General features: G+C 66.1%; 50 protein-coding genes and 1 tRNA gene (1 of these 51 cut by a window edge). 28 read left to right on the forward strand and 23 right to left on the reverse strand.

What is annotated here, in order from left to right; all coding sequences use genetic code 11:
* The 11 genes from KB893_RS14355 to mads1 all read right to left on the reverse strand — a co-directional run.
* Window positions 1–161 carry the start of a uracil-DNA glycosylase gene (locus tag KB893_RS14355; protein WP_079380532.1) on the reverse strand. It extends 502 nt beyond the left edge of the window, so only the first 161 of its 663 coding nucleotides appear in the window; the start codon lies at window positions 159–161; the stop codon falls past the left edge of the window.
* A complete protein-coding gene (locus tag KB893_RS14360; protein ID WP_043496606.1) occupies window positions 158–1294 on the reverse strand; it encodes a nucleoside triphosphate pyrophosphohydrolase family protein in 1137 nt (378 codons plus the stop codon). Before KB893_RS14360 ends, KB893_RS14355 begins: the two co-directional genes overlap by 4 nt.
* A gap of 3 nt (window positions 1295–1297) precedes the next feature.
* Window positions 1298–1924, reverse strand: coding sequence for an Nmad2 family putative nucleotide modification protein (locus KB893_RS14365; protein ID WP_213173805.1), 627 nt, complete (start codon window positions 1922–1924; stop codon window positions 1298–1300).
* Window positions 1924–2373 carry a TIR domain-containing protein gene (locus KB893_RS14370; RefSeq protein ID WP_230433948.1) on the reverse strand — a complete coding sequence of 150 codons (450 nt, stop codon included), beginning with the start codon at window positions 2371–2373 and terminating at the stop codon, window positions 1924–1926. The genes KB893_RS14365 and KB893_RS14370 overlap by 1 nt, the downstream gene beginning before the upstream one ends.
* Window positions 2374–2387: 14 nt before the next feature.
* Window positions 2388–5441 (reverse strand): type III restriction-modification system endonuclease, encoded by a 3054-nt coding sequence (locus KB893_RS14375; RefSeq protein WP_213173806.1) that lies wholly within the window; start codon window positions 5439–5441, stop codon window positions 2388–2390.
* A gap of 156 nt (window positions 5442–5597) precedes the next feature.
* On the reverse strand, window positions 5598–7502 hold the full coding sequence (locus tag KB893_RS14380) for a site-specific DNA-methyltransferase (protein ID WP_211927953.1): 1905 nt from the start codon (window positions 7500–7502) through the stop codon (window positions 5598–5600).
* Between the two features lie 26 nt (window positions 7503–7528).
* Window positions 7529–8320, reverse strand: a complete 792-nt coding sequence (locus KB893_RS14385) for a DUF4391 domain-containing protein (protein WP_211927954.1) — start codon at window positions 8318–8320, stop codon at window positions 7529–7531.
* Window positions 8321–8328: 8 nt separating this feature from the next.
* A complete protein-coding gene (locus tag KB893_RS14390; protein ID WP_052156401.1) occupies window positions 8329–10551 on the reverse strand; it encodes a S8 family peptidase in 2223 nt (740 codons plus the stop codon).
* Window positions 10552–10678: 127 nt separating this feature from the next.
* Entirely contained in the window at window positions 10679–11650 is a 972-nt protein-coding gene (locus tag KB893_RS14395; RefSeq protein ID WP_246505677.1) for an AAA family ATPase, read from the reverse strand.
* A gap of 62 nt (window positions 11651–11712) precedes the next feature.
* On the reverse strand, window positions 11713–14910 hold the full coding sequence (locus tag KB893_RS14400) for a helicase-related protein (protein ID WP_096861889.1): 3198 nt from the start codon (window positions 14908–14910) through the stop codon (window positions 11713–11715).
* Window positions 14907–15137, reverse strand: a complete 231-nt coding sequence (mads1, locus tag KB893_RS14405) for a methylation-associated defense system helix-turn-helix domain-containing protein MAD1 (protein WP_043496594.1) — start codon at window positions 15135–15137, stop codon at window positions 14907–14909. Before mads1 ends, KB893_RS14400 begins: the two co-directional genes overlap by 4 nt.
* A 413-nt stretch (window positions 15138–15550) precedes the next feature.
* Here mads1 and KB893_RS14410 point away from each other — a divergent pair, with 413 nt between their 5' ends.
* The 16 genes from KB893_RS14410 to KB893_RS14485 all read left to right on the forward strand — a co-directional run bounded on the left by KB893_RS14410 (window position 15551) and on the right by KB893_RS14485 (window position 29592).
* Window positions 15551–15922: an integrative conjugative element protein, RAQPRD family gene (locus tag KB893_RS14410; protein ID WP_096861888.1), complete on the forward strand. Its 372-nt coding sequence runs from the start codon at window positions 15551–15553 to the stop codon at window positions 15920–15922.
* On the forward strand, window positions 15919–16158 hold the full coding sequence (locus KB893_RS14415; RefSeq protein WP_096861887.1) for a TIGR03758 family integrating conjugative element protein: 240 nt from the start codon (window positions 15919–15921) through the stop codon (window positions 16156–16158). The genes KB893_RS14410 and KB893_RS14415 overlap by 4 nt, the downstream gene beginning before the upstream one ends.
* A gap of 22 nt (window positions 16159–16180) precedes the next feature.
* Entirely contained in the window at window positions 16181–16549 is a 369-nt protein-coding gene (locus KB893_RS14420) for a TIGR03745 family integrating conjugative element membrane protein (RefSeq protein WP_031754986.1), read from the forward strand.
* 12 nt (window positions 16550–16561) lie between these two features.
* On the forward strand, window positions 16562–16972 hold the full coding sequence (locus KB893_RS14425; protein WP_096861886.1) for a TIGR03750 family conjugal transfer protein: 411 nt from the start codon (window positions 16562–16564) through the stop codon (window positions 16970–16972).
* The gene (locus KB893_RS14430; protein ID WP_096861885.1) at window positions 16969–17661 is read left to right on the forward strand and encodes a PFL_4703 family integrating conjugative element protein; all 693 of its coding nucleotides are present in this window, start codon (window positions 16969–16971) and stop codon (window positions 17659–17661) included. The genes KB893_RS14425 and KB893_RS14430 overlap by 4 nt, the downstream gene beginning before the upstream one ends.
* Window positions 17658–18572, forward strand: a complete 915-nt coding sequence (locus KB893_RS14435) for a TIGR03749 family integrating conjugative element protein (RefSeq protein ID WP_096861884.1) — start codon at window positions 17658–17660, stop codon at window positions 18570–18572. The genes KB893_RS14430 and KB893_RS14435 overlap by 4 nt, the downstream gene beginning before the upstream one ends.
* Window positions 18562–19995, forward strand: coding sequence for a TIGR03752 family integrating conjugative element protein (locus tag KB893_RS14440; RefSeq protein ID WP_211926696.1), 1434 nt, complete (start codon window positions 18562–18564; stop codon window positions 19993–19995). Before KB893_RS14435 ends, KB893_RS14440 begins: the two co-directional genes overlap by 11 nt.
* The gene (locus KB893_RS14445; protein WP_211926695.1) at window positions 19976–20410 is read left to right on the forward strand and encodes a TIGR03751 family conjugal transfer lipoprotein; all 435 of its coding nucleotides are present in this window, start codon (window positions 19976–19978) and stop codon (window positions 20408–20410) included. The genes KB893_RS14440 and KB893_RS14445 overlap by 20 nt, the downstream gene beginning before the upstream one ends.
* Window positions 20410–23298, forward strand: a complete 2889-nt coding sequence (locus KB893_RS14450; protein ID WP_211926694.1) for a conjugative transfer ATPase — start codon at window positions 20410–20412, stop codon at window positions 23296–23298. Before KB893_RS14445 ends, KB893_RS14450 begins: the two co-directional genes overlap by 1 nt.
* Before the next feature lie 13 nt (window positions 23299–23311).
* Window positions 23312–24052, forward strand: coding sequence for a DsbA family protein (locus tag KB893_RS14455; protein WP_211926693.1), 741 nt, complete (start codon window positions 23312–23314; stop codon window positions 24050–24052).
* Between the two features lie 195 nt (window positions 24053–24247).
* On the forward strand, window positions 24248–24742 hold the full coding sequence (gene radC / locus KB893_RS14460) for a RadC family protein (protein WP_211926692.1): 495 nt from the start codon (window positions 24248–24250) through the stop codon (window positions 24740–24742).
* Between the two features lie 153 nt (window positions 24743–24895).
* A complete protein-coding gene (locus KB893_RS14465; protein WP_060092712.1) occupies window positions 24896–25345 on the forward strand; it encodes a TIGR03757 family integrating conjugative element protein in 450 nt (149 codons plus the stop codon).
* Window positions 25342–26286, forward strand: a complete 945-nt coding sequence (locus KB893_RS14470) for a TIGR03756 family integrating conjugative element protein (protein WP_096427010.1) — start codon at window positions 25342–25344, stop codon at window positions 26284–26286. The genes KB893_RS14465 and KB893_RS14470 overlap by 4 nt, the downstream gene beginning before the upstream one ends.
* 10 nt (window positions 26287–26296) lie before the next feature.
* Entirely contained in the window at window positions 26297–27703 is a 1407-nt protein-coding gene (locus KB893_RS14475; protein ID WP_061341178.1) for an integrating conjugative element protein, read from the forward strand.
* Window positions 27700–28053, forward strand: coding sequence for a hypothetical protein (locus KB893_RS14480; RefSeq protein ID WP_043105001.1), 354 nt, complete (start codon window positions 27700–27702; stop codon window positions 28051–28053). The genes KB893_RS14475 and KB893_RS14480 overlap by 4 nt, the downstream gene beginning before the upstream one ends.
* Before the next feature lie 15 nt (window positions 28054–28068).
* Window positions 28069–29592 (forward strand): conjugal transfer protein TraG N-terminal domain-containing protein, encoded by a 1524-nt coding sequence (locus KB893_RS14485; protein WP_213173807.1) that lies wholly within the window; start codon window positions 28069–28071, stop codon window positions 29590–29592.
* Window positions 29593–29611: 19 nt separating this feature from the next.
* Here KB893_RS14485 and KB893_RS14490 read toward each other — a convergent pair whose 3' ends face one another.
* From KB893_RS14490 to KB893_RS14500, 3 genes are all read right to left on the reverse strand, one after another.
* Window positions 29612–30016 (reverse strand): DUF3742 family protein, encoded by a 405-nt coding sequence (locus KB893_RS14490; RefSeq protein ID WP_377730948.1) that lies wholly within the window; start codon window positions 30014–30016, stop codon window positions 29612–29614.
* 150 nt (window positions 30017–30166) lie between these two features.
* The gene (locus KB893_RS14495; RefSeq protein ID WP_211928110.1) at window positions 30167–31429 is read right to left on the reverse strand and encodes a type II toxin-antitoxin system HipA family toxin; all 1263 of its coding nucleotides are present in this window, start codon (window positions 31427–31429) and stop codon (window positions 30167–30169) included.
* Entirely contained in the window at window positions 31419–31751 is a 333-nt protein-coding gene (locus KB893_RS14500; protein ID WP_023436233.1) for a helix-turn-helix domain-containing protein, read from the reverse strand. The genes KB893_RS14495 and KB893_RS14500 overlap by 11 nt, the downstream gene beginning before the upstream one ends.
* A gap of 191 nt (window positions 31752–31942) precedes the next feature.
* On the opposite strand from KB893_RS14500, the gene KB893_RS14505 reads away from it, so the two are divergent.
* Complete coding sequence (locus KB893_RS14505; protein ID WP_213173808.1) at window positions 31943–34927, forward strand: TrlF family AAA-like ATPase; 2985 nt, start codon at window positions 31943–31945, stop codon at window positions 34925–34927.
* Between the two features lie 286 nt (window positions 34928–35213).
* Window positions 35214–37064 carry a MobH family relaxase gene (gene mobH, locus KB893_RS14510; RefSeq protein ID WP_211927246.1) on the forward strand — a complete coding sequence of 617 codons (1851 nt, stop codon included), beginning with the start codon at window positions 35214–35216 and terminating at the stop codon, window positions 37062–37064.
* Window positions 37065–37090: 26 nt separating this feature from the next.
* On the opposite strand, the gene KB893_RS14515 is transcribed toward mobH, so the two are convergent.
* Window positions 37091–37390, reverse strand: coding sequence for a helix-turn-helix domain-containing protein (locus tag KB893_RS14515; RefSeq protein ID WP_003282197.1), 300 nt, complete (start codon window positions 37388–37390; stop codon window positions 37091–37093).
* Window positions 37391–37495: 105 nt separating this feature from the next.
* Between KB893_RS14515 and KB893_RS14520 the strand changes: the two genes are divergently transcribed.
* Window positions 37496–38122, forward strand: a complete 627-nt coding sequence (locus tag KB893_RS14520) for a LysR substrate-binding domain-containing protein (RefSeq protein ID WP_211927245.1) — start codon at window positions 37496–37498, stop codon at window positions 38120–38122.
* A gap of 47 nt (window positions 38123–38169) precedes the next feature.
* Here the strand turns inward: KB893_RS14520 and KB893_RS14525 are convergent, their stop codons facing one another.
* On the reverse strand, window positions 38170–40023 hold the full coding sequence (locus KB893_RS14525; protein ID WP_211927244.1) for a tyrosine-type recombinase/integrase: 1854 nt from the start codon (window positions 40021–40023) through the stop codon (window positions 38170–38172).
* A 238-nt stretch (window positions 40024–40261) separates the two neighbouring features.
* Window positions 40262–40335, reverse strand: a tRNA-Gly gene (locus tag KB893_RS14530).
* Window positions 40336–40417: 82 nt separating this feature from the next.
* Between KB893_RS14530 and thiS the strand changes: the two genes are divergently transcribed.
* Genes thiS through KB893_RS14550 form a run of 4 tightly spaced genes read left to right on the forward strand, consistent with a single transcriptional unit; the run spans window position 40418 to window position 44119 of the window.
* The gene (gene thiS / locus KB893_RS14535) at window positions 40418–40618 is read left to right on the forward strand and encodes a sulfur carrier protein ThiS (RefSeq protein WP_211927243.1); all 201 of its coding nucleotides are present in this window, start codon (window positions 40418–40420) and stop codon (window positions 40616–40618) included.
* 54 nt (window positions 40619–40672) lie between these two features.
* On the forward strand, window positions 40673–41479 hold the full coding sequence (locus KB893_RS14540) for a thiazole synthase (protein ID WP_213173809.1): 807 nt from the start codon (window positions 40673–40675) through the stop codon (window positions 41477–41479).
* An 8-nt stretch (window positions 41480–41487) separates the two neighbouring features.
* Window positions 41488–42249 (forward strand): tRNA (guanosine(46)-N7)-methyltransferase TrmB, encoded by a 762-nt coding sequence (gene trmB, locus KB893_RS14545; protein WP_211927241.1) that lies wholly within the window; start codon window positions 41488–41490, stop codon window positions 42247–42249.
* A gap of 31 nt (window positions 42250–42280) precedes the next feature.
* A complete protein-coding gene (locus KB893_RS14550) occupies window positions 42281–44119 on the forward strand; it encodes an SLC13 family permease (protein WP_211927240.1) in 1839 nt (612 codons plus the stop codon).
* On the opposite strand, the gene KB893_RS14555 is transcribed toward KB893_RS14550, so the two are convergent.
* Window positions 44103–44471, reverse strand: a complete 369-nt coding sequence (locus KB893_RS14555) for a Rieske (2Fe-2S) protein (protein ID WP_211927248.1) — start codon at window positions 44469–44471, stop codon at window positions 44103–44105. The two genes, KB893_RS14550 and KB893_RS14555, sit on opposite strands and share 17 nt — an antisense overlap.
* 51 nt (window positions 44472–44522) lie before the next feature.
* On the opposite strand from KB893_RS14555, the gene KB893_RS14560 reads away from it, so the two are divergent.
* From KB893_RS14560 to KB893_RS14575, 4 genes are all read left to right on the forward strand, one after another.
* Complete coding sequence (locus tag KB893_RS14560) at window positions 44523–44795, forward strand: hypothetical protein (RefSeq protein WP_211927239.1); 273 nt, start codon at window positions 44523–44525, stop codon at window positions 44793–44795.
* A gap of 80 nt (window positions 44796–44875) precedes the next feature.
* Complete coding sequence (locus tag KB893_RS14565; RefSeq protein WP_211927238.1) at window positions 44876–45592, forward strand: fumarylacetoacetate hydrolase family protein; 717 nt, start codon at window positions 44876–44878, stop codon at window positions 45590–45592.
* Window positions 45593–45634: 42 nt separating this feature from the next.
* Window positions 45635–46105: a large-conductance mechanosensitive channel protein MscL gene (gene mscL, locus KB893_RS14570; protein WP_213173810.1), complete on the forward strand. Its 471-nt coding sequence runs from the start codon at window positions 45635–45637 to the stop codon at window positions 46103–46105.
* Window positions 46106–46251: 146 nt separating this feature from the next.
* Window positions 46252–47676 carry a M28 family peptidase gene (locus KB893_RS14575; protein WP_213173811.1) on the forward strand — a complete coding sequence of 475 codons (1425 nt, stop codon included), beginning with the start codon at window positions 46252–46254 and terminating at the stop codon, window positions 47674–47676.
* Between the two features lie 123 nt (window positions 47677–47799).
* Here KB893_RS14575 and KB893_RS14580 read toward each other — a convergent pair whose 3' ends face one another.
* The 3 genes from KB893_RS14580 to KB893_RS14590 form a co-directional block, all read right to left on the reverse strand.
* Window positions 47800–49023, reverse strand: a complete 1224-nt coding sequence (locus tag KB893_RS14580; protein ID WP_211927967.1) for a hypothetical protein — start codon at window positions 49021–49023, stop codon at window positions 47800–47802.
* A gap of 114 nt (window positions 49024–49137) precedes the next feature.
* Window positions 49138–52260 (reverse strand): efflux RND transporter permease subunit, encoded by a 3123-nt coding sequence (locus KB893_RS14585; RefSeq protein ID WP_213173812.1) that lies wholly within the window; start codon window positions 52258–52260, stop codon window positions 49138–49140.
* 10 nt (window positions 52261–52270) lie between these two features.
* The gene (locus KB893_RS14590; RefSeq protein ID WP_213173813.1) at window positions 52271–53380 is read right to left on the reverse strand and encodes an efflux RND transporter periplasmic adaptor subunit; all 1110 of its coding nucleotides are present in this window, start codon (window positions 53378–53380) and stop codon (window positions 52271–52273) included.
* Between the two features lie 224 nt (window positions 53381–53604).
* Here KB893_RS14590 and KB893_RS14595 point away from each other — a divergent pair, with 224 nt between their 5' ends.
* Window positions 53605–54132, forward strand: a complete 528-nt coding sequence (locus tag KB893_RS14595; protein WP_211927974.1) for an O-acetyl-ADP-ribose deacetylase — start codon at window positions 53605–53607, stop codon at window positions 54130–54132.
* A gap of 54 nt (window positions 54133–54186) precedes the next feature.
* On the opposite strand, the gene KB893_RS14600 is transcribed toward KB893_RS14595, so the two are convergent.
* On the reverse strand, window positions 54187–55203 hold the full coding sequence (locus KB893_RS14600) for a class I fructose-bisphosphate aldolase (protein ID WP_211927973.1): 1017 nt from the start codon (window positions 55201–55203) through the stop codon (window positions 54187–54189).
* Between the two features lie 90 nt (window positions 55204–55293).
* Complete coding sequence (locus tag KB893_RS14605; protein WP_211927972.1) at window positions 55294–56583, reverse strand: MFS transporter; 1290 nt, start codon at window positions 56581–56583, stop codon at window positions 55294–55296.
* Window positions 56584–56648 lie beyond the last annotated feature (65 nt).

The raw sequence follows: 56648 nt of genomic DNA on the forward strand, positions 1-56648 counted from the left end.
ACGGGTTCCTCGGTTGCACGACGCAACATGGCGGACAGTGCAGCGGCACGGCGACGTGGTGCGTCGCGTCTATCATGAACTTCACAACAATCCGAATACGGATTGAAGCAGTCTTCGAACTGCAGCGAAGCAACTGCATCAACGAACGGGTGGATCTTCATTTTTCAGACTCAAGTGGCATGTATTTGATGGTGCGTTGTTCTCGGTTTCCAATGATCCAGCCACCTTGATTTGCCTTGAGCTGGCGAAAGACAGCATAGCCATCCAGGATTGCCTTTTCCCAGAGCTTTAGCGGACATTTCTCCACTTCGTAACCACTCACGAACTCACCAATGGTCTTGAGAAACCCAAGTGAGACCTTTTCCTGGTTCTCGAAGAAATTCAGCTCCTTGGCCCTGGAGAAAATCCACGCTGAAAGCCCTTCCTCCACGACGATGGCCCGACCACTGTCCTGCTCTTCATCGTATTTCGGATTGCTCTTTCGCTTGTGCTTGATCAATGCCCGCATCACAGGCGACCAGTGCAGGATTGCGGCATAAGCAAAGTGGAAGACATCATGGAACCGGTAGCCATCGCGATCGGCAATGTTGTCCGTCAGAGGGTCTCCGATGAATACACCCTTCCATTGGAGATAACTCTTGCCGCTGCCTCGCTGATTGACCCGGATTTTGAAATCCCTGGGCAGTTGTTCCTCAATTCCAAACTCACTGTCGAAATCAAGGCCAGCCAGGTCTTCTGCCTGCGGCTCCAAGAATGCGCCGCGAGCTTTCCGGAGATTTCCGCGAGCCACCTCCGAAAACGCAAGCTCGGCCGCGTGGATTGCATCCAGATAGGCCCGTGCGAAAGCAATCAAGTCTGCACGTGCAGGCGTGCTTCCCAGTAGGGCCGCCGCTGACTGCCCCAAACGCACCAAGGTGGCATCCAACGAAGCAGTCACGGCGACGGGCACAGCGATATAGGCTAACGCACCTTCGGTGATGTCACTTGCAGCGCCCACATTCTTAAAGTTTCCGTGGTTCGCAGCTTCCGCGAAGATCTCTTCAAGAGGAATCTGCAGGCGCCTGCAGATTGCGGCCAAATACCAGAGGGTGTCGCCAAACTCCTCTTCTGCTGCCTTCTTGAAACCAGGGTAAGCCGTTCTCTCTCGAACATTTTTCTTGGCCGTAGCCATTATTCCGCCGACTTCTCCGTATAGACCTTGGAGGACAGGGTTGAAGTCATTCGGGTTGAGTACGTCTGTGGCTGCAATTTCCGCAGCGTAATCCGAGAGCAAGAGGGAGCCTTCCTTTTTCATCGGTCACCTACGAAGAGTCAGCCATTCGAATGGAGCGCCCTGATAACCGCTCACGTTAAAGCTGCGAATCCATTGCTCAAGGTTCGCAATCAGTTGCGCATCGTCAAAGGTGGTTAGGCCTCTTCCTGTTTTGCATAGAGGCCGATCTTGCTGGTCCTTCAGTTCCTCGGGAAACTCCGGACCCTCTCCCCCGAAATACACAAAATCATTACTGATCAGAACCCTATTGACGCCCGTATCACGGGCGACATGGTCCGGGTTGAGCGTGCCATTGAGGCGGGAGTGAAATGAGTCTCGCTGCTGCCAGGCAGCTCCAGGCACGGCCCTGAAGTAGATGTTGTCTCCGCAACTTTGCTTCCGACTTCCATTGCGGTACGGCTTCTTGTATTCAAACCGTGGATCTGCGCCGTATTCGTCAAATGTCATCGCCTCGGTAACGCGCATCGCGTACACGAGACGCCCGCCACGTCGGACAGTTCTATCATTGCTGCCACTGCCGACCACCCAATCACCGATGTCAGCGGATCGGCGGATATTGGGTTTGCAGGTCGCAAGCGTGCAGTAGCCATAGAAAGGATTGGGTGCGAAACCACTGTCGTATCGCACCACATAGGAGTGAATGCGAGCCATCAGCAGGGATGCCGCATGAGTGGAACCGGGTCGCAGGCGCCGCCGTCAGGCTTTTCCCACGAGTCCTTCCCATTGATCGCGTCAATGATTGCATCGCCGTTCCACCCAACCAAGGCGTCGGCATACTCTTTCAGGGCATCCGGGAGGTCGCATTCCTTCTCACCATGCTCCCAAACACCAACAATGCGCTTGCCCTGTTTGGCCGCATACTCAATTTCCCAGTTCACCCAGTCGCTGTTCTTGGTCTGGGGGGAGACGTAGCAAATGAACACTCCGGCCCAGTTGATCGCAGGGGCAAGGATCTGCGTCTTTATGTAGTGCTCATCGGAAGCATTGTTGAACTTTCCTGTATGGATGGAGGAATCCCTGATTTCCATCCCATTTGGAGCCAACAGATCCTTGAGCTTTTGGAGCCCGTGATCGTCCTTATGGACATGGCTGATAAACACATTCCTTTTCTCTGTCACCTGTCACCTCCAAGGTTTTCATATGATCTGAAGATCGCAGCCGATTCAGCCAAAAGGTCGATGACAGAACGCTCGACCACGTAGCGTGCCGGATTCTCGCCAACCGCCAGCGCCTCAAAATGCGCCTCGCCACAGGCGATTTTTGCGCGCTCCTTGTTGCGCAGGTCGTCAGTGAACAGGCTGCCCTTGGTCTCCACCACGAAGTAAAGACGCTGCGCGCCGTCTTCCTCCACCAGCACGGCCCAGTCGGGGTTGTAGCTGCCCAGTGGCGTGGGCACCTTGAACCAGCCGGGCAGCTTGGCGTAGAGCTTAATGGCGTCGTTCTTCTCAAGCGCATCGGCAAAGTCGCGCTCGGTTGTCGAGTCATAGACCACGTGCTCGTAGATGGACTTTTCAGTGTCCATCAGCATGTCCTTGAGATAGCCGGTCAGCTCCTCCTGATCGAACAGTTCCTGGGCATAGAAATGTTCGTCGCCCAGCTTTTGGTACTTGATGCCATCCACCAGCGCCAGGCGCTTGCAGCGGTTGATGGTCTCGGCGGTCAGCTCGATGAACTGCTGCGGGTTGCGCTTGAAGTCGTCCAGCCGCCCGCTGCCGCTCAGGATGGTGGCGATGCTCCGGCGGGTGAGTTGGGTGCGATCCTGGAGGTCGGTGAGCAGGTCCGGCAGCTCGACGTCCGTCTCGTCCAGGACGACAGTTGCCGCGCCCGCTTTCTCCGTGGCCTCCACCCCTGCCTTGCCGATGGCGATGTCGGCCTTGCGCCATTGCAGCCGGGCCTTGGGGATGGCCGGGGCTTGTCGAAGCGAATCGATGCAGTTCTGGATCAGCTTGTCATTATCGAACTGCACCCGATAGGTCGTCTTGTGCTTGATGCGATCCCACAGCTCCTTGAACTCGGGGCTGAGATAGACGCCCTTGCGCACGGCAACCTGCTTGCGCTCGTCGGCGTTCTTGATTTCCAGACGGCCCGACACCTTGCGCAGCACCTCGGCGATTTGACTGCGCTGCGCGTCGAACTCCGCAGGTAGCGCCAGGGTTCCATCCTTTAACGCCGTCTTCAGCGAGTCCTGCACCTTGCCCTTGGCGTCGATGTGTCCCGCAGCCTTCAAGTGCTCCCATAGCACCTTCGACTGTTCGACACCCAGGGGCACGGTTTGGCCATCGGCCGCCGTCACGGCGATAGCAGCGAACTGGTGTTGCTCGACGATGCCAAAGCGGATGCCGGTGTCGGCCTCTATCTCCTTCTGCAGGTTCTCGGCGAACTGCTCGTAGTTCTCGGTGGCGATCACGGTCAGGGTGTTGACCTCGAAGCCCCGCACACGCTCACCGTGCTGATTCACGCACAAACGCAATCCGCGGCCGATGGTCTGACGACGTTCGCGCTCGGTCTGAATGTCGCGCAGGGTGCAAATCTGGAAGACGTTGGGGTTGTCCCAGCCTTCCTTCAGGGCCGAATGGGAGAAAATGAACTTGAGCGATGTGTCGAAGGACAGCAGCTTTTCCTTCTCCTTCATGATCAGGTTGTAGGCGCGCTCGGCATTCTCGCGGTTGCCCGCATTGTTCTCTGCGGTATCTGTCCAGCCACCTTTCTTGTCGATGGAGAAGTAGCCGTTGTGTACTTCCTCTGCAGCGGAGTCCAGGTCGATCTCGGCGAAGAGGCTCTGGTAGGCCGGCAGCTTGGCGGCACGCCGATACTCCTTTTCAAAGATGCGGGCGTAGTCACCTTTGACCGTATTGCCGTCCGCGTCGTACTGGCGGTACCTGTCCACCGCATCGATGAAAAAAAGCGATAGAACCTTGATACCCAGCGGCCGCAGGCGCTTTTCCTTGTCCAGATGCTCGCGAATCGTGCGACGGATCATTTCGCGTTGCACGGCCAGCGCATCCACGTCACCGTGGGCTTGGCCCGGCTTCAAGAAAACTTCTCCACCGGGGTAACGCAGCTCCATGAACTCGTCGCCCCTGGCCGTGTTGATCTCGCCGACGCGAAAATCGGCATAGATCGGACGCTTGGCAAGCTGCTCCAGGTCGTCACCATCGGATACGACGAGCTCCTGCCGCTTCACACCGCTGGCGGTGGCCACATCCAGTTCGACCCTGGCACTGATGGTCCCGCGCTTGTTGGCCACCGATATCAACCGCACGAAGGGTTTGTTGTGCGCATCCTCCACCGTCGCCGAGGCCACCTCGATCTGTTTGACCAGTTTTCGCTCGTAGGCATCGACTGCGTCGAGGCGAAATACCATGTGGTGCTTGTCCACATGGGTCGCGGAATATCGCAGGGTGCAGAGTGGATTCATCGCATCCAGAGCCTCTTTGCCGCGCCCCTCGAGGCCACCATCCACACTCTGGGGTTCGTCCACGATGACGATGGGCCGGGTCGCCTTGATCAGGTCGATGGGCTTCTCTCCGCCGGTCTTCTCGCTGTCCTTGTAGAGGTTGTTGACGTCCTTCTTGTTGATGGCGCCCACTGTCACCACCATGACTTGGATGTTCGAGCTGGTGGCAAAGTTGCGCACCTGCCCGAGCTTGTTGGAGTCGTAGAGGAAGTAGTCGAAGGGCACCCCGGCGTAGAGTCCCTTGAAGTGGTCTTCGGTGATCTGCAGGGTCTTGTAGACGCCTTCCTTGATCGCGACCGACGGCACCACGATGACGAACTTGGTGAAGCCGTAGCGCTTGTTCAGCTCGAAGATCGTGCGCAGGTAGACGTAGGTCTTGCCGGTGCCGGTTTCCATTTCCACGGTGAAGTCGCCGGAAGTCAGCGCGCCGGAGGGCGGCAGGCCACCACGCAACTGGATGTCCGCCAGATTCCTGAGAAGCTCGTCGTCAAGCAGGGTCAGTCGGTTGCCAACGCCCAGATCCGACTCGGCCATGCCCAGCGTCATTTGCTCAGGCTGGGTCCCGGGAAACAGGTCCGATCCCACCGGCATCGGCGCCTTCATCGTCACCGTGAACTCGGTGCGGCACACCTCCTGGCCACGGAACAGGTCGCACACGGCCGCAATGGCCTGCATCTGGTAGTCGAGGTTGGGCTCGAAGTGAAGTTTCATGGCGTACCTCCCTGTACGCCACCCTGCGGGCAGCCTTCGGCTGTGCAAAACGGCTGTCCTGCCGTTTTGTCATGCGTACCTCCCTGTACGCCACCCTGCGGGCGCACTGGCGCGCGTGCAAATTCCCTATCCTGATAATTTGTCATAGCGGCACCATCACAGACTGCGCACGTTCTGGATGCCGTGCTGCTCCAGAATGGCGGCGAGGTTGGTCTTGGCGACATCGTTTTCAAAGGCGCTGTCGCGGAACACGCAGGTCGTGTCACCGGCGGGCGCCAGTTCCTTGTGCCAGTCGATGATGCCTTGGGCCAGCGGCTCCACCTGCTTAGCCGTAATCCGCTCGGCAAGGCAGGCCATCAGCACGCCGCCACCCACGGAATGCACCTCACGGCTCGCGATGGTGCGCTGCTCGATGGGCACGCACAGGTCGAGGCCGAGCTTGAGCAACAGCTCAAATAGCAAGTCGGCCTCCGAGCGACCTTCGAGCAAATGATCTTGGTGGTCGAACAACGAGGCTTCCAGATCCGCCGGGTTGGGGTTCCAGGCGCGGATATTGGAGTGGTCCAGCTTGAAGACGCGGAAGCCGATATCGCCGGTAAACAGCGGGTTGTCGGCTTTGATCTTGGTTGCGGCGCGGCGCAGGCGTTCTTTGGTGAGTTCGGCGATGTTGCGGGGCTTGCCGAGTTGATCGCAGAACTCGGCGGCGGCCTTCTGCTCTTTGGTTTCGGGGTCAAGCGGCTCGGGAAGCTGGACCAGCACATATGAGCGCTGCCCGCCATCGACGGCATTCTGAGCCATCACGGAGTGCCCACTGGTACCCGAGCCTGCAAAGAAGTCGAGGACGATTGCGTCCGATCCGCTACCTATCGCTGCAATGGTTTTAAGAAGTTTCGTCGGCTTCGGGTTGCTGAAGTATTCGCCACCCATCAAATCTCGAACTTCGGTGCTGCCGGTCCGGGTGCGCCCGAACCGCTCATCAACCAGTAGCGAGCGCGGCTTTCCGCCGGGTTTCTCGTAATTCTTGGTGTATACATGTCCGTCCTTGAAAACAAGCGAATCCATATTGTTCTTGACCTTGTCCTTTGACCAACGCCAGATGGCATTGGGTCGCGTTTGATCACGGTGCTCCAACTTGTAAATCGTTCCATCAGGTCCAACAAGGTCGTAGTCCATCGAGCTGGAATACTGCAAATTTTGCTTATCAAGGCGCTCCAGCGAGTAGCGACCGTGTTCGTCCTCGTTGTTGTATGTCGTGGTTGCAACTGCATCAGGGTCAAGGCCGACGATGTTGTCAGTCCTCTCGCGCGAGAAACAAACGACATATTCATGATCGACGGCCACTTCACCGCTGTCGTTCGCACCACCAGACTTGCTTTTCCAGATGAATGACGCAATGTGGTTTTCTTCACCAAAGACTTCGCTACAGGCCTTGATCAGATTGTCGATTTCTTTATCGTCGATCGAAATGAAGATCACGCCATCTTTGCGAAGAAGATTTCGCGCCAGCTTCAAGCGCGGATACATCATATTGAGCCAGTCCGTGTGAAAGCGCCCCGACGCTTCGGTGTTCGAACTGATCTTGCGCCCGCCCTCCACCTGCCCGGTCAGTTCCAAATAGTTCTTGATGTTGTCCTGGAAGTTGTCCGGGTACACAAAGTCCTTGCCGGTGTTATAGGGCGGGTCGATATAGATGAGCTTGACCTTGCCGACATAGCTTTTTTGCAGCAGCTTGAGCACTTCGAGGTTGTCGCCCTCGATCATCAGGTTCTGAGTGGTGTCCCAATCCACGCTCTCGTCCGGACAGGGGCGCAGAGTGCCGGTACTCGGTGTCAGCGCCAATTGCCGGGCGCGGCGCTTGCCGTGCCAGTTGAGTCCGTATTTCTCGTCGGCATCGGTGACGGTCTGGTCACCCACCAGCGCCTTGAGCACATCCACATTCACCGCCGTGCCGTTCGGGCCTTCAGTAATGAGCTCCGGGAATAGGGCCTTGAGCTGGTCGATGTTGCCCGCCACCAGATCGGTGGACTGGGCCAGGTGGCTTGCGGCGTCGATGATCTGCATCTGCTTCTCCATCATTTGTTCGATCTTCAAAGCTGTTCGCGTGCTGCAGCCAGTTGGACCAGCACGCGCTTGAGCGCGAGGTTCAGTTCCACCTGCCGCGCCAGTTGTTTTTCTTTGGCCGCCAGCGTGCGCAAACGGGTCGCCTCGGTTTCCAACCGCGCGCATTCCTGCAGAGCATGGCGACGGATTGCGGCCTGCTCGGGGCCGTCGGCCGCTTTGAACATCCCGGTCAGCTTCGCCGCCAACAGCGCCTGCGCGCTATCCATCCACCCCTGATACAAGGCGAAAAGTGAGGATCGTGGCTGGCGAGTCAAGGCGATGGCCTGAACAAATGCGTTCAACGCGTCGAGAGACGGCGCGTCCTCGGGCAACGACATGGACACCATGTCGCTATCCAGCACCACTTTGCTCGCTTCGTTCTGTGCCCAGCGCTTATGTGCCAAAGAGAGCGTCATGCTCTGTCCGGAGTACAGCAGCAACAGCACCGGATAGGGGACCGCACGGTGCACCAGTTCGGCGAGGCGGGCGGCGTTCGCTGGCCTGATTTTGTCTTGCGCGGGCTGGCTTCGCAGCGTCACAGCAAGCACCGCGACCTCTAGATACTCGCGCAACTCGTCGCGGTAGTCAGGCACGCCGACGGTGTTCGGCTTGAGCGCCGCGACCCACTGTATCTCCTCGACGGTATTGGCGATCAGTCGCTTGTCGGCAGCCGTGGGGGCTCCGTTCTCCAGCAGCAGCTTCTTCGGCACGCGCTGATCGACTCGGCAGCCGTCGGGCAGACCAAGCGAGGCGATGAATCCTGGTACGTCCAGCAGCATGGTTCGCGTCACACCCTCGCACGAGCACGCGCCTGGACGCGGGCTTCAAGCACGGCGCGGACATGGGCGTAGAGCTGGGCATTCGCCTGCTCGCGGTCGGCGAGCACCGCAGCGAGCGCATAGGGTTCTTCGCCATCGCGGCCGTTCGACCATGGGCTGTCCTGGCGAGTCACCACCACGAAGACCTTGTTGCCGTTCGTAAGCGCCTGTTTGAATCTCCAGCGAGAAACCTGCAACGTGCCGTTCTTGCGTGCGTCGTTGGACAGCCAGCGACCGTTGCTGCGCTCTCCCATGCCTTGCTCACGGTTCCGACGGAAAGCCTGTGTCACCTCGTCCAGGCCACTTGCTGTAACTACGGAGAACCACAGCTTGCTCATGCGGTAGTCCAGCCGCGTGGTACGGACGGCTGGACTGTGCGCCAGGGCAACCGTTATCTCCCGCGTACGGCGGCCGCCCGCCCAGAAGCTGTCAGGCAGCGGCAGCTCGAAAAAATGGTGTTGGTCGTTGCCGATGCGCTCTTCGGTCAGCAAGGTGACGGTGTGGTCCAACGACCGAAAGAGGGCAGCATCCTCTACACACCCATAGCCGATCAGACGCAGCAGCTTGTCGCGCCCTTCACCGTTGCCGTCGGGGTTGAGCAAGCTCTCGCAGGCTTGCGGCCAGCCGGCATGCGCGCCGATCAACGCACGCAACAGGTTCGGTGTGGCATTCGGCAGTTCGGCCAGGATCCTAGCCGCCTTATGCGCGACGACCGGGGCAGCATAGCTCGTCCCAATGTCCTCGCTGAATCCTGATCCGCCGGCAAAGCCGCCGTTGAGCGAGACCACGCCCAGCCCTGCGTGCCGCGGACGTGCAACCGCCCGCATCAGCGCGACATTGCCGGCATGCTCGACGACATCGGGTTTGATCGCGCCATTGATCGACAAGCCGCATCGCGTAAGCGGAAACGGCTGGTCAGTTCGCGCCAATGGTTGATCCTCAAGGGCGTTCGGATGCCGCTGCGCGTCCCTCGTCGCTTCGTTCTGTGCAATACCGCCTACCGTGAGCGCGTTCAGGGCAGTGGCCGGATCGAGCAAGCGCGCGAAGTCGGCAAGCAGATAGTCGGGATAGCGTTCTCGCGCGTCGGCTGGCAGCTCGGAAAGGTGCAGGTTGCCGGTGGGCACTACGAACAGGACACCGATCTCCCGCGTCAGGCGATCCAGGGTGTAGGCCAAGCCGCGAACGTGGCGCCCGTCATAGACCTTGTTGAGATCGCCATAGCTCAGATTGAAGACACGACACCCGTACTGGCCGTGCAACTCGCGCACAGCCTCCTCCACCGCCTTCTCGACGAACTCGGTCTGGTCGTTGCCGTCGTCATTGAAGACCTTCCCGGAGAACAGCCGGAGCTGCGGGACGAAGCGCCCGTCGCGGATCGCAGCCCCCACGTCCCCATACAGCGCCAAGCCGGCGACAAAAGTTCCGTGCCAGGGCTCATCGTCATGCGGGGTCCGATGGGGAGAAAGGTAGCCTTGTGCATCGCCCACTGCCGGCCCCAGCAAGGGGTGTCCCGGCGTCAGTCCCGAATCGAGTACGGCGACGGACGGAGCGCCGCCATCTGGAGGCAAGACAGCGGGAAACTGGTTGACGTCAGTGAGCAGCAACTGGACGGCAATGCCGAGTCGCGGCGGAAGGTCGACCGTGCGCACGTCGCGATGCCGCAGGACCCGATCCGCTTGCTCTCGCGTACAGCGCATCCGCACCATCAGGAGGGAAGGCTGCGTGAGGCTATCCAGCCGCTCTATGCCGTATTCCTGCAGCCAGCGGGAAAACGCCTCCATGAGCGCCTGGCGTCTGTCTTGCCGCTCCTGGGGCCACAGTTCGACGTCGAGCGTGAAGGACTCCTCGGCGGGAAACCCCTGCTCGCGTAGCGCCGCGCCGGTACGGTCCTGGGACGTCCAATGGTCGAAGTCCTCGATGACAAACAGGAGTTCCTTGCGCGTCACCACGCCGTCGCGGGCGAGTGTGCTGAGACGACTCTCGAACTCTGCGAGACCCTCTTCCGTCGCGAAGGCCAGCACGATGGACTCGTCTTCCTGGCTGACGATCTCAACACCGGGAATCGTGTCGAATGCAGGAACGCTCTTGTCGCCAGCGCGCAGTTGAATCTTAAGGAGCTTTCGGTCATCGAAACCACCTAGATCTTCGGCGTCGATTCGCCCTCGCGCCACGACGAGCTTCTGCGCCAACATCGCGCCATGCGCTCGGGGGTCGGCCGGCGGCCGAACACCGGGATGTCGTCTTGGATGCCGTTCAGTCGACGGTGCCTCTCGCTGCAGGCGCAGGTGCTCGTAAGCCACAGTCTCTTACCCCCCCAACTCAGCTCTTATGGCGGTATTCGCGAGCCAGCGCGGTATCGATGTGGGCCTTCTCAAGGAACTCCCGTCCGGACAGGATCATTTCCTTCACCGCCCGGCGCAGTACGCGCTCGATATCGGCATGGGACATTCCTTTGAACTGCGAGGCAACCTGGCCGTCGTCCGCCTCGAAATTTCGTCGAATGCCGGACAGCTTCAATGACAGCAGGCGTTTGATCTGCTCCAGACTGGGCAGCTCGAAACGCAAGATCTCGTCGAAACGCCGCCACACCGCCTTGTCCAGCAGGGACTCGTAGTTGGTCGTGGCGATGAGGATGCTCTCCCCACGGTAGCCGTCCATCATCTGCAGGACTGCGTTCACGGAGCGCTTCAGCTCGCCGTGATCGGCGCTGTCGCCACGATCCTTGGTCAGCGCATCGAATTCGTCGAAGAGCGCCACCACCGGCTGACTCGCCACGTAGTCGAACACTTTGCGCAGATTGGCCGCCGTCTCACCCAGGAAGGACGAAATAAGCGAATCGAGCCGGACCAGAACCAGGGGCATCGACAAGCTGTGCGCGATGACCTCCGCAGCCAGCGTCTTGCCGCAACCCGGCGGCCCACAAAACAAGAGCTTCTGCGCGGGATGCATCCCAAAGGATCGCAACACATCGGCACGGTTGTGCTCCATCAGAATCTCATCCAGCGCCGACTTCGTAGCGTCAGAGAGGATGATGTCCTTTTCCTCTCGAATCACGGCACGCTCTTCGAGCAGCGCCAGACCATTGTCCTTGTTCGTGGGCAGATTGGTCACGGCATGCAGCCTGCGGGAGCCAGGACCGGGTTTGGCCTGATCGCCGTAGAGCAGGTGCTCGAGATCGTTGGCGAGCAGATGATGGTTCTTCTCGCGCTCTTCCTTGATGACCGCTTCGGAGGCGGAACGGAATCTGGCGAGATCCCCTTGTACGCCGGATTTGATCAGTTGCCTGAGCAATTTTCCGCTAGCCATAAATGTCCCCTAGATTCTTCAACGCATGCTCTCGGTAAGTTTCCTGTTCACTCTTGGGACAGCACTACCATGAATGCCAACACTTCAAAGTCATTGCTTCCGGCGAACTCGCCTTTGATGGCATGCGTGCCGCCCGGCGAAAACAGACTGGCCACTGCGCGTTCCTCGTTCTTGCCGACAACCGACGCTACGCTTGCTGCGAGCAGCTTTTGCGCATGGCGCATGTCTTCGCCGTGCTTGGTGGCCTTGTCGAAGCGGGCGCAGGCGCCAGCGTCGGGCAGGTCACGACCCAGCGCCAGGCGCTTGAGCCGGTCGAGAATGCGTTTGGCCTGGGTGTAGTGCAGCAACACGGCACCGTCGTCGCCGACGTGGACGAGGTAATGGGGTGCCAAGGGGTAGTCCGATTCCTTGGCTTTGTGTGCCGCCGGGCCCTCGGCGCGCAGGCAGAAGATGACCCCGGGCGGGATATCGGCATCGATGCTGGTGGTGACGGCGTAGGCGCCCAGCGGCTGGTTGTCCAGTTTGCCGGGATGCGCCTTGAGGTGCTGGGCCAAATCGATGCGGAAGTCGGTGAGCGTCAGGTCGGTAATTGATACGCCGGTGGACAGGTCTTCCAGGTCGATTACCGTGTCCTGCAACTTGAGCAGCTGCTTGCGCCGGTACTCCAGATCGTTCATCGGGTTGCCGGACTGTTGCTCGATGAGGTTTTCCTCACCGGTGGCGGAGACGTCGAGTAGCACCATGCGGCCGCTGACACGCTGTTCCAGATTGATGTATTCCTCCAGCTCCATGTTGGGCCAGAAGTTAACCAACTGGATGCGTTCGTTGGGGGAGCCGATGCGGTCGATCCGGCCGAAGCGCTGGATGATGCGCACCGGGTTCCAGTGGATGTCGTAGTTGATCAGCCAGTCGCAGTCCTGCAGGTTCTGGCCTTCGGAAATACAGTCGGTGGCGAAGAGCAGGTCCAGCTCGCCCTCGTCGGCCAAATCCGCCGGCCGCTCCTTGGAGCGCGGCGAGAACGCCGTAAGGATGGACGCCAAGTCCTTGCGCAGATGTGGCAGCGTGCTCTGATTTCGGCCCGCACCGGTAACGAGCGCCGACTCGATGCCGAGCGTGGCCTTCGCCCACGGCGCCAGTTGCGCGTAGAGGTATTCGGCGGTGTCCGCGAAGGCGGTGAAGACGATGAACTTGCGGTTGCCGGCATTGATCGGGTTGCAGCATTTGTCCTCGATCATGTTGCGCAAGGCGGCCAGCTTGGCGTCCCGAGCAGCATCGACCTGCTTGGCTGCGGCCAGCAGGGTGGCCAGACGGTTACGGTCTTCGATCAGGTCTTGTTTCCAACGGATGAGGTCGACGTCGCTGAGCAGTACCTTGACCTTGCGCCCGACCAGCAAGGTCTCGAAGGCGGGGTCATCGATGTCGACGTCGGCGATGTCGATTTCCTCGATGTCGGAAGCAGAAACCTCGATGCGTGCGAGCGTGGTCTCCACGTCGCGAAGCTGGCGCTCGACGGTCAAGGTGAACGAGGACACCGCGCTTTCCATGCGCTTGAGCACGTTGACTCGCAGCAGGTGGATCAGGCTCTCTTCGCGGTCCACCTGGCGGAAGAAGCTTTCGCCCCCGCGGATCTGGGTGCTGTACTTTGCGTCGTATGCGGCTTGTTTGTGGGGCAGGACGTAGCGCAATGGCGCATAGCTGGCCAGATTGAGCCGCCGGATTTCGAGGTTGATGTCCCGGATGCTGCGGAACTCGCCGGCACGGTCCACATCGGCCTTGATGTTGATCGGTGGCAGACGATCCGGGAAGCGCCCCGTCTCACTGGTGCCGTAGTACTTCTCGATGTGCTTGCGCGAGCGAGCGATGGTGAGGTGATCCAGTAGGGTGAAGTAGTCGAAGCCCAGCATCTCGACCAGCCTCGCGGGTGTCTTTTCGGACTCGTCGAGGTTCAACCAGCGGTTGAACTGGGTCTGCGCCTTGCGGGTGGTCGCCTCGATGCTGGCGATGCCGTGTTCCAGCAAGGCGGTGTCGTCGCCCTCCGTGACGAAGGCGATCTGGTTGCGCAGGTCGGCCAAGCGGTTATTGACGGGCGTGGCCGACAGCATCAGGACCCGCGTCTTGACACCTTCCTTGATGATCCGTCGCATCAGACGGTCGTAGCGAGATTCCTTGCCCTTGTGCGTGGCTTTATTGCGGAAGTTGTGGGACTCATCAATCACCACCAGGTCGTAGTTGCCCCAGTTCACGTGCGACAGATCGATGTCGCCAGACGTGCCGCCGTCGCGCGAGAGATCGGTGTGGTTCAGGACATCGTAGTTGAAGCGGTCGGCCGCCAGGACGTTGCGCTTGTCGTTGGCCTTGTAGAGCGTCCAGTTGTCGCGCAAGCGCTTGGGTGCCAGTACCAGCACGCGATCGTTGCGCAGCTCGTGGTACTTGATGATCGCCAGGGCCTCGAAGGTTTTGCCGAGGCCCACGCTGTCGGCGATGATGCAGCCGCCGAAGCGGTTGAGCTTGTCGATGGCGCCGACCACACCATCACGCTGGAACTTGAAGAGCTTCTTCCACACCACCGTATTGCGGATACCCGTGGCGGACTTGACGATGCGCTCCTCATCCATCTCGTCGCCGCTGTCGCGAAAAAGGTGATGCAGGATGAGTGCATACAAGGAGAAGGGGGCGCGGTGCTCGCCAATCGTGCGGAGAGCTTCGAGCAAAACTTCACGCCCACTGGCGTCTGCAGAGTGAGTCCGCAGAGCGGACCATTGATGATCGAACCATCTGGCAAGTTGCGCGGCCTCATCGGCCGACTCGGAAACCTGGATCAAGCTCAACGGGTTTCCCGGAGTCAAGCCGAGCCCATCGGTGCTGAAGGCAAAGGAACCGAGAACCACCTGCTCAGGCTGCTCTTGACCATTTCGTATGACTGCCGCCCCTTGCGGCACCGGGCCCGCAGCTCGCCGCAAGTCGACCTTGTCGCCGATCCATTTCGCACACTGGTTGGCCAGCCACCGGACCTGTAGACGGTTGCGTGCGGCACGATCGCCTTCGACACCCAAGAACCCCAACTCCGCGTCGCCGGGAGGCAGAACGAGCTGGACGCGTTCCAGCGCCGTGAGCGCATCTCGCAGCTCTGCAAACGCGAAGAGGGAGAACAACGGGGTCACACAGCCGAGCTGGTTGCCATGCTTTAGGTGGGGGCGCATTAGGTCGATGACGCGGTCTGCGCCCGTGTTGTGGATCAGTTTCATGACCGGCGCCCCCCTTTCAACAGATCATCTCCGCCTTGCTGCTGATCGCCCGATGACTGCTGTTTGATCCAGCCGTCGATATCCGCACGGGAGAAGCGCCATATCCCGCCCACCTTAAAGGCCGGAATCTTCTTGGCGGCCGCCAAGCGATAGACCGTGCGCTTGCCCACCTTGAGGTAGGCAGCCACTTCATCGAGGGTCAATATCTGTCCGGGCTCGTCTTTCATTGCTTCCCCACCCCGTGAGGGTGGCACAGGCGGTAGTGACAATCCTGGCAAGTGTAGAGCAAACCAGTGCAATGCTGAACAGTTAAATGCGCAGTTCGCCGGCGTGAAGTCATCCAGTTCGTGAGGGGATAGCCCCACCACGGGGGCGAGCGCCACGTCGCGTCAAGCCGCCACCGCGGTGACGACCTTGGCCAGCGGAGAGAAGTAGGCGCACCGCGCCAGCAGGGTTTCCACATCAGTGACCGGCCCGTCTTGCTCTAGCAGCCAAGTCCTGGACTCCCGGCCCTGGTCCGGAAACGGCGCTACGCCAACCATCGAGGCAAATCCGGTGCACCGCCCGTTCCGATTCTTTGCGGCACACCCAAGCTTCACGCCGCAGCATCCCGCCATCCAGACGACTGTGGAACGGCGTGATGACACCCCTTGGCAACCCGACGACCGCCTGCCGCCGTGTGCCGGCCCTGGCCTTGGCGCTGACCATCGCGCTGGCCGGCGCATCGCCCGCATCGGCCGGCGATGCCACCGCTGAACACGAGCAACTGGCGGCCCTCGCCCGCCAGCTCGACCTGATCGACCGCCTCGCCGAGCACGCCGCCCATACCGCTCCGCAGGAACGCGCCCGCTACCACTTCGACTACGCCCGGCTGCGTGCCGACCTGAAGCGCGTTCGCGCCGGCCTGCAGGACTACCTCGTGCCCCAGCGCGCCCAGCCGCGCGATCCCGTCCCGCTGGCCGGCGATTACGTCCGCCGCGACCGCGCCGACGGCGAGGAGCCGTCGCCATGACGCCCTCTGCCGATCAGGTCGCCGCCTTCCAGGCCAACGGCGGCTTCGCGCCTTCGGCGGTTTCTGCCGTGGTGCTCGCTTTCGTGTTCGCCGTGTTGCTGCTGTGGGGCGTGTGGGCCATGCGCACCGCCTACGTCGGCTGGGCCGAGCACCGCATCACTGAACGTCAGTTCCTCGCCGTCGTCGTGCGCTTCGTGGCGATGTACCTGGTGCTGACCTTCCTCCTCCTCTCCTGACCGTCACGAAAGGCCATACGCCATGAACACTCCACCGACATCCCATCGCATTCCGTCCCGCATCGCCGCACCGCTGCTGCCGCTGGCGCTCGCGGGCCTGCCGCTGTCGGCCTTCGCGCAGGGCCTGCCGACCATGGAAGACCCATCGCGCGGCCAGGGCAGCGGCATCCTGCAGACCTTGCAGAACTACGGCTACGACATCGTGCTGCTGATCGCGCTGCTCGTGGTCGCCTCGATGTTCGTCGGTGTCTGCTATCACGCCTACACACGCTACTCGGAGATCCACACCGGCCGCGCCACCTGGGGCCAGTTCGGCCTGACGGTCGCCGTGGGCGCGATCCTGCTGGTGGTCGGCATCTGGCTGCTCACCAAAGCCACCGGCGTGCTGTAAGGGCGGCAAGCGATGGTCGTCCCTTCGGAGACCCCGCGCGACACGCTGGTGACCTTCCTGCCGCACCGGCTGAACCGCCAGCCGGTGGTCGTGCGCGGGCTGACCGCCGACGAGTTGTGGATCTGCGCCGGCCTGTCGGCCGCAGCCGGATTCGCGCTCGGCCTGCCGCTGGCCTGGCTCACGCACAGCATCGCCATGGTGCCCACGCTGATCGTCGCCGGCATCGCGCTGGGCGTCTTCGTCGGCGGCGGCTTCCTGCGTGCGCAGAAGCGCGGCCGGCCCGACACCTGGCTGTACCGGCAGCTCCAGTGGCGGTTGGCCCTCAGGCATCCGGCGCTGGCGGCGCTCCTGGGCGGCCAGCGCCTCATCACCCGCTCGGGCTACTGGACGACCCGGCGCAACGCCAATCGAGGTGCGCCATGAGCCGTTTCAGGAACGAGGTTGCGCACCTGCAGGCGCACGTGAAGACGCTGCGCCTGGGGGCCGGCGCATTGTTCGTGGTGGCGCTGCTGCTCGGCTTCGGCTGGTGGAGTGCGCCGAAGAGTCTCACCATCCATGTGCCGCCGGACTTGCGCTCGGGCAGCACGCGCAAGTGGTGGGACGTGCCGCCCGAGAGCGTGTATGCCTTCTCGTTCTACATCTGGCAGCAGGTGCAGCGCTGGCCCACGAACGGCGAAGAAGACTATCCGCGCAACCTGCGCGCGCTGTCGGCCTACCTGACTCCGAGCTGCCGGGCCTTTCTGCAACAGGACTACGAGTACCGGCGCGCCAGTGGCGAGCTGCGTCAGCGCGTGCGCGGCATCTACGAGATTCCCGGCCGCGGCTACGGCGATGATCCGGCCTCGCGCGTCAAGATGGTCTCCGACCGCGATTGGATCGTCACGCTCGACGTGAGCGCGGACGAGTACTACGGCTCCGAGCAGGTCAAGCGCGCCCTGGTGCGCTACCCCATCAAGGTCGTCCGGCTGGACATCGACCCCGAGCGCAACCCCTTCGGCCTGGCGCTGGACTGCTACGCCGGCGCACCCCAGCGCATCGAAACGCCGCCGACGCCGACCCAGGCCGGCGCGCCCGCCAACGCCTCCGGCCACCTGCAGGGAGACTCTCCATGAAGTCCGTTGCCTTGTCGGCCCTGGCCGGCGTCCTGCTGATCCTCGGTTTCGTGCCGGCCAGCCAGGCCGTGGAAATCCTGCGCTGGGAGCGGCTGCCCCTGCCGGTGCAGCTGGTGGTCGGCCAGGAGCGCGTGGTCTTCATCGACCGCAATGTGCGCGTCGGCGTGCCGGCCGGCGTCGGCGACCACCTGCGCGTGCAGAGTGCGGGCGGTGCGATCTACCTGCGGGCGAGCGAGCCGATTCCGCCCACGCGGCTGCAACTGCAGGACGTGGAATCCGGCGCGCTGATCCTGCTCGACATCGCCGCCGAGCCGGCGAAGGACGGCCAGGCGCCGCTGGAGCCGGTGCGCATCGTGGAAGCGGAAGCCCCCGCGAAGCGCTACGGCGGCGGTGCAGCAAGCGGCGCGGACGAGCAGGCCGATGCGCCCGCAGACAAATCCGTTCCCCGGCGCGAAACGCCGGTACCGGTCGTGCTGACGCGCCATGCCGCACAGAACCTGTATGCGCCGCTGCGCACCGTCGAGCCTGTCGCCGGCATCGGGCGCGTGAACCTGCGCCGCGGCCTCGCGCTGGACACCTTGCTGCCGACGCTGCCGGTACGCGCGCGAGCACTGGCCGCGTGGCGCCTGGAAGACCAGTGGGTGACGGCCGTGCGACTCACCAACACCTCGGCGCGCTGGCTCGACCTCGACCCGCGCGCCCTGCAGGGGAACTTCGTGGCGGCGACCTTCCAGCATCCGAACCTGGGGCCGGCCGGCTCCCCGTCCGACACCACGGTGCTCTACCTGGTTACGCGCGGCCACGGCCTGGCCGAGTCGCTGCTGCCGGCGCTGAGCCCGATCGACGCCACCGTGAACCTGCCGCCGGCCGCCGCGGCCGGCTCGACCGGAGGAGCGCGCGATGAAGAGTAATCCGCTGCTCAAGTGGTTGCTGATCCCGATGGCGCTGCTGCTGGTGTTCGTCGGCGTCAAGCTGTTCTCCGGTGCGCCCGGCGGCCAGCCCGCCTCCAAGGGCGCGGCCAGCACGCTCACGCCCGAGGAGATGAAAGCCCTGGGCATCGCAGGCGACACGCCGCGCGATACCGTCGCCACGCTGGTGGCCCAGGTGAAGCAGTTGCGCACCGAGCTGCAGAGCGCGCTCGGCGACAACAAGCAGCACAAGGCCGAGAACGAGCGCCTGCGTGCGCGGGAAAGCGCGATCGACCAACGCATCCAGAGCGCGCTGGAAGGCGAACGCAACCGGCTGGAGCAGGAGCGCAACCAGGTGGCCAGCGACAGGCAGCAGACCCAGGGGCTGCTGCAGGATCTGCAGCGGCAATTGGACGGCCTTTCCGGCAAGGGTGGCCCGTCCGACCTGCCCGTCGGACTGGGGCTGGAAGAAGGTGACGGCAAGCGCTTCAACCGCGGCACCAGTGGCACGCAGTGGGTCGAGCCCGACGATGCCAAGGTCGACGCCAGGAACGGCAGCAAGGAGCCGAGCTTTCCCCTGAGCTTCGGGCCGGCTCAGAAAAGCCTGTCGGCCGCAGTGGAATCCGTCGCCGACGTCGGCAGCCGCGCGGTGGGCGCATCCACGAATGCTGTCTACACCGTGCCGTCGAACTCGACGCTCATGGGGTCGATTGCCATGACGGCGCTGATCGGGCGCGTGCCGATCGATGGAACCGTCAACGACCCGTACCCGTTCAAGGTGCTGATCGGCCCGGACAACCTCACGGCCAACGGCATCGACATCCCCGATGTGGCCGGCGCCGTGGTCAGCGGCACGGCATCGGGCGACTGGACGCTCTCGTGCGTGCGCGGGCAAATCCGCTCGGTCACGTTCGTGTTCCAGGACGGCACCATCCGCACGGTGCCGGAGGACAGCAGCAAGGGCGGCAGCAACAGCGGCAACGCGGGGCACAACGGCGCCAGCATCCAGGGCGGCCTGGGCTGGATCAGCGACCCCTACGGCATTCCCTGCGTCAGCGGCGAGCGGCGCAGCAACGCCCAGCAGTACCTGGGGAGCCAGGCGCTCATCACCGCAGCCGGCGCCGGCGCGGCCTCGCTCATCAAGTCCGACAACGGCAGCGTGGCCGTGGTCGCCAACAGCAACGGCTCGCTGGGCACCGTCGGCATCAGCGGCAACGAAGCGATGGGCCGCATCCTCGCGGGCGGCGTGCGCGACATGGCCGATTGGGTCAACAAGCTCTACGGCCAGGCCTTCGCGGCGGTCTACGTGCAGCCGGGCGCCAAAGTGGCCGTGCATCTGGAGCAGCCGCTCGACATCGACTACGACGCCAAGGGGCGTCGGGTCCACCACCGCACCGGAGAAGCCCATGCCTCGGATCTGGATTGACGCGGCCGCCGTGCTGCTGGCGGCCACCCTGCTCGGCGGCTGCGCTACCAGCAAGGAGAAGCTGCTGCCGCACGGCGACAGCACCATGCTCGACATCTGGCATCAGGAGACCGGCGGAAGCGCGGGCGGCGGCCAGGCCGCCCGGCAACTGCTCGATGCGCGCCAGGGCCTGCGCCGGCCGCTGACCGAGGCCGATGTGCAGGCGGCGCCAGGCATGCAGGCGCGCTACACCCGTACCGCGCAGAACGAGATTCACCGCCAGTTCCACCGCCTGCCGAATCCCGACCTGGTGATGTACGTGTTCCCGCACCTGGCGGGCACCGACCCGGTGCCGGTGCCCGGCTACAGCACGGTGTTCCCGCTCTACCAGCGCGTGCAGTACGCGATGCCGGGCGAGCGCGTGGAGGACTACTGATGGCCTGGTCGCTGCCGTGGTCACGCAAGCCCGACGCATCGCCTGCTGACGCCGCGGATGCGACCGATGATGCCTGGGCACGGCACGTAACGGCCTTGGCGGCACAGGGTGTCGCCGAGCCGGGCAGCGCGCTCGGCCGGGGCCGGCGCAGGCCGGCCACCCAGGCCGACCACGATGCGCTCTATGGCGTCGCGCCGTCGTTCGCGGACTTGCTGCCCTGGGTCGAGTGCCTGCCCGGCAGCAAGTGCATGTTGCTGGAAGACGGCCAGTCGGTGGCAGCCTTCTTCGAGCTGGCGCCGGTCGGCACCGAGGGCCGCGAGATGGCCTGGCTATGGCAGGCGCGCGATGCGCTGGAGAACGCCCTGCAGGACTCCTTCGACGAGTTGGACGACAACCCCTGGGTGGTGCAGCTCTACGCCCAGGACGAGGCCGACTGGGACAACTATCTGCGCTCCCTGGCGAACTATCTGCAGCCGCGTGCGCAGGGCAGCGCGTTCAGCGACTTCTACCTGCGCTTCTTCGCCCATCACCTGCGGGCCATCGCCAAGCCGGGTGGCCTGTTCGAGGACACCACGGTGACGCGCCTGCCGTGGCGCGGCCAGGTCCGGCGCGTGCGCATGGTGGTCTACCGCCGCACGTCCGCGGCCTCGGCCTCGCGGCGCGGCCAGTCGCCCGAGCAGGCGCTGACCACGATCTGCGACCGCCTCGCCGGCGGGCTGGCCAATGCCGGCGTGAAAGCCCGGCGTCTCGGCGCGGCGGACATCCACGCCTGGCTGCTGCGCTGGTTCAACCCGAATCCGACCTTGCTCGGCGCCACTGCCGAAGATCGGGAACGCTTCTACGCGCTGACCCGCTACCCGGAAGAGCGGGAGGAGGGCGAGATCGAACTCGCCAGCGGCACCGATTTCGCGCAGCGCCTGTTCTTCGGCCAGCCCCGCTCGGACGTGCCCAACGGCCTGTGGTTCTTCGACGGCATGCCGCATCGGGTGATCGTGATGGATCGCCTGCGCACGCCGCCCGTGACGGGCCATCTGACGGGCGAGACGCGCAAAGGCGGCGATGCCATGAACGCGCTGTTCGACCAGATGCCCGAGGACACGGTGATGTGCCTGACGCTGGTCGCCACACCCCAGGACGTGCTGGAGGCGCACCTCAACCACCTCGCCAGGAAGGCCGTCGGCGAGACCCTGGCCTCGGAGCAGACCCGGCAGGACGTGCAGCAGGCGCGCGGGCTGATCGGCAGCGCGCACAAGCTCTACCGTGGCGCGCTGGCGTTCTACCTGCGCGGCCGCGACCTGGCCCAGCTCGATGCGCGCGGCCTGCAGCTCGTCAACGTGATGCTCAACGCCGGCCTGCAACCGGTACGCGAAGAGGACGAGGTGGCGCCGCTGAACAGCTATCTACGCTGGCTGCCGTGCGTGTTCGATCCGGCGGCCGACAAGCGCCAGTGGTACACCCAGCTCATGTTCGCGCAACATGCGGCGAACCTGGCGCCGGTCTGGGGCCGCAGTCAGGGCACGGGGCATCCGGGCATCACGTTCTTCAACCGCGGCGGCGGCCCGATCACCTTCGATCCGTTGAACCGCCTCGACCGGCAGATGAACGCGCATCTATTCCTGTTCGGCCCCACGGGTTCGGGCAAGAGCGCGACGCTCAACAACATCCTGAACCAGGTGACGGCGATCTACCGGCCGCGCCTGTTCATCGTCGAGGCGGGCAACAGCTTCGGCCTGTTCGGCGACTTCGCGGCACGGCTGGGCCTCACCGTGCATCGGGTGAAGCTCGCGCCGGGCGCGGGCGTCAGTCTGGCTCCGTTCGCCGACGCCTGGCGCCTGGTCGATACGCCGAGCCAGGTACAGACACTGGACGCCGATGCGCTCGACGAAGACCAGACCGATGCCGGCATGGCCGTGGAAGGCGACGAGCAGCGCGACGTGCTCGGCGAGCTGGAGATCACTGCACGGCTGATGATTACCGGCGGCGAGGACAAGGAAGAAGCGCGCATGACGCGCGCCGACCGCAGCCTGATCCGCCAGTGCATTCTCGATGCGGCCCAGCATTGCGTGGCGGACAGACGCACGGTGCTCACGCGCGATGTGCGCGACGCGCTGCGCGAGCGCGCCCGCGACGCCACGCTGCCGGAGATGCGGCGCGCACGGCTGCTGGAGATGGCCGACGCCATGGATATGTTCTGCCAGGACGTGGACGGCGAGATGTTCGACCGGTCCGGCACGCCGTGGCCCGAGGCGGACATCACCATCGTGGACCTGGCCACCTTCGCGCGCGAGGGCTACAACGCCCAACTCTCGATTGCCTACATCTCGCTCATCAACACCGTCAACAACATCGCCGAGCGCGACCAGTTCCTGGGCCGTCCGATCATCAACGTGACGGACGAAGGCCACATCATCACGAAGAACCCGCTGCTCGCGCCCTACGTGGTCAAGATCACCAAGATGTGGCGCAAGCTCGGCGCCTGGTTCTGGCTCGCCACGCAGAACCTCGACGACTTGCCGAAGGCGGCCGAGCCCATGCTCAACATGATCGAGTGGTGGATCTGCCTGTCGATGCCACCCGATGAAGTGGAGAAGATCGCGCGCTTCCGCGAACTCAACGCTTCGCAGAAGGCGCTGATGCTCTCGGCGCGCAAGGAGGCCGGCAAGTTCAGCGAGGGCGTCATCCTGTCCAAGTCGATGGAGGTGCTGTTCCGCGCCGTGCCGCCCAGCCTCTACCTGGCGATGGCGATGACCGAGCCCGAGGAGAAGGCCGAACGCTTCCAGTTGATGCAGCAGCACGGCATCAGCGAACTGGATGCCGCCTTCCGCGTGGCCGAGAAGATCGACCGCGCGCGGGGCATCGAACCTCTGACGCTGGACACGCTGGCCTGACGGGAGCAACACGATGCGCATGCCTTCATTCGCCCGCCGTCATCCCTGGATCGTGCTGATCGTGGTGACGATTGGGGTTGCCTCGTGGATGCTGCTGCGCGCGCCGCATCCGGCGACCGAGCCCATGTCCCTGGCCGCCGCCGGGTCCGAAGCGCCGAAACCGGCCGGCCTGCCCTGGCTGTATGGCCGTGCCGATGCGCGCTTCACGGTGGTCGGGTACGCCGACCTGGAGTGTCCGTACTGCCGGGCCTACTTCCCCGCGCTCAAGCGCTGGATCGACGCCCATCCCGAGGTGAACTGGCAGTGGCACCACCTGCCGCTGTCCATGCACGAGCCGGCCGCGACTGCCGGGGCACGCCTGGTCGAGTGCGCGGGCGAGACGGGCGGACATGCCACGTTCTGGCAGGCCGTGGCGTGGCTCTACTCGAACACCCGCGGCGACGGCCACGGCCTGCCGGAGGGCCTGCGCTATCCCGACCTCACGCCAGCCATGCAGGGTTGTCTCGACAGCGATCGCCCCGATGCCGTCATCCGTGCCCAGGCGGTGGAAGCAGCACAGCAGGGCATCGCGGCCACGCCGGCCTTGCAACTGCGCGACCGCGAGTCCGGCAAGACCCTCCTGCTGCACGGCCCCGTCGAAGGCGATGCCTTGCTGTCGGCCATCGACCTGCTCGCCGCCGGCAGCACGATCGCAGCCGAACCCGTCCATTCCCCAGACATGCCCGCCGGCGTTGCCGGTGACATGCCCAGGTAGCCATCGATCTTCAAGGCTGCGGCGCGGCTCGTCCGCGTTGATCGAAACCCGTTCGCATCGCATCCCTTGACGCGAACAGCCACCGCATCCGCGGTGGTGGATGCCCGCTCGTCACCTGTTCCATCCCCATCGTCCCCAGGAGGGTTTGCCCTCCAGGGGCAGGCGCCCTCCGATCTCATCCATTGGAGGTTCGCCATGTCTCTCGTCATCGCCGACTCCTGCCCGGAGTCGCTCACCCTGATCGCCGCCCAGCACGAAGACTGGATCATCCGGCAGGCCATCACCCTGCTGGAGAACCGCGTGTTCAAGGCCGGTCCAGCGCTGGGCAGTCCCGCCGCCGTGCGCGACTACCTGCGCCTGAAACTGGTCGCGGAGCCGAACGAAATCTTCGCCGTCGTGTTTCTCGACAACCAGCACCAGGTGCTCGCCTACGAGCCGCTGTTCAAGGGCACGGTCGACCAGACTTCGGTGTATCCGAGGGTGGTGGTCCAGCGTGCGCTGGCGCTCAACGCTTCGGCGCTGATCGTGGCGCATCAGCACCCCTCGGGGACCACCGAGCCATCGGCCGCCGATCGTGCGATCACCGAGCGGCTGAAGAGCGCCCTGGCCACCGTCGATGTCCGGGTGCTGGACCACTTCATCGTCGGCAAGGGCAGTCCGTACTCGTTCGCAGAAGCCGGCTTGTTGTAGCGCACTCAATTCATCACCACGGGAGCCCTTGGCTCCCGTTTCTTTTCGCCGGTCCGCAGGGAATCGGGGCTGACCGGTTTCGGTTTCTTTGTCGTTCCCTGATCTGCATTTGCGCTCGACTACGAGCCTGCATCGACTCCGCGGAGACGCGACATGCCGGCTCATTTCCTCAACCTTCCTGCCGTCTCGCGGCGCTCCCTGGCCGCCAGGCTGGCCGCTGGACTGTGCGCCGCGCTGCTCGCTCCCATCGCGGCGGCCGCCGATGTGCTCGTCGTCACCGACAGCCGTCATCCGGTGCAGGCCCCGGCCGGCGTGCGGGTCATCGAGCTGGACCAGGCCACGCGCATCGAGGTCGAACTCGCCGCGCACCTGCCGGCCGACCCGCGACAGGCCGCGGCCCTGGTGCGGCAGCGGTTGCATGACGGCGGCGAGGCCCTGCAGCGCCGCATCGGCCATGCCTACCAAGGTGTCGCGGATGCCTGGGGGCTGGGCATCGCCAAGATTCCCGCCGTGGTGGTCGATCGACGCTACGTGGTCTACGGCGAGCCCGACGTGCCCCGCGCCGTCGCGCGCATCAACGCCTACCGAAGCACGCAGCCATGAGCCTCCTGCTGGCATCCCGGCGCCTGCGAGCCACCGCCGCCGCGCTGCTGCTGAGCGCGGCCACGTCGACGTTCGCCCTGGACACCGCCACCATCGTCTCGTCGGCGCTGTCCCCCGACTGCCTCGAATATCGCGTGGTCGGAATCTGCTACTGGCTGTACTGCACGCCATTCGGCTGCTCGGTTCGCACCTCCGTCAAGGTGCGCCACTACGTCCCCGATGCAGTGGTGTCGAGCTACTCGAACACCGGCGAAAACCCGTGGCTGGAAGTCAGGGCGATGAGCATGCCCAACCCGAGCGCCAAGGCTGGCGGTGACGGCACGACCAACCACGACAACGAGAACAACCTCGCCAAGTTCAAGAACGCCGATGTCATCGGCCATCCGGCCGGGATGGTGTTCAGCCAGTTCGCCAGCGCCTCCGGCTACACCTGCGAAGGCGCGGGCACGGCCTTCATGCCGTATCTGCTGAGCACGCTCGACACGATCGCCTGGCGCTACAACATCCCGGAAGCGCTCTACCCCGAAGCGCTCATCCCCGGCCGGCGCGAAATCGGTACGCGCACCGGCCTGAACCTCTGGGGCAACGTGTATCCCCGCGGTGGCTTCCTGCACCAGACCGACGACCACAAGAGCGGCGCCGTGGTCGCGCAGCGCGCGGGCGATATCGTGACGCGCCGCAACCAGATTCACGTGTACCAGCCACTGCTGGCCAACGCCCGCGACGGGTACTGGCCGGCCGGCGCGTTGATGGAGACCGACGCCTCGACGGGCAAGTGGCAGGAGCTGACGCCCACGCTCTCGAACAGTTGCGTGGTCTTCCCGCACAGCCGCACCCGCGTGCAGGCCCAGCAGGGCGACTACGCCTGGGCCTTGTGGCGGCCGTACTCCTGCTGCCGGCGCCGTGGCCAGGTCTTCCTCGGCAGCGTCGATTTCATGTGAGGAACCCACGATGAACGCCTCCCTCCCTGACTTTCTTCGCCGGGCGAAGTCGCCCCTGCGGGCCACGCTGCTCGTGCCGGCCATCACGCTGGTCGTCGGCGTCGCCTGGGCGCAGACCCGCATCGACCCCAATGGCGTGAACGTCAGCGGCAGCGTGATCGGCGACGACGTGCTCTACAGCATCGGCGGCGGCCGGGCCGTGTCGATGGGTGGTGCCGGCAACATGCAGAGCATCGGCGTCGGCGTCGGCTGGAACAGCAACCTGATCTGCGGCGACATGAGCATCACCACGACGCTGCAGAACCAGCTCAACGGCATCACCAACGGCTTCCAGACGATCATGAGCAACGTGATCCAGAACGCCACCAGCGCCGTGGCCTCGCTGCCGGCCCTGATCATCCAGCGCGCCGACCCGGGCCTGTACAACCTGCTCACCAACGGCATCCTGCAGGCGCGCCTGGATTTCGACCGCTCGAAGATGACCTGCCGCGCCATCGCCAATCGCATGGCGGACATGGCCGGCGGCCAGGCCGGCTGGGACCAGCTCGCCGAAGGGATGGCGCTGCGGGATGCGGTCAGCAGCACCGATGCCGTCTCCGCCATCGAGCAGGCCGAGTCCAACAAAGGAAACAACGGCGTGCCATGGGTCGGCGGCGGCAACGCGGGCGGCTCCGGTCAGAGCTCGATCAAGGTGGTCGGCGACCTGACGCGCGCGGGCTACAACCTGCTCAACGGGCGCAGCGCCACCGATACCTCGTCGATCGCGCGCAGCGCCTGCGGCAACCGCCTAACCTGCCAAACCTGGTCCTCGCCCCAGGCGGCCGCGGACTGGGCGACCCGCGTGTTGGGCGAACGCGAGCAGCGCACCTGCGAAAACTGCACGAAGACCCAGACCACGCCTGGCGTCGGGCTGACGCCAATGATCCAGGAAGAGTACGAGACCAAGCTGCAGGCGCTGCAGGAACTGGTGACGGGCGCCCGGCCGACGACGCTGGCCAATCTCGACGCAGCCGGCAGCAGCTCGCTGCCGATCACCCGCGGCGTGATCGAGGCCCTGCGTGACGAACCCGACCAGGACATGCTGGGCCGGCGCCTCGCGTCCGAGGCGGCGCTGTCCAGCGTGCTGGAGAAGGCCCTGCTGCTGCAACGCACGTTGCTGACCGGCAAGAAGGAGCCGAACGTCGCCGCCAACGAGCTGGCCGTGCAGGCGGTCGACCAGGAGAACAGCGCGCTGGAGCAGGAGATCAACAACCTCAAGACCGAGCTGGAGCTGCGCCGCACGCTGGCCGGCAACTCGGCCATGGCGATCATCCAGCGCCACAGCACCCGCGCTGCCGGCTCGCGCGGCGTCTTCGAGGGCGACACCACGCGCGACCGTCTGCGGGAAGTCCAGAAGCCGCGGAGCGGTACGCCATGAGCCGGCTCGCCTGGCTGCGGCTGCCATGGCTGTTCAACCGCCGCGTCGGCGTGGCGCTGCTGTGGACCTTGCTGGTGGTCGCCGCCGCGGTGGCGGTGAACATCGCCGGCATCCACGTGGTCGGCGGCATCGAGGGCTGGCAGCACTGGCTGCAGGCGCACGCCGGCCACTTCTTCGTGTGGCGTCTGTGCCTCTACGGAGCGACGGCCTACGGCTGGTGGTGGATGCGTCGGCGCCTGTTGCGGCGGGAGCCGTCCCGCGAGACGCATCAGCGCCTGCTGCGCACGGAGATCGCGGCCGTGATCGCCGTGGTCGCGCTGGAAGCCAGCCAACTGTTGCGGCACGGCTGAGACCGGGAGGCAGGCATGACGCTCTACACCACGGACTACCTGGAGTATTACCTGACCCTGGTGGCTTGGGTGGTCAACAACGGCATCTGGAGCATCCTCGTGGCCAGCGGCGTGTTCGCGCTGCCGTTCGTGGCCATCGTGATCCAGGAATGGCTCAAGGCCCGCAGCGAAGGTGCGGACGAAGGCAACAAGGGCGTGCTGTCGTCGATGCGCATCGAGAACCGGGTGTGGGTGGCGATCGTGGTCATCATGTTCGCCGGCATCCCGTTCATCCCGGTGGATCTCGCCACGATCAAGTTCGACACCACGCGCTCCGCGCAATGCCAGGTCAACGTCCCGCTGCCCAACGACACGGGCTGGTCCAACGTCTACACGGCGCTCAACGACCAGAGCGCGCTGGTGCCGGTGTGGTGGTTCTTCATGCACGCGCTGTCGAAAGCCGTGACGGGCTCCGCGGTGGCGGCGATTCCCTGCGGCACGGACCTGCGTCAGATTCGCATGGATGTGGATGCCACGCGCATCGACGATCCGGTGCTGGCACAGGAGGTCGCCGACTTCACGCACGACTGCTACGGGCCGTCGCGCGCCAAGCTGTTCATGAACCGGCCGACGCTCTCCGACCAGCAGATGAACGACGTCACCTGGATCGGGTCGAGTTACTTCCTCGACACGCCCGGCTTCTATGACACCTATCGCGCCAGGACCCCACGCACGGCTTGGCCCTACGACGCGACCCGCGATGCGGGGCTGGCACAGGTGGACAGCGGCGGCGGCTATCCGTCCTGCCGGCAGTGGTGGGCCGATGGCGGCCAGGGACTGCGCAGCCGGCTGCTGGCACAGGTCGACCCGGACCTGCTGACCCGCATCGGGCGCTGGGTGGGCTTCCTGTCGCAGAGCGAGGTCAATGACTCGGTGATCCGCGCCGTGGTCTCGCCGAGGCAGCAGAAGATGAACCAGGGCGCCGTCTACACCGACTACGGTGGCCAGATCGACAAGACGTTGCCGAACGTCGTCACGCGCGGAGCGAGCGACCTGGGGCTGACCGTCGGCTCGCTGGGCTTCTTTCCGGCGATGGACGTGGTGCGCCAGGCGCTGCCGATGGTGCTGACCATGCTCAAGATGGCACTCGTCATCTGCATCCCGCTGGTGCTGCTGATCGGCACCTACGACCTGAAGACGGTGGTGACGGTGAGCTGCGTCCAGTTCGCGCTGTTCTTCGTGGACTTCTGGTTCCAGCTCGCGCGCTGGATCGACAGCACGATCCTGGACGCGCTCTACGGCTGGGGGTTTGGTGCGGACAGGCCGCACACGAACTTCGATCCGCTGATCGGCCTGAACAATGCGTTCGGTGACATGCTGCTGAACTTCGTCATGGCGATGATGTTCATCGTGCTGCCGGCTTTTTGGGTAGCTGCGCTCGCCTGGGTTGGTGTCCGCGTAGGCAACATTTCGCAGATGCTCTCAGCAGCCACCGATGGCGCCAAGTCTGCGGGAGGCAAAGGCGCTGACCTTGCAATCAAAGCTGCGAAGGCAAAGTAGCGCCGAGAGTGGCGATTCGCTACTCGTCGTCCGCGCTGCCGCCGTCGATGCGCACCTCTCCCCGGTAGAGACCGTATCCGTCCAAGCCGTTTCGCCACTGAGGCTCGTCATCGTCACTGCTTTCGTCGGCATCAGCGTTGCGTACCACCCAGGCAGCGATCGCCGCAAAGACCAGCAGCAAGCCCAGCCAGAACGCGGAATAGAGCAGCACACCGAGCACGGCGAGCTTCACGACCCACAGGATGGTCTTGGCCAACCCCGCCGGCAAACCTTGCGCCACCAGCCACCCGCACGCATTCCGATCCAGGCGCACAAAGCCGCTCCACAGCCGGGCCAGCATCCGGCCTGTGCGCTCCGCGAAAGTGGTATGTGTAGCGGGTTTCATGGTGGCTACCTCATGGTCCCATCGGTTCTCGCTCGACATCTGCTCCAAAGCGTCCTTGATTTAATCCTGCATGTTTTTTCAAACAATGCGTGAATTTCCAATCAACATCTAATCATGGCCATGCACGCGAGGATCGGCAGTTAGACGCCATGGCCCAAGGCAGCGCCAAAGAAGATGTGTTCGGCAGTCTCAGGTATCCGGCCGCCTTTCAAAGAAAAAGCACTCCGGCAAGATGGCCGGCGCAATGTATTCAATATCCTCTGTGGACACACCGCAGGCAAAGAAACTGTCTCGCCACTGTCGAACAACCACAACGATTCGATCAATCTCCTGACGTGCGTCCTCTACGGACAGGCCAAACCGTGAGGCCTGGGACAAGAGGTTATAGATGCTGGCAGTACGGCCGTAGCTGCCCACGGTCAACGCGAGATCACGTCGTTCGAGGCTGACCACGGGTGCGGGCACCAAGTCGTAAGCAGGAGAGAGACGCCAGCCTTTCTGCCGACGCAGCAAGGCATGGTTGCGCGGATGATCGTCATTGTTGGTCACGGCCGCGTTGAAGACCATCCTGCGGAACAGCTCGGCGCAATCCGCTTCGGGCTTGTCGGACCAGCGCCGCAAATTTTCTGCTAGCAGGGGGTAGGACCAGCGATCCCTGTCCAGATGGCTGTCACCACAGTCGAGCACGGTCAGGCCACTGACCAGGCCAAAACGCAGGTAGCCACCTTCGGCATGCTGCCTGTCAAAACGCTTCAACATCAGTACATCACTGCTGCCAACGGGTTGCAGCCGCGCCTGGGCGACGTTCAGACCACACCGACTGGCCAGATCAAGCGTCGCAAACTCCACCCGCTGTAGATTGAAGCGGTCATCCTTGGCTGGAAACTTGCCGAGCCACAAGCAATGATCGTCTTCGATCGTCGCCTTGGGCCGCGCGCCGCCCATGCTGGTTCCGGGATCGAGTTGTTCGAGCAAATGCGCGGCCACGCGCTTGCCCTCTTCGATCGCCTGCGAAGCGGCAATCAATTCGTCCAGTTGATGCGTTCGGTTGTAGGTGCGCCTGGGTGCGGGTGGTTCGGCCTTCAAGCCAAAGCTCAGATACCCGGCCCCGTCCTGGGGGCCGTGAAGGAGATAGTCGATCTCTTGAAGGTCGGCTGGGTCTCGCCCCAGTTTGTGCTCGATGACACGACGGCCCCATGCATCCGGGGCGGCATCTCGAACCGCACCAGGGATGCCCTTGAGCTGCGTGAACTCGAAGACCTGCTTGGCCAATGGCAGCCGGAACGGATCGAACGCCACCGCGTCAGGTCTCGCGAGATAACGATCGCCATAGCGGAAGCGCCCGACCTGGGTTCCATCTGGCAAGGTTTGCACACGCAGCAACGCCGCCGGAACCGTCTCCAACGTACCAGGGAGTTGGATGTAAACATAAGCTTCGCGTTCAGAAGTCATAGTCGTCGCTGGTCTTGCGTGGCTTGCCGGCACGTGTTGGGCGCCGTGCTGCTTCGAGGGCCTTGCCGTGCAGATCGGCGTCGGGATCGGCCACGCCGTTCAGCGTCCGATCCAACCCCAGGGCCCACAGGACGGTGAAGCACACCCCAACCGCGGTGCCCGGCTTGCCCAGCTCTAGCGCGGTCAGCGTGTTGCGGTTGATGCCGGCCTTGCTCGCCAGATCAGCCACGGACCAGCCGCGTCGGATGCGTGCGATCCGAACGCGCTGACCGAGCTGCGCCACCTGCTCGGCGACTTGCATCGGGATCTCGAACTTGCTCATCGAACTAGGCATCTTCCGTTTCAATGCCCACGATACTAGGCTATCCTGTCATGAGCCGCAAGTGCGGGTGCTCATCAACTGTCACCCAAACTAGGCTATAGACCACGTAATGCCTTATATTTTAGGCATGCAACCACTTCTGAGGCAGGGAAAGAGCATCCGGCCTGCTTCCGAAAGCCATAAGGGACGCCATGGACAACCCGTTCGACGTGCAAAGCAAGCGAGGTTCGCTATGGCATCGCTGGGACCCGCATATCCATACACCCGGCACGGCCTTGAACGACCAGTACACCGGGTCGGACCCTTGGGAATCATTCCTGTGCGCCATCGAGACTTCGAGCCCGCCTATACGGGCACTCGGCATCACAGACTACTTCGGGATCGAGCGCTACGAGGAGGTCGTGAACGCACAGCGGGAAGGCCGGTTGCGAAACGTGGGGTTGATCTTCCCCAACGTCGAACTGCGTCTGGGCATCGAAACCGCGAAGGCTTCGGCCATCAACATTCATCTGCTCTTTTCGCCGCACGACGCCGATCACGTCGAGCGCATCAAGCGCTTCCTGCTTGAGTTCGAGTTTCCTTACCTTGGCGAATCCTACCGATGCCAGCGCGACGACCTCATCCGTCTGGGCCGCGCCCACAAACGGGGGTTGACCGATGACGATGCGGCCCGATCTGAAGGTGCCAACCAGTTCAAGGTGAATTTCGATCAGCTCAGGCAGGCTTTGTCGAAAAACGAATGGGTCAAGAAGAACACGCTCATCGCTGTCGCCGGCGGCGAGAAAGATGGCACCTCGGGACTGCGAGACGCCACGGCCTCGTTCGCCGCTCAACGAAAGAATGTCGAGGGGCTGGCGCACATCGTGTTCAGTGCCAACCCCAAGCAGATCCGATTCTGGCTGGGCAAGGAGGCCGCATCGGTCGAGGAGCTTGAAAGCCAGTACAACGGATGCAAGCCTTGCCTACACGGTTCGGATGCACACTCCGCCGCGAAAGCCGGCCAGCCTGACGGAGAGCGCCTGTGCTGGATCAAGGGCGACCTAGCGTTTGACTCACTGCGTCAAGCCTGCATCGAACCCGAAGAGCGTGTCTTCATCGGTGCGGAACCGCCGAGAGGTGCTCTGGACAGTCACACGATCAATTCGGTGAACGTCACGAACGCTCCTTGGATTACAAACGGCGGCGTGGAGCTGAATTCGGGGTTGGTGGCGGTGATCGGAGCTCGGGGTTCTGGCAAGACAGCGCTGGTTGATCTCATAGCGGCGGGCGGCCTGGCACTCTCCCCACATCTCAACGAGCGGTCCTTCATCCTTCGCGCAAAGCAGCACCTCGGCGACAGCCAAGCCGAACTTCAATGGGCTTCCGGAGAGAAGACCGGCAACGAACTCACCCAGACCGATATGGAAGAGTTCCTAGCCAGTCCCTACGTCCAATACCTGTCGCAGCAGTTCGTCGATCAGCTCTGCTCAGCGGAGGGCCTTGACGATGCCCTGGTCGCCGAAATCGAGCGCGTTATCTTCAATGCGCACCCGCTTGGCGAGCGGCAGGGCGCGGACTCCTTCAAGGAGTTGCTGGATGCATACCTGGAGGGCTCACGCCTGAAACGGGTGCGTCAGCAGCAAGCGCTGACCAAGGCCTCGGCAGATCTCACCGAAGAGCGCGTCAAGAAGGATGGGCTCAAGGCGCTTGAGAAGGACCGCGATGAGAGAAAGCGCGCGATCGAGAAGGACAAGTCCGATCGCAAGTCCCTCGTTGCCAAGGGCAACGAGGAGCGCGCCAAGCGCCATGAGCAGATCTCCATCGCCGTCGATGCCAAGCGCCAGCTCGTCGATCAAGCCAAGCGCAGACAGCAGGCGCTCCTGCACCTGCAGAACGACGTGGACGACTTTCGTCAACGGCAGGCTCCAGCCCTGCTGGCGGAGCTGCAGGAGGCACGCGAACCGGCCGGCCTGAGCGCTACCGATTGGGATGCCTTCAAGGTGGACTACATCGGTGCAGTTGATACATTGCTCGCGGAACGGATCAAGCAAGCCGGTCAAGCGGTCGCCTCGCTTCAAGGCCCCTCGAAGTCCGATCCACCTGTGCAAGCAAATGCCGACCCAACCATCTCTCTGATCCCCGCGGGCGCGAACCTCGCCGACCAGACCCTCTCCTTGCTGGAGCGGGAACTCGCACGGCTACGTGCGCTGGTGGGGGTCGACCAGCAGAACGCAAAGCGCTTCACCACTCTCTCCGACAAGATCACCAAGGCGGAAACTGCCTTGGCCAAGGTAGTTCAACAGATCGAGCGCATCCAGGGGGCCGACGAGCGCATCCGGGCACTCGTCGACTCCCGCCGCGCCGCCTATGCCGCCACCTTCGAGGCCATCGTCGAAGAAGAGAAGGCGTTGGCGGACTTGTACGCCCCCATAAAGGCACGCATCGACTCGGCCGCTGGCTCCCTGTCAAAGCTGTCGTTCTCGGTGCGCCGCAATGTCGATATCAGGAAGTGGGCCGAAATGGGCGAAAGCCTTCTAGACCTACGCACCAGCGGCCCCTTCAAGGGGCGCGGCGAGCTGCTGCGCGCCGCACACGCGGGGTTGCTGCCGGCATGGGGCACAGGTGATGCAGCCCAGGCTGCCGCGGCCCTGTTTGACTTCGTCAAGGCCAATGAGGGGGCACTGCGGACCCACATGCCCGAGAACGTTGAATTTCGCGGATGGGCGCGTAGCATATCGGACTGGCTGTACAGCACTGATCACATCACTGTCAGCTACGGCCTTCAATATGACGGGGTGGACATCGAACAACTGTCACCGGGCACGCGCGGCATCGTGCTGCTGCTGCTTTACCTGGCCATCGACGCGGAGGATGACCGGCCCTTAATCATCGACCAGCCCGAAGAGAACCTGGACCCGCAGTCAATCTTTCAAGAACTGGTGCACCGTTTCCGTGATGCCAAAAAGCGGCGCCAGATCATCATCGTGACGCACAACGCAAATCTGGTGGTAAACACGGACGCGGACCAAGTCATCGTCGCGCAGTGCGGACCACATCGCCCCGGCCAATTGCCAGTCATAACCTACGACTGTGGCAGCCTTGAGAATCCCCGCATACGACAGCATGTCTGCGACATTCTCGAAGGCGGGGAGCGCGCCTTTAAAGAGCGAGCCAAACGTCTGCGTGTGTCGATTTGATGGGTATCGGCCCGGAGTGAAGCCTTCGCCGGTAGAGGTATCAATGGTCTGCGTAACTCACTATTCGTAGGCCCTGTAGGTTCGGCACAGACCGTCTTCCCGCCAAAATCCGACTTGGGCCAATCCCCATTGGCTGTGGCTCGGCTGCCCCTGGTGCCCTATACCCAAGGGCTTCCGATAAAGGCCAAAGGGCTGGGAAGGGGCAAAGGAAGGGCGCCAAGGGGAAAGGCCCTATCCTGAAAAGGCCAAAAGGCGCCCCCGAGCAGCTCGTCATCCGGGGTTCGCCATGCTCTCGCTGTTCCAGCGCAAACGGGTGCCACCCACCGCCGGCACACCGCCCACCTCCGCCATCGAAACTCCGAAAGGGTCGATGCGGCCGGAGTCGGCCGCATCGCTGCTGGCCACGCCGCGTCGGCAGAAACTGCTGGAACACATCTGGCAGCGCACATCGCTCTCGCGCCGGCAGTTCGCCACGCTCTACCTCGCCCCACTGGAGCGCTACGCCGAGCTGGTCCAGCAGTTCCCGGCCTCCGAGAACCACCACCACGCCTATCCGGGCGGCATGCTGGACCACGGCCTGGAGATCGTCGCCTATGCGCTGAAATTGCGGCAGTCATACCTGCTGCCCGCGGGCGTCACGCCGGAGGCACAGGCGGCCCAGGCCGAGGCCTGGACCGCAGGCACGGCCTACGCGGCCCTGCTGCACGACATCGGCAAGATTGCGGTCGATCTGCACGTCGAGCATGCCGACGGCAGCGTCTGGCATCCCTGGCACGGCCCACTGCGAAAGCCCTACCGCTTCCGTTACCGAAAGGAGCGTGAGTACCGCCTGCACAGCGCCGCCACCGGGCTGCTCTACGCGCACCTTCTCGATCGGGACATCTTCGACTGGCTCAGCGGCTATCCCGACCTCTGGGCCGCGCTGCTGTACGTGCTGGCCGGCCAGTACGAGCACTCCGGCACACTCGGCGAGCTGGTCGTGCAGGCCGACCAGGCATCGGTCGCCCAGGAACTCGGCGGCGATCCCAGCAAGGCGCTGGCGGCGCCCAAGCATGCGCTGCAACGCAAATTGCTCGACGGCTTGCGCTACCTGCTCAAGGAAGCGTTCAAGTTGAACCAGGCCGGCCCGGCGGACGGTTGGCTGACCCAAGACGCCTTGTGGCTGGTGAGCAAGACTGTCTCCGACAAGCTGCGCGCACATCTGCTGTCACAGGGCATCGACGGCATCCCGGCCAGCAATACGGCGGTGTTCAACGTGCTGCAGGATCACGGCATCGTGCAACCGACGCCGGATGGCAAGGCGATCTGGAAGGCTACCGTCACCAGCGACGCCGGCTGGTCGCACGCATTCACCTTCCTGAAACTCTCGCCAGCGATGATCTGGGATGCCGCCGACCGGCCGGCGCCGTTCGCAGGCCGTGTGCAGGTCGAAGAGGAACAAGCGGAGCCGACGCCGCAGGCGCCGGCGGTGGCTGATGGGCCGCGCGTGGAAGGCACCGAAGCTGCACCCGCGAGCGCGGCGCCGATCGCATCCGCAGCCATGGACACCGGCGTCGCAGCGCTGCTCGACCTGCTGGGCGACACCGCTCCACCCGCGACACCGGAGATCCCGAGTTCCCCTGTTGCCGAGCCCAAGCCGGCCCCTTCGACCATGCCCCCGCCGCAGATGAGCCTCGCGCCTTCCCAGGATCGCGCGGAGCCCTCTGGGGCGCACTTCATGGCCTGGCTGCGTCAGAGCGTCCAGACGCGCAAGCTCATCATCAACGACGCCAAGGCCCTGGTGCATACCGTCGCCGGTACGACCTATCTCGTCAGCCCCGGCGTGTTCCAGCGCTACGCGCAGGAGTACCTTCAAGTCGCCGCCCTGGCCAAGCAGGAGAAGCTGGAGGGGTGGCAGTGGGTGCAGAAGCGCTTCGAGAAGCTGGGACAGCACCGCAAGCAGCCCAGCGGGCTGAACATCTGGACCTGCGAAGTCACGGGGCCGCGCAAGTCGCGCCGGCTGCACGGCTACCTGCTCGCCAGCCCGGATGCGCTGTTCCAGGAGACGCCGCCAGACAACCCATACCTGCGGCTCCTCAACGAGGCCGCAAAGCGCGAAGATTCAGCCCTTGGGGGCAAGGACGACGATCAGGCGTAGGCATGCGACCGCTGTGCGGGCCGGCTTCAATCTGCGGATGGGGCCGACTCCGCCAGCTTGGCTTCGGTCAGAGTCATCAAGTGGGCGGAACTGCATTTCAGCGCACGGGCAATCTTGAGGATGAGAGGGAGCGTGGGGACATGCTCGCCGCGCTCGATCTTGCCCATGTGCGACCGTTCGATGCCGGCCATGTGGGCCAGCGTTTCCTGAGCGATGCCCTGGTTGGTTCTTTCTTCCCGCACGGCAGCCCCAAACGCGATGGCTGGTTCCGCTTCGTAGGTAGTGGTGCCGGTGGGGCGGCCCCTTTGGATCGAACGCTTTGGCATTGCCAAGAGCGTCGAACACGGTCACGATTTAAACCACGTTAAACTTAACTCATTCAACGGCTTCGAGATCAGTTGCCACGAGTTCACCGCCTGGGGGAGCTGGACGTGGAATCGAGTGACATCACCGCCGAAATTCGCATGGCCGTCCTCGGCGAATGGGTGCCTCCCCAGCTCGCCGACGTGCTAGCCCTGCAGCGTGCCGAAGAGCCGGAGACCCATGCCGTCCTGGCCGGCTGGACAGATCCCGGTCGAGGCGCAGAGCTGCCGGACGACGGCTTCGACTTCGCCTTGTCTGCGGTTGCCCGGCAGTGGCCTGGCTGGGTATGCGAACCGCTGTGGCATGACACGCTGGCGGTCGCCGTGGCCAAGCGCTCCCACCTGCTGGCCTACCGTGAAGTGCCGTGCGGGGAAGTGCTCAAGCAGCCCTTGATCTGCTCGCAGTCCACGACCGATGAACCATGGCGCATGACCGTGCAGCGTGTGTTCGAAAACGCGCTGCAAGAGCGAGAGCAAACGGTGGAGACATTCGATGTGGCGATGACGCTGGTTGCCGCCGGATACGGGATCGCCATTGCGCCTGCCGCGAGACTGGCGAGCTACCTACGCCGAGGCATCGCCGTGCGGCCGCTGGCCGACGCACCAACGATCGTGATGGCTTACCTGCTCCGCCGCGATGCTTCCTTGTCGGACACCCAGGCAAGATTCGCCCGCCGAGCGCGCTTGGTGTCCTGACAGACGTGCGGGGATCGCGGTTTCGCCACGATCCCGCATTCCTGCTGCTAGGCGACTCCGACTCGCGGCGGGGTCCATTCGCTTTCCTTCACGGCTGTGCTCACTGCCATGACGAGCTTGTCGAGATTGCCGGCCGTCACGCCCTCCAGTGCCGAATGCCCCCGCAGCATCGAGCGCGGTTGCAGCAGTGCATGGTAGATCTGCCAAGGGTCCGCACCCCTGGTCAGCTTGAGGACGGACTGGATCAGCTCGTGCTTGAGTGGGTCGAGGTGCCAGTCCGGCACCCGCTGGCCGCGGTTGCCCACGTTCAACGCCAGCAAGTTGCCGGCCTTGATCTCGTAGCTGATCCACCTGCGAGACTTGCCCGCCATCTTGGCAAACGCCGCGACGGGAAGGTTGTGCGGCGCTTCGAAGACATCGAACAGTTCCATCCTCTCGCGCTGAATGTCCGAAGGCACCAGCGGCGCGGCCGACCGAGGGGGCGGAACCGCCGGCAGCCGATGTGCGGCGGCAGAAACCAACGGCATGGCGTCGCCGGGCTTCGTCACGAGCAGGATTGGCGAAGCGGCAACCGGCGTGGAGGGTGCGCTTGCGGTTTGCTCATTCGGGAACGCGGGCACGCCTTCCAGATGCACGGTGAGCGGCATGCTGGCCGCCTCGACCTGGTTCTGCTCGAAGAGGTCGAGCCGATCGGCCCAGTCCTGCATCATGCGGCGACGCTGCTCCACGTACTCGGCATGGTTGTAGGTCGCGCTGACCTTGTTGGGATCGACATGCGAGAGCTGTGCATCCACCCAGACCTTCGGGTAGCCGATCTCGTTGAGCGCAGTGGACATCGTGCCGCGGATACCGTGTCCGGTCAGGCGCTCCTGATAGCCCATGCGTTTGAGCGCACCATTGAGCGTGTTCTCGCTGATGCGCTTCTTCAAGTCGCTGTCGTGCCGGAACAGGTGGCGCTGGGCCGGCTTGAACTCATCCAGCAGGTGCCGGACGATCTCCATGGCCTGAATCGACAGCGGCACGATGTAGGGCGGGATATCCTTCGGCTGCTGCCGCTTCTTGCGCATATCCAGCTGGAGTTGCTTCACGACGTCGGGCGGGATGATCCACAGCCCACGGTCCAGATCGAATTGATCCGGCGTCGCCTGTCGCAGCTCTCCGGTTCGCACGCCAGTCAGCAGCAATAGCCGAAGCCCGAGTTGGGTCTGCCGCCTGCCGCGATAGCTGCGCAGCCGCTGCAACAGCTTCGGCAGTTCGGCCATGCGCAGGAACGGGTTGTGGTTGACGGGTGGCAGCGGCAGCGCCACCACATCGAGATCGGAGGCGGGGTTTTGCTCCAGGCCCGGCACGATCACCAGCGCGTAGCGAAACAGTTGGTTGAACCACGTCCTGACTTTCTCGGCGACGGAGAGTGCCCTGCGCTTCTCGATCTTGGCGATCACCTCCAAGAGGTCGGGACGCTTGATCTCATAGATCGACCGCTTGCCCAAGGTGGGCAACACATCCTTGTCGAAGATCCGTGGAAGTATCGAGAGGGTCGTCTGCCGGCCTTCCTTGAGGCTGAGCCCGCGATGCTTGAGCCACTTGCGATACACCGCCTCGAAGGTGTTTTCGTCGGCGAGCCGGACAGCAGTGCGCTTCTGCTTGCGGTGAACGCGAGGATTGGTGCCTTTGGCCAGCAGGGCGCGCGCTTCGTCGCGTAGGCTGCGGGCCTCGCGAAGCGTCACCTCCGGGTAGGTGCCGAGCGACATCCGCTTCTGCTTGCCCGCCCAGTAGTAGCGGAAGTGCCAAGTCCTGCCCCCTGCAGCCGTGACGGCCAGGGAGAGGCCATCCAAGTCAGGGAGGGTGTATGCCTTGCCAGTTGCCTTGGCCTGTCGAACGGCCAGGTCTGAGAGTGCCATGCTCTTGCTCCTGAACATGAGTCAGGAACCAGATGCTGGTCACGTCGACCTCGCCCCTCCATCAACAATCCGGAATCAGCCGCGCCCGCAAAAATGGACTTGTTTGTGGACTTGAAAGTCCCGGCTGTAGGCGGATCGCAGTGGACTACGGCAGAACGTCAAAGAGAGGAAAAGTCCTTGTGTGGCAACCACTTGCAGACTCTCTTGGACTTCTGCGGAAGTCCGCAGAATGATGCGGTGGAGCGGGTGAAGGGAATCGAACCCTCGTCAGTAGCTTGGGAAGCTACAGCTCTACCATTGAGCTACACCCGCGGTGCGGCGCGACTATACCGAGGCGGGGAACGCGCCCGCAATCGCCGCCTCGCACGGCGCGGGGCGGCCTACAATGTTGGCCATGCAGATCCTCCTCAACGGCGATCCGATCGCCCTTCCCGACGACGCCACCGTCGACCGACTCCTGCAGCAGGCCGGGTTGGCGGGCCGCCGCGTGGCGGTCGAGGTCAACCGCGAGATCGTCCCCCGCGGCCGCCATGCCGGGCACCGCCTCGCCGACGGCGACCGCGTCGAGATCGTCAACGCCATCGGCGGCGGCTGAGCGCACGACCAAGGTCGCGCCCCATCGCGTGCGCGTCTGCGCGATAATCGGGCGATGCCTTCGATCCCCGATTCCCCCACCGACACCGAGGCGCTGCGCATCGGCGCGCGCCGCTTCCAGTCCCGCCTGCTGACCGGTACCGGCAAGTTCCGCGACCTCGACGAGACCCGCCGCGCCACCGAGGCCGCCGGCGCCGAGATCGTCACCGTCGCCATCCGCCGCAGCAACATCGGCCAGAACCCGGACGAGCCCAACCTGCTCGACGTCCTGCCGCCCGACCGCTTCACCATCCTGCCCAACACCGCCGGCTGCTACAGCGCCGACGAGGCGGTACGCACCTGTCGCCTGGCGCGCGAACTGCTCGACGGCCACACCCTGGTCAAGCTCGAGGTGCTCGGCGACCAGAGGACCCTGTTCCCGGACGTGGTGCAGACCCTCGCCGCGGCCGAGACCCTGGTCGCCGACGGCTTCGAGGTCATGGTCTACACGTCCGACGACCCGATCCTGGCGCGCCGGCTCGAGGAGATCGGCTGCGTCGCGGTGATGCCGCTGGCCGCGCCGATCGGCTCCGGCCTCGGCATCCAGAACCGCTGGAACCTGCTCGAGATCGTCGAGAACGCGAAGGTGCCGATCATCGTCGACGCCGGCGTCGGCACCGCCTCCGACGCGGCGATCGCCATGGAACTGGGCTGCGACGGCGTGCTGATGAATACCGCGATCGCCGGCGCCAGGGATCCGGTGCGGATGGCCCGGGCCATGCGCGATGCGGTCAGCGCCGGACGCGACGCCTTCCTCGCCGGGCGCATCCCGCGCCGCCGGCACGCCAGCGCCTCCTCGCCGATCGACGGCCTCGCGCAGTGAGGCCGGCGATGGTCGACGACGCCAGCGACGACGCCTCCTGCGACGAGGGCACCGGCGCGCGTCCCGGCGCGGCGCGCAAGCCGTTCACCGTGCATCCGGGGCGGCGCGAGGTGCGCAGCTTCGTGCTGCGCCAGGGCCGCCTCACCCCGGCCCAGGACAAGGCCATGCAGGCCGAATGGCCGCGGCGCGGGCTGGAGTTCGCCGGTGCGCCGCGCGACTTCGACGCGGTGTTCGGGCGCCGCGCGCCGCGCGTGCTGGAGATCGGCTTCGGCAACGGCGAGGCGCTGCTGTGGAGCGCCAGGCGCGATCCGGCGCGCGACTACATCGGCATCGAGGTGCACGCGCCTGGCGTGGGCCGGCTGCTGCACGGCCTGGCCGCGGAGGACGTGCCGAACGCGCGGGTCTACTGCCACGACGCGGTCGAGGTGCTGCGCGCGGACATCGCCGACGCCGCGCTCGACGAGGTGCGCATCTGGTTCCCCGACCCGTGGCACAAGAAGCGCCACCACAAGCGGCGCCTGATCCAGCCACCGTTCGTCGCGCTGCTGGCCGACAAGATCGCCGTCGGCGGGCGCCTGCATCTGGCCACCGACTGGCAGGACTATGCTGAGCACATGAACGAGGCCGTCGCCAGCGAGCCACGCTTCGTCAACCGCGCCGGACCCGGCGGCTGGGTGGAGCGACCCGAGTGGCGGCCGCAGACCCACTTCGAGACCCGCGGACTGGGGCTCGGCCACGGCATCCGCGACCTGGTCTTCGACCGCCGCTGACGCAGACCGACGAGGGTGTACGCGCGCTGACATGGACGAGAGCCTGACGCTCACCACCGACATGATCCTGGTGTTCGGCCTGGTGGGCTTCACCATGGCCATGTTCATGACCGAGCGCCTGCGTCCCGACCTCACCGCGCTGATGGTCCTGATCACCCTGGGCCTGCTCGGCCTGGTGCCGGCCGACCGCCTGTTCGCGGGCTTCGCCGGCAATGCGGTGATCAGCGTGATGGCGACCATGATCCTGGGTGCGGGGCTGGAGCGCACCGGTGCGCTGAACCGGCTCGCGGTGTGGCTGCTGCGGCGCTCGAAGGGCCTGGAGGAACGGCTGATCCTGTTCGCCTCGGCGATCGGCGGGATGATGTCGTCGTCGATGCAGAACCCGGCGGTGATGACCCTGTTCCTGCCGGTCACCTCGCGCCTGTCCAACCGCACCGGCCTGAGCCTGTCGCGCCTGCTGCTGCCGATCGGCGCCGCGGTGGTGATGGGCGGCGGGCTGACCATGGTCGGCAACTCGCCGCTGATCCTGCTCAACGACCTGCTGCTGCACGCCAACGACAACCTGCCCTCCGGCGCGGCGACGCTGGCGCCGTTCGCGATGTTCGCGCCGATGCCGGTCGGCCTGGCGCTGCTCGGCGCGTCGCTGCTGTACTTCCGCTTCTTCGGCGCGCGCATGCTCGAAGGCGCCGGCGAGAAGAGCGCCACGCCCGGGCGCACCGACAGCTACTTCGCCCAGACCTACGGCATCACCGGCGAGGTGTTCGAGCTGACGGTGACCTCGGAGAGCCCGCTGGTCGGCATGTCGATCGGCGAGGCCGAGGCGCAGCACGGCGCGCCGCTGTTCCTGGCGCTCAAGAGCGGGCAGGTCGCGCGGCTGGCGCCGCCGGCCGACGAGATGCTGTGGGTCGGCAGCGTGATCGGCGTCATGGGCACGCGCCGAGAGATCGGCGACTACGCGCAGAACAACCTGCTGCGCCAGAGCAGCCGCCTGCGCAACTTCGGCGACCTGTTCAACCCCAGCCGCGCCGGCGTCTCCGAGGCGGTGATCCCGCCGAACTCGGCCTTCATCGGCAAGACCATCGCCGAGCTGCACATGCGCAGGAGCGAAGGCATCAGCGTCCTCGCGGTGAACCGCGACAACGAGGTGTTCCGCGAGGACGTGCGCCAGCTCGAGATCAAGGCCGGCGACCTGCTGGTGTTCCACAGCATCTGGACCGACCTCGCCCAGGCGGCGTCCAAGCGCGACTTCGTGGTCGTCACCGACTATCCGAAGGAAGAGCAGCGCCCGCACAAGCTGTGGGTGGCGATCGGTATCTTCGCCGCCGCGGTTGGGCTGGCGCTGAGCGCGCAGGTCGCGGTGCCGATCGCGCTGATGACCGGCGCGGCGACCATGCTGATCGCCGGCGTGCTCAACATGGACGAGGCCTATCACGCGGTGAACTGGAAGACCGTGTTCATCATGGCCTGCCTGATCCCGCTCGGTTGGGCCATGGACTCCACCGGCGCCGCCGCCTGGCTGGCGCAGGAGATCCTGACGAGGCTGCCGCAGGGCCTGCCGGTGTGGGCGTTCGAAGCTGCCATCGCGGTGCTGTCGACGGTGTTCGCGCTGGTGATCACCAACGTCGGTGCGACCGTGGTGATGGTGCCGATCGCGATCAACTTCGCGCTTGCCGTCGGCGGCAACCCGGCCACCTTCGCCCTGGTGGTGGCGCTGTCGGCGGCGAACAACTTCCTGTCCGCCTCGAACCCGGTGCTGGCGATGATCTCCGCGCCCGGCGGCTACAGCAGCCGCGACTTCCTGCGCATCGGCGGGCCGCTGATGCTCGTCTACCTCGGCGTGACCCTGCTGGTGGTCAACCTGCTGTGGTGAGCCCGGCGCCGGTCGCGTCGACGAGCCAGACCTGCCCGTCGCGCTCCTCGACCGCCACCGCGACCAGCGCCTCGCCGCGGCAGGGCCCGCCGACGCAGACCCCGTCGTCGCTGCGGAAGCTGGCGCCGTGCGCGGCGCAGACGATGTGCCCGCCCTTGTCGAACAGGAACTGGCCCGGCGCCCAGTCGAGCCGGCGGCCGGCGTGCGGGCAGACGTTCAGGTAGGCGCGGACGCTGCCGGAAACCCGCATCAGCATCAGCGATTGCGCCTCGCCGTCGACCTCGGCCTCGATCTCCAGCGCGCCGGTCGCGGGAATCCGCGAGGCCTCGATTAACGATCCAATTACATTCATCACCGGGCCTTTGCCCATACTCGGCCGTCCCTCATGGTGCCACGAGCGACGATGTTCCACTCCCGCTCCCGCTTCATCCATTTCGACCTGCGCAAGCCGCGCCACCCGCTGGTCAAGCTCGGCTTCGGCCTGGTCGGCGTCGCCCTGCTGTCGGTGCTGCTGGTGTTCGGCCTGTTCGCCGGCGCGGCGATGCTGGCGGCCGGCGTGGTCTGGCGCCTGGCCGTGCAGCTGCGCGCGCCGCAACAGCAGCAGGCCGTGCGCGGCGGCGCGATCGACGGCGAGTTCCGCGTCGTGCGCAAGTCCGATCCGATGCTGTCGCGCTGAGCGCGCCGCCGTCGCTCCACCGAAACGCCCGGGCCCCTGCCCGGGCGTTTTTGCATTCAGCCCCTGCTCCCGAGCCGCCCATGTCCTCTCCGCTGCCAGCGACCGTCATCCCCGCTCCCGTGCCCACCACCCTCGCCGTGCGTGGCACCGAGGCCCGTTTCCCGGTGCGCAGGATCTACTGCGTCGGGCGCAACTTCGCCGACCACGCCAAGGAGATGGGTGCCACCGTCGACCGTGGCAATCCGGTGTTCTTCCACAAGCCGGCCGACGCCCTGGTCCCGGGAGGCGGTGCGGTGCCGTATCCTCCGGCGACGGGCGACCTGCACCACGAGGTCGAGCTCGTGGTCGCACTGGGGCGCGACGCCGATGGCGAAGTCGATGCCGCGCGCGCGCTCGACCTGGTGTTCGGCTACGGCGTCGGCCTCGACCTCACCCGACGCGACCTGCAGGCCGCGGCCAAGGCCAAGGGCCTGCCCTGGGACACCGCCAAGGGCTTCGATGCCTCGGCGCCGGCCAGCGAACTGGTGCCGGTGGCCGAAGCCGGCCACGACGTCTCGCGCCGGCTGTGGCTCGAGGTCAACGGCGCGCCGCGCCAGGCCGCGACGCTGGACACCATGATCTTCGGCGTCGCCGAGATCATCGCGGCGCTGTCGAAGCTCTACGCCCTGCGCGCGGGCGACCTGGTGTTCATGGGCACGCCCGCGGGCGTCGCCGCGCTCGTTCCGGGCGACCGTTTCCGCGCCGGCGTCGACGGCCTCGTCGAGTTCGAAGGACACATCGTGGAGACAACGCGGTGAGCTAGAGTCCGGCGCGATCCCAGCACGCCCGAGGAGGTGTCGATGAGCGTCATGAAGGAGTTCAAGGAGTTCGCGATGCGCGGCAACGTCATCGACCTCGCGGTCGGTGTCGTGATCGGTGGCGCCTTCGGCAAGATCGTCACCTCGCTGGTGAACGACATCGTGATGCCGCCGGTCGGGCTGCTCATCGGCGGCGTCGACTTCAGCCAGCTCTCGATCGTGCTGCGCGAGGCGACCGTCAACGCCGCGGGCGAGCCGGTCGAGGCGGTCGCCATCAACATCGGCCTGTTCGTCAACACCATCATCCAGTTCATCATCATCGCGCTGGCGGTGTTCTTCGCGGTGCGCTTCATCAACTCGCTCAAGCGCAAGGAGCCGGCACCGCCCGAGCCCAAGCCGGCCACGCCGCCGGAGGACGTGCTGCTGCTGCGCGAGATCCGCGACGCGCTCAAGGCGCGCCCTGCGCAGTCCGGCCCCGCCACCACCGGCCCGGTCTCGCCGCCGCCGGCCTGACCGGCACCGTCCCCAGGCGACGCGGAAGGGCCGGCGCATGCCGGCCCTTCCGCTTCAGGCATCCGGGACCTGTGGCACGGCCCGCCGTCGCCGGCGCGGGGCTAGACTCGACGGTTTCCCGTCCGCCACCGCCGCCGGAGCCGCCCATGCCTCGCCCCCTCGCCCGCCGCGTCACCGTCCTCGCCCTGGCACTCGCCGCCGCCCGTCCCGCCGCCGCCGAGACGCGCCTGCCCGACGACGCGCTGGAACAGGCCGCGGTGCTGCGCGACCGCGGCCTGGCCGGCAGCGCGGCCTACGGCATCGTCGAATCGCTGACGACCGAGGTCGGGCCGCGGATGGCGGGCACCGAGGCCGACGCGCGCGCGGTCGCCTGGGCCCGCGCCAAGTTCGAGGAGCTGGGCTTCGACCGCGTGCGCGTGGAACCGGTGACCTTCCCGGTCTGGCATCGCGGCCACGAGCAGGCGCGCATCCTGGGCGACCACGCGCAGCCGCTCCTGATCACCGCGCTGGGCGGCAGCGTCGGCACCGGGGGGCAGCCGCTGGAAGCCGAGGTCGTCCGCTTCGATTCCCTGGACGCGCTGATGGCCGCGGACGCGGCCAGCGTGCGCGGCAAGATCGCCTTCATCGACGGCAGGATGGAGCGCTTCCGCGACGGCCGCGGCTATGGCCCCGCGGTGGGCGCGCGCAGCAACGGCGCGACCGAGGCGGCGCGGCGCGGCGCGCGCGCGGTGCTGATCCGCTCCATCGGCACCGATTCCGACCGCCTGCCGCACACCGGCATGATGCGCTACGCCGAGGGGGTCACGCAGATCCCCGCCGCGGCGCTGTCGGTGCCCGATGCCGAGCAGCTGACCCGCGTCCTGGAGCGCGACCGCAGCGCGCGCGTGCGCCTCGACATCGACGCCGAGACCCGCGGCGAGTACACCTCGCACAACGTCATCGGCGAGATCGTCGGCAGCGAGAGGCCCGAGGAGGTGGTGCTGATCGGCGGCCACCTGGATTCCTGGGACCTCGGCACCGGCGCGGTCGACGACGCCACCGGCGGCGGCATCACCATGGCCGCGGGCAAGCTGATCGCCTCGCTGCCGGAACGCCCCCGGCGCACCGTGCGCGTGGTCGCCTTCGCCAACGAGGAGCAGGGCCTGCTCGGCGCACGTGCCTACGCCAGGGCGCACGCCGATGCGATCGCGCAGCACGTGATCGGCGCCGAGAGCGACTTCGGCGCGGGCCGCATCTATGCCCTGCGCGGCAACGTCGAGCCCGAGGCGCGCAAGGCGCTGGCGCAGATCGCCGAGGTGCTGACTCCGCTCGGTATCGCCTACGAGGGCGAGGGCGGCGGTCCCGGTCCGGACATCGGGCCGATGGCCGCGCGCGGCATGGCCTGGGCGCAGCTGGCGCAGGACGGAACCGACTATTTCGACCTGCACCACACCGCCAACGACACGCTCGACAAGGTCGATGCCGAAGCGCTCGACCAGCAGGCGGCGGCGTACGCGGTATTCGCCTACCTCGCCGCCGAGGCCGAGGGCGATTTCGGCAGCGCCCCCAAAAGCGCAGGCGAAGAGGACTGAGTCGGTCCGCGGGCGGCGCGGCGGCGACCCGCGCCGCAGGCGCGGCCGCTCCGTCGCGGATCCGGCCGCGCCAGGTGCCGCCGGCGGCGGTCGGGACGCGCGCCGGCGACGCCTGCAGCGCGATCAGGCGTCGAGCAGCGGCACGTCGAGGCTTTTCGCCGGCCGCCCGAGCACCTGCTGCGCGGCCTCGCGCAGGTCCTCGAGGTCGACGCTGCCGTCCTTCATCAGCACGCGCACCAGGTCGTCGAGCGACTTGCCGCCGTCGCTCTCCTGGCGGATCTCGTCGTCCAGGTCGCGGAACAGCACCACGGCCCGGGCCCGGATTGCGCCCTGCGCCAGCCGCGCCCGCAGCGAGTCCGCCTCGCCGCCGCGCTCGTCCATCCAGCCCATGGCGCGCTCGTAGCGGCTGTCGCTGAGCATGCCGACCTGGCGCAGCAGGCGCAGGCTGTAGTACTCGGCGATGCCCTCGCCGATCCAGCGGTCGCGCCCGGCGCCGCGCACGCCGGTGACCACGTGCACGACCTCGTGCACCAGGGTGCTGGTGCCGTTCTCGCTGATCAGAGGGCGGTCGGAATGCATGTACAGCGACTGCGGCGCGGACAGGCCGCCGCGCCACATCGGGTCGTCGGCGCCGACGATCAGGAGCTTCGGCGGCAGCCTGCCGAAGGCCGCCTTCATCTCCGGCAGCACCAGGTTGAGCATCGCCAGGATCTCGTTGCGGCGCATGCTGTCGCCCTTCGGCGCGGCGACCACCAGCAGGGTGCCTGCGACCCGCTCCAGGCGGATGCCGATGTCGCCGGCGATGAGCCAGCCCGTCGGCCGCGCCAGCGAGTGCTCCGGATTGGTGACGGCGAAGCTGCCCTTCTCCAGCTCCGGCCACTGGGTCTGCGCGGTCCAGCCCTCGGGCCCCGCGACGTGCAGCGTCGCCTTCGAGCGGGCGCCCTTGGCGACGCGCACGCGCGCCGGCGGCACCAGGTCGTCGCCGCGCAGCAGTGCCCAGTCGCGGGTGATCCGTGCGTCGTAGCCGCCGCCGCGGCGCCGGTGGTCGATGCGGTGGCTGTAGCGCAACGTGCCGCCGGCCTTCGGCGGCAGCCAGGTGACGCGGTCGCCCTCGCGCTCGACCTCGCCATCGCCGCGCACGTCGTCGTAGAGATCCGGATCCAGCTCCAGCCCCAGTTCGCGCAAGACCCCGTCGTCCTGGCCGACCACGATGGCCACCTCGGCGGTCCCGTCCTCCGGCACCAGCCGCACCCGGTAGTCGACGTCATAGGTGGGCGCGGCGGCCGCGAGGACCGGGGCCGCGAGGGCCAGCAACAGCAGGAGCGGAATGGCGACGTGACGCGGCATCGGCGGACTCGCGGCGGGATGGACCGGCGATTGTGCTTCACGCCGGTGAACACCGCTCGAAGCGGGCCGCCCTCGGCGCCACCCGCCACCGAGGGCCACCGGGCGACGCCCGCCTCAGGCGTGCCCGCCGACCTGCGGGGTCTCGTCCTCGAGGCGGGCGATCTTGCGCGCCAGCGCGTCCGGCGACTTCGTGTACGGCGCCAGCAGCGCATAGAAGGCCGGCACCACGAACAGCGACAGCAGGGTCGCGAAGGCGACGCCGAAGATCACCACCACGCCGATCGTGGCGCGGCTCGCCGAGCCTGGCCCGCCCGCCACCACCAGCGGCACCGCGCCGGCGATGGTCGCCACCGAGGTCATCAGGATCGGCCGCAGGCGGATCGCCGCGGCCTCGACGATCGCGTCGCGCACCGCCATGCCGTCGTCGCGCAGCTGGTTGGCGAATTCCACGATCAGGATGCCGTTCTTCGCCGCCAGGCCGACCAGCATCACGATGCCGATCTGGCTGAACAGGTTCAGCGTGCTGCCGGTGACCGCCAGGCCGATGAGCGCGCCGAGCAGGGCCAGCGGCACCGTCAGCATGATCACCAGCGGATGCACGAAGCTCTCGAACTGCGCGGCCAGCACCAGGTAGACGATCAGGAGCGCGGCGACGAAGGTGAAGACGACGGTGCCGCCGGCGCGCATGAACTCGCGCGACTCGCCCTTGTAGTCGATCTGCGCGTATTCCGGCAGTTCCTCCTGCACGACCTGCTGCACCCAGGCCAGCGCCTCGCCGAGCGTGTGTCCGGGGTTGAGCCGCGACTCGATGGTGATCGCGCGCAGGCGGTTGAAGCGGTTGTACTCGCCGGGCTCGGCGACCTCCTCGAGCGTCACCAGGTTGGCCAGCGGCACGAGTTCGCCGGTGGTCTGCGAGCGCACGTAGAGGTTGCGCAGGTCGGCGGGCTCGGCACGGTCGTCGCGCGTGGCCTGCAGCATGACCTCGTATTCCTCGCCGCTGTCGACGAAGGTGGTGACCCGGCGCGAGCCCATCATCGTCTCGAGGGTGCGGCCGATCTCCTGGGTGGAGACGCCGAGGTCGGCGGCGCGCATCTGGTCGATCCGCACCTGGATCTGCGGACGCGTCTCCTGGTAATCGGAGTCGGCGCCCTGGAACGCGGGATTGGCCTCCATCCGCGCGAGCAGGCGGTCGCGCCACTGCGCGAGCTCCTGGTAGTCGGGGCCACCCAGCACGATCTGGAACGGCTGTCCGCGGCTGCCGACCAGGCCGCCGCCGGAGGAGGCGAACGCGCGCACGCCGGGGATGGTGGCGAGCTCGTCGGCGACCTCGACCACCGCGTCGGCGGTGCCGATGTCGCGCTCCGACCAGTCCTTCATGAACACCGTCACCCGCCCGGTGTGCATCTCCTGGCTGCTGCCCCAACTGCCCGGCACGCGCGAGTTGATCCGCTCCAGCGGCTGGTCGTCGCCCACGAACTGCGAGAGCACGCGCTCGACCTTGTGCATCTGCTCCACCGACCAGTCGAAGCCGGCGCCCTCGGGTCCGTTCACCGAGACGAAGAACGCGCCGCGGTCCTCGGCCGGCGCGAGTTCGCTGGGCACCACGCGCAGCAGCCCGAGGCTGGCGAGCAGGGTCAGGACCAGGACGCCGACGAAGAGCAGCGGATGCCCGAGCGTGCGTCCGACCAGGCCGCGGTAGCCGGCGGTGAGGCGGTCGAGGCGACCGTTGATCCAGGCGTTGAGCCGGCCCGGCTTCTCGTGCCGGCGCACCAGCTGCGAGCACATCATCGGGGTCAGCGTCAGCGCGACGAAGGCCGACAGCGCCACCGCCGACGCCAGCGCCACCGACAGCTCGCGGAACAGGCGGCCGGTGTTGCCCTCCATGAAACCGACCGGCAGGAACACCGACACCAGCACCGCGGTCGTCGCGATCACGGCGAAGGCGACCTGCTTGGTGCCGCGCTTGGCCGCGACCAGCGGCGGCTCGCCGAGGTCGGTCCGGCGCTGGATGTTCTCCAGCACGATGATCGCGTCGTCCACCACCAGACCGATGCACAACACCAGCGCGAGCAGGGTCAGCAGGTTGATGCTGAAGCCGAAGGCGTAGAGCGCGATGAAGGACGCGACCAGGCACACCGGCAGGGTCACCGCGGGGATCAGGGCCGAACGCAGGGTGCCGAGGAACAGGAAGATCACCGCGACCACCAGGACGCCGGCCTCGATCAGGGTCGCGTAGACGCGCTCGACCGACGCCTCGATGAACTGGGTGTCGTCGTAGGCGACGAAGATGCGCATGCCCTCGGGCAGCGTCTGCTGGATGCGCGCGGCCTCCGCGCGCGCGGCGCGGGCGACGTCGAGGCTGTTGGCGGTGGAGGTCTTGACGATGCCGAGGCCGACGTTGGGTTCGCCGTTGCTGCGGTAGTAGTTGCGCCGCTCCTCCGCGCCGAGCTCGACCCGCGCCACGTCGCCCAGGCGCACGACGTAGCCGTCGCCGCCCTTGGCCAGCGCCAGCTCCCGGAAGGCCTGGGGATCGAGATAGCTGCGCTGCACGCGCAGGGTGAAGTCGCGGTCGCTCGACTCCAGGCTGCCGGCCGGCAGCTCGACGTTCTCGCGCTGCAGCGCGTTCTCCACGTCCGAGACCGCGAGCCCGCGCGCCGCCAGCGCCTCGCGGTCGAGCCAGATGCGCATGGCGTAGCGCTGTTCGCCGGCCACGCGCACCTGGGCGACCCCGTCCAGCGCCGAGAGGCGGTCGACGATGTAGCGCTCGGCGTAGTCGCTGAGCTCCAGCGCGCTCATGTCCGGCGCGCTCATGTTGAGCCAGATCACCGTCTCGGAATCGCTGTCGACCTTGGCGATCTCCGGCGGGTCGGCCTCTTCCGGCATGCGGTCCTGGACCCGGCTGACCGCGTCGCGCACATCGTTGGCGGCGCCCTCGATGTCGCGGGCCAGGCTGAATTCGAGGGTGACGTCGGCGCTGCCGTTGCGGCTGCGCGACTCGATGGTCTCGATGCCCTCGATGCCCGACAGCGCATCCTCCAGCACCTGGGTCACGCGGGTCTCGACCACCGCCGCCGACGCGCCCGGATAGTTGACCTCGACCGAGACGATGGGCGGATCGATCGCCGGCAGTTCGCGGAGGGTCAGGCGCGAGAACGCCATGACCCCGAGCACGACCAGGAGCAGGCTCAGGACGATCGCGAAGACCGGGCGCTGGATCGAGATGTCGGACAGGCGCATGCCGCGGGCCTCAGGGTGCGGCGGCGGGGATGCCCGCGGCGGCGGCCGGCGCGGTGTCCTGCGCCGGCGTGGCTTCGACCGGGGCGACGGCGATGCGGATGCCGCTGCGCAGCTTGTTGGTGCCCTCGACCACGATGCGGTCGCCCGCGGCCAGGCCGTCGACGATCTCCACCTCGCCGCGGCGGCGCGCGCCGGTCTCCACCGGCACCTGGGTCACCGTCTCGTCGCCATTGACGCGGAACACCGACGATTCGCGTCCGATCTGCACCAGCGCGAGCTCGGGAATCGCCAGGACCTCGCGCACCGGCTGCAGCAGGTCGACCGACATCAGCATGCCCGGTCGCAGCACGCCGTCCGGGTTCGGGAACTCGGCCCGCACCGTCACCGCACGGGTCACCGGGTCCACCCGCGAATCCAGCGAAGTGACCGTGCCGGTGAACTCGAGCTCGGGGAAGGCCGCGCTGCGCGCGGCGATGTCCTGCCCCACCGCGACCTGACCCAGGTTCAGCTCGGGAACCGCGAAGTCGAGCTTGATGGTGGAGACATCGTCGAGGTTGGCGATCGGCGTGCCCGGGGTCACCAGGCTGCCGGGGCTGACCTGGCGCAGGCCGAGCACACCGTCGAAGGGCGCGGTGATCGCGCGGTCGCCGAGCTGGGCCTGGATCTGCCGCATGCGCGCGCGCGCGCTGTCGCGCTGCGCGCGCTGGGTGTCGAGCACGCTCTCGGAGACGAGCCGGCGCCCGGCCAGGTCCTGCTGGCGTTCGAACAGGCGGTCGGCCTCCTCGTAGGCGGCACGCGCCTCCTCGAGCGCGGCCAGCTGGGTGTTGCCGGAGAGGTCGACCAGCAGCTCGCCCTCCTTCACCCGGTCGCCGCTGTCGAAGTTCACCCGGCGCACGGTCTCGCTGACCTTGGCGGTGATCACCACCGATTCGTTGGCCTGGGTGGTGCCGAGCGCCTGGATGCGGTCGCGCCATGGGCTCGGCTCGACCACGGTGGTGGTCACCACCGGCGCGGTCGCGGCGGCGTCGACGGACCCGCCCGCGCCGCCTCCGCAGGCGGAGACGAGCAGGGCCGATCCCAGGGCGAGGGCGGCGGCGGCGCGATGGCGCTTGGAGATCATGGACATCCGGATCGGGAGAAGGAGGCTTGACCGCCACGGGAGCGGGAGGTTCCCATCGCGGGCGGGCGCGGCGGCATGCCACGGTCGCAACGCGCAGCCGGGGGAGTTCCGTCGTATGGCCCCGCGCTGGGCGCGGAGTCTAGAGGGCCGCGGCGCCGCGCGAGCGTGACGAAAGACGGGTTGCAATCCGCGCCCCGAGCCGCTCCTCCATCCGCAGGCCGTCCATGTCCACCGTCCGCATCCTCGAAGCCGACATCACCACCCTGGCCTGCGACGCCATCGTCAACGCCGCCAATGCGTCGCTGCTGGGCGGTGGCGGGGTCGACGGCGCGATCCACCGCGCGGCCGGTCCGGAGCTGCTCGCGGCCTGCCGCGCCCTGCCGGAGGTGGCGCCCGGCGTGCGCTGCCCCACCGGCGAGGCGCGGCTGACTCCCGGGTTCCGCCTGCCGGCGCGCTTCGTGGTCCACACCGTGGGCCCGGTGTGGCACGGAGGAACCCGCGGCGAGGCCGACGCGCTGGCCGCCTGCTACCGCAGCAGCCTGGCGCTGGCGCGCGAGGCGGGCGCGGCCTCGATCGCCTTTCCCGCCATCAGCTGCGGGATCTACGGCTATCCGGCCGAAGCGGCGATGCGGGTGGCGCTGGAGGCGATCCGCGCCTGGCAGGCCGGTGCCGGCACGGCGCCCGCGGTCACCCTCTGCCTGTTCTCGTCCGACCTGCATCGGGCCGCCGAGCGCGCCCGCGACGGGGCCTGAACACGGAGCGGGGCGCCGCAGCGCCCCCTTCCGGAGACCCCTCGTCGACCGGGCTCAGGCCGCGTCCGCGCCCGGCCACTGGCCCAGCGCCGCGAGGCCGTTGTCCCTGGCGCGGGCGTAGACCGTCTCCTGTGCGCGGGCGACATTGGCCTTCATGTCCTGCGCCCAGATCCTGAGCGCCGCCGACTGCATGGCGCGGCCGTAGGAGAACGACAGCGGCCACGGCAGGTTGCCGATGCGGTTCATGGCGTCGAGATGGGCCGTGGCCTTCTCGTCGCTCTGTCCGCCGGACAGGAACACGATGCCGGGCAGGATCGCCGGCACCGTCGACTTCAGGCACATGAGGGTCGCCTCGGCGACCTCCTCGACGTCGGCCTGCTCCGGGCAGTCCTTGCCGGAGACGACCATCGAGGCCTTGAGGATGGTGCCCTCGAGCATGACGTTCTGCTCGTAGAGCGCGCCGAACAGCGAGCGCAGCACCGCCTCGGTGACCTCGTAGCAGGTCTGGATGTCGTGGCTGCCGTCCATGATCACCTCCGGCTCGACCATCGGCACCAGGCCCTGCTCCTGGCACAGCGCGGCGTAGCGCGCCAGCGCGTGCGAGTTGGCCTCGATGCAGGTGCCGGAGGGGATGTCGTCGCCGATGTTGATCACCGCGCGCCACTTGGCGAAGCGCGCGCCGAGCCGGTAGTACTCCTTGAGCCGGTCGCGCAGGCCGTCGAGCCCCTCGGTGATCACCTCGCCCGGGCAGCCGGCCAGCGGGTGCGTGCTCTTGTCGACCTTGATGCCGGGGATCACGCCGGCCTTCTTCATGACCTCCACGAAGGGGGTGCCGTCGGCGGTCTTCTGGCGCAGGGTCTCGTCGAACAGGATCGCGCCGGAGACGTGGTCGCCGAGCTTCGGCGTGGTCAGCAGCATCTCGCGGTAGGCGCGACGGTTCTCCTCGATGTTCTCGATGCCGACCGAATCGAAGCGCTTCTTGATCGTGCTGGTGGACTCGTCGATGGCGATGATGCCCTTGCCGCGGGCGACCATGGCCTGGGCGGTTTCGGCAAGCTGTTCGATGCTCATGGGGATCCTGTCTTCTGGGCGGCGAAAGAGGAAACGAAGCCGCCGGAGTATAGACGAGGGGTGTCGACGACCCGTGGTGCGGCGCGAGGCTCAGGACCCCGGCGACGGCTCCCGGGCGCGCACCGCGAGCAGCGCGAGCAGGGTCACTGCGGCCGCGGCGGCGAGATAGCCGCCGACGGCGGCGATGCCCCAGCGGTCCGCGAGCCAGGTCGCGATGTAGGGCGCGAGCGAGGCGCCGAAGATCCCGGCGAGGTTGAAGCACAGGGAGGCGCCGGTATAGCGCACGGCGGTCGGGAACAGTTCCGCCAGCACGGTGCCGAGCGGACCGTAGGTCAGCCCCATCAGGGCCAGGCCGAGCGCGAGGAACACGAAGGTCGTGCCCCGGTCGCCAGCGCCGAACAGGGGCGCGAAGGCGAAGCCGAACAGCCCGATCGCCACCGTCACCGACACCAGCACGATCCCGCGACCGTGGCGGTCGGCGAGCAGCGCGGAGAGCGGGATGGTCGCGGCGAAGAACAGCACGCCGCCCATCTGCAGCAGCAGGAAGTCCTCGCGAGCGTAGCCCAGGCGGCTGGTGCCCCAGGACAGCGCGAACACCGTCATCAGGTAGAACAGCACGAAGGTCGCCAGTGCGGCGAAGGTGCCGACCACGAGCGCGCGCTTGTGCGCCGCGAACACGGTCGCCATCGGCAGGCGCACCCGTTCGGCGCGGTCCAGCGCGCGCTGGAAGTCCGGCGTCTCGGTCAGCTTCAGCCGCATCCACAGGCCGATCGCGACCAGCACCGCGCTGCCGACGAAGGGAATGCGCCAGCCCCACGCCGCGAAGTCGCCCTCGTCGAGCAGCTCGGCCAGCACCAGGAACACGCCCGCCGAGCACAGGAAGCCGATCGGCGCGCCGAGCTGCGGGAACATCCCGTACCAGGCGCGCCTGCCCGGCGGCGCGTTCTCGGTCGCCAGCAGCACCGCCCCGCCCCATTCGCCGCCGAGGCCGAGGCCCTGGCCGAGGCGGCACAGCGCCAGCAGCACCGGCGCAGCCACGCCGATGCTGGCGTAGGTCGGCAGCAGGCCGATCGCCACCGTGGACAGGCCCATCGTCAGCAGCGCGGCGACCAGGGTCGCCTTGCGCCCGATGCGGTCGCCGAAGTGGCCGAAGAGCGCCGAGCCCACCGGCCGGGCGAAGAAGGCCAGGGCGAAGGTGGCCAGCGACTGCAGGGTCGCCGAGGTCGGATCCGTCGCGGGGAAGAACAGCGCCGGGAACACCAGCACCGCCGCGGTGGCGTAGATGTAGAAGTCGAAGAACTCGATCGTGGTGCCGATCAGGCTCGCGGCGAGCACGCGCCGCGGCGAGTTCACCGCTGCCGCCGGTGCGGTCGTGGTCACGAATTCATTCCCCCGGGGCGGCCCCGCTGCCGCCCGCGCATCATGGCATCCCCGGCGCCGGGCGC

Origin of the sequence: Coralloluteibacterium stylophorae, from assembly GCF_018122625.2 — a bacterium.
GTDB lineage: Bacteria > Pseudomonadota > Gammaproteobacteria > Xanthomonadales > Xanthomonadaceae > Coralloluteibacterium > Coralloluteibacterium stylophorae.

What these genes read in the sequence shown, in the direction of transcription:
- KB893_RS14360 (WP_043496606.1), bottom strand. Translation starts at nt 1,294, where the DNA reads ATGAAAAAGGAAGGCTCCCTCTTGCTCTCGGATTACGCTGCGGAAATT.
- KB893_RS14365 (WP_213173805.1), bottom strand. Translation starts at nt 1,924, where the DNA reads ATGGCTCGCATTCACTCCTATGTGGTGCGATACGACAGTGGTTTCGCA.
- KB893_RS14375 (WP_213173806.1), bottom strand. Translation starts at nt 5,441, where the DNA reads ATGAAACTTCACTTCGAGCCCAACCTCGACTACCAGATGCAGGCCATT.
- KB893_RS14380 (WP_211927953.1), bottom strand. Translation starts at nt 7,502, where the DNA reads ATGCAGATCATCGACGCCGCAAGCCACCTGGCCCAGTCCACCGATCTG.
- KB893_RS14385 (WP_211927954.1), bottom strand. Translation starts at nt 8,320, where the DNA reads ATGCTGCTGGACGTACCAGGATTCATCGCCTCGCTTGGTCTGCCCGAC.
- KB893_RS14390 (WP_052156401.1), bottom strand. Translation starts at nt 10,551, where the DNA reads ATGTTGGCGCAGAAGCTCGTCGTGGCGCGAGGGCGAATCGACGCCGAA.
- KB893_RS14400 (WP_096861889.1), bottom strand. Translation starts at nt 14,910, where the DNA reads ATGAAACTGATCCACAACACGGGCGCAGACCGCGTCATCGACCTAATG.
- mads1 (WP_043496594.1), bottom strand. Translation starts at nt 15,137, where the DNA reads ATGAAAGACGAGCCCGGACAGATATTGACCCTCGATGAAGTGGCTGCC.
- KB893_RS14410 (WP_096861888.1), top strand. Translation starts at nt 15,551, where the DNA reads ATGACACCCCTTGGCAACCCGACGACCGCCTGCCGCCGTGTGCCGGCC.
- KB893_RS14415 (WP_096861887.1), top strand. Translation starts at nt 15,919, where the DNA reads ATGACGCCCTCTGCCGATCAGGTCGCCGCCTTCCAGGCCAACGGCGGC.
- KB893_RS14420 (WP_031754986.1), top strand. Translation starts at nt 16,181, where the DNA reads ATGAACACTCCACCGACATCCCATCGCATTCCGTCCCGCATCGCCGCA.
- KB893_RS14425 (WP_096861886.1), top strand. Translation starts at nt 16,562, where the DNA reads ATGGTCGTCCCTTCGGAGACCCCGCGCGACACGCTGGTGACCTTCCTG.
- KB893_RS14430 (WP_096861885.1), top strand. Translation starts at nt 16,969, where the DNA reads ATGAGCCGTTTCAGGAACGAGGTTGCGCACCTGCAGGCGCACGTGAAG.
- KB893_RS14435 (WP_096861884.1), top strand. Translation starts at nt 17,658, where the DNA reads ATGAAGTCCGTTGCCTTGTCGGCCCTGGCCGGCGTCCTGCTGATCCTC.
- KB893_RS14440 (WP_211926696.1), top strand. Translation starts at nt 18,562, where the DNA reads ATGAAGAGTAATCCGCTGCTCAAGTGGTTGCTGATCCCGATGGCGCTG.
- KB893_RS14445 (WP_211926695.1), top strand. Translation starts at nt 19,976, where the DNA reads ATGCCTCGGATCTGGATTGACGCGGCCGCCGTGCTGCTGGCGGCCACC.
- KB893_RS14450 (WP_211926694.1), top strand. Translation starts at nt 20,410, where the DNA reads ATGGCCTGGTCGCTGCCGTGGTCACGCAAGCCCGACGCATCGCCTGCT.
- KB893_RS14455 (WP_211926693.1), top strand. Translation starts at nt 23,312, where the DNA reads ATGCGCATGCCTTCATTCGCCCGCCGTCATCCCTGGATCGTGCTGATC.
- radC (WP_211926692.1), top strand. Translation starts at nt 24,248, where the DNA reads ATGTCTCTCGTCATCGCCGACTCCTGCCCGGAGTCGCTCACCCTGATC.
- KB893_RS14465 (WP_060092712.1), top strand. Translation starts at nt 24,896, where the DNA reads ATGCCGGCTCATTTCCTCAACCTTCCTGCCGTCTCGCGGCGCTCCCTG.
- KB893_RS14470 (WP_096427010.1), top strand. Translation starts at nt 25,342, where the DNA reads ATGAGCCTCCTGCTGGCATCCCGGCGCCTGCGAGCCACCGCCGCCGCG.
- KB893_RS14475 (WP_061341178.1), top strand. Translation starts at nt 26,297, where the DNA reads ATGAACGCCTCCCTCCCTGACTTTCTTCGCCGGGCGAAGTCGCCCCTG.
- KB893_RS14480 (WP_043105001.1), top strand. Translation starts at nt 27,700, where the DNA reads ATGAGCCGGCTCGCCTGGCTGCGGCTGCCATGGCTGTTCAACCGCCGC.
- KB893_RS14485 (WP_213173807.1), top strand. Translation starts at nt 28,069, where the DNA reads ATGACGCTCTACACCACGGACTACCTGGAGTATTACCTGACCCTGGTG.
- KB893_RS14490 (WP_377730948.1), bottom strand. Translation starts at nt 30,016, where the DNA reads ATGTCGAGCGAGAACCGATGGGACCATGAGGTAGCCACCATGAAACCC.
- KB893_RS14495 (WP_211928110.1), bottom strand. Translation starts at nt 31,429, where the DNA reads ATGACTTCTGAACGCGAAGCTTATGTTTACATCCAACTCCCTGGTACG.
- KB893_RS14500 (WP_023436233.1), bottom strand. Translation starts at nt 31,751, where the DNA reads ATGAGCAAGTTCGAGATCCCGATGCAAGTCGCCGAGCAGGTGGCGCAG.
- KB893_RS14505 (WP_213173808.1), top strand. Translation starts at nt 31,943, where the DNA reads ATGGACAACCCGTTCGACGTGCAAAGCAAGCGAGGTTCGCTATGGCAT.
- mobH (WP_211927246.1), top strand. Translation starts at nt 35,214, where the DNA reads ATGCTCTCGCTGTTCCAGCGCAAACGGGTGCCACCCACCGCCGGCACA.
- KB893_RS14515 (WP_003282197.1), bottom strand. Translation starts at nt 37,390, where the DNA reads ATGCCAAAGCGTTCGATCCAAAGGGGCCGCCCCACCGGCACCACTACC.
- KB893_RS14525 (WP_211927244.1), bottom strand. Translation starts at nt 40,023, where the DNA reads ATGGCACTCTCAGACCTGGCCGTTCGACAGGCCAAGGCAACTGGCAAG.
- thiS (WP_211927243.1), top strand. Translation starts at nt 40,418, where the DNA reads ATGCAGATCCTCCTCAACGGCGATCCGATCGCCCTTCCCGACGACGCC.
- KB893_RS14540 (WP_213173809.1), top strand. Translation starts at nt 40,673, where the DNA reads ATGCCTTCGATCCCCGATTCCCCCACCGACACCGAGGCGCTGCGCATC.
- trmB (WP_211927241.1), top strand. Translation starts at nt 41,488, where the DNA reads ATGGTCGACGACGCCAGCGACGACGCCTCCTGCGACGAGGGCACCGGC.
- KB893_RS14550 (WP_211927240.1), top strand. Translation starts at nt 42,281, where the DNA reads ATGGACGAGAGCCTGACGCTCACCACCGACATGATCCTGGTGTTCGGC.
- KB893_RS14555 (WP_211927248.1), bottom strand. Translation starts at nt 44,471, where the DNA reads ATGAATGTAATTGGATCGTTAATCGAGGCCTCGCGGATTCCCGCGACC.
- KB893_RS14560 (WP_211927239.1), top strand. Translation starts at nt 44,523, where the DNA reads ATGTTCCACTCCCGCTCCCGCTTCATCCATTTCGACCTGCGCAAGCCG.
- KB893_RS14565 (WP_211927238.1), top strand. Translation starts at nt 44,876, where the DNA reads ATGTCCTCTCCGCTGCCAGCGACCGTCATCCCCGCTCCCGTGCCCACC.
- mscL (WP_213173810.1), top strand. Translation starts at nt 45,635, where the DNA reads ATGAGCGTCATGAAGGAGTTCAAGGAGTTCGCGATGCGCGGCAACGTC.
- KB893_RS14575 (WP_213173811.1), top strand. Translation starts at nt 46,252, where the DNA reads ATGCCTCGCCCCCTCGCCCGCCGCGTCACCGTCCTCGCCCTGGCACTC.
- KB893_RS14580 (WP_211927967.1), bottom strand. Translation starts at nt 49,023, where the DNA reads ATGCCGCGTCACGTCGCCATTCCGCTCCTGCTGTTGCTGGCCCTCGCG.
- KB893_RS14585 (WP_213173812.1), bottom strand. Translation starts at nt 52,260, where the DNA reads ATGCGCCTGTCCGACATCTCGATCCAGCGCCCGGTCTTCGCGATCGTC.
- KB893_RS14590 (WP_213173813.1), bottom strand. Translation starts at nt 53,380, where the DNA reads ATGATCTCCAAGCGCCATCGCGCCGCCGCCGCCCTCGCCCTGGGATCG.
- KB893_RS14595 (WP_211927974.1), top strand. Translation starts at nt 53,605, where the DNA reads ATGTCCACCGTCCGCATCCTCGAAGCCGACATCACCACCCTGGCCTGC.
- KB893_RS14600 (WP_211927973.1), bottom strand. Translation starts at nt 55,203, where the DNA reads ATGAGCATCGAACAGCTTGCCGAAACCGCCCAGGCCATGGTCGCCCGC.